General features: G+C 69.5%; 29 protein-coding genes and 2 pseudogenes (1 of these 31 running past the window's edge). 18 read left to right on the forward strand and 13 right to left on the reverse strand.

Going from position 1 to position 57,671, the window contains the following annotated elements; genetic code table 11:
- Nucleotides 1–284: 284 nt before the first annotated feature.
- Nucleotides 285–908, reverse strand: a complete 624-nt coding sequence (locus ABZ464_RS40645) for a DUF4232 domain-containing protein (RefSeq protein ID WP_359286653.1) — start codon at nt 906–908, stop codon at nt 285–287.
- 599 nt (nt 909–1,507) lie between these two features.
- On the opposite strand from ABZ464_RS40645, the gene ABZ464_RS40650 reads away from it, so the two are divergent.
- Both ABZ464_RS40650 and ABZ464_RS40655 read left to right on the forward strand, forming a co-directional pair.
- Nucleotides 1,508–2,467 (forward strand): helix-turn-helix domain-containing protein, encoded by a 960-nt coding sequence (locus ABZ464_RS40650; RefSeq protein ID WP_359286655.1) that lies wholly within the window; start codon nt 1,508–1,510, stop codon nt 2,465–2,467.
- A 510-nt stretch (nt 2,468–2,977) separates the two neighbouring features.
- Nucleotides 2,978–3,115: pseudogene (locus ABZ464_RS40655) on the forward strand (LuxR C-terminal-related transcriptional regulator); the annotation flags it as partial.
- 99 nt (nt 3,116–3,214) lie between these two features.
- Here ABZ464_RS40655 and ABZ464_RS40660 read toward each other — a convergent pair.
- From ABZ464_RS40660 to ABZ464_RS40685, 6 genes are all read right to left on the reverse strand, one after another.
- Nucleotides 3,215–3,952, reverse strand: a complete 738-nt coding sequence (locus tag ABZ464_RS40660; protein WP_359286658.1) for a YoaK family protein — start codon at nt 3,950–3,952, stop codon at nt 3,215–3,217.
- Nucleotides 3,933–4,457: a DoxX family protein gene (locus ABZ464_RS40665; protein WP_359286661.1), complete on the reverse strand. Its 525-nt coding sequence runs from the start codon at nt 4,455–4,457 to the stop codon at nt 3,933–3,935. The genes ABZ464_RS40660 and ABZ464_RS40665 overlap by 20 nt, the downstream gene beginning before the upstream one ends.
- A gap of 47 nt (nt 4,458–4,504) precedes the next feature.
- Entirely contained in the window at nt 4,505–5,167 is a 663-nt protein-coding gene (locus ABZ464_RS40670) for a hydrolase (protein WP_359286664.1), read from the reverse strand.
- A gap of 155 nt (nt 5,168–5,322) precedes the next feature.
- Nucleotides 5,323–7,200: an amidohydrolase gene (locus ABZ464_RS40675; RefSeq protein ID WP_359286793.1), complete on the reverse strand. Its 1,878-nt coding sequence runs from the start codon at nt 7,198–7,200 to the stop codon at nt 5,323–5,325.
- Nucleotides 7,201–7,524: 324 nt separating this feature from the next.
- Nucleotides 7,525–8,652 carry a low temperature requirement protein A gene (locus tag ABZ464_RS40680; RefSeq protein WP_359286667.1) on the reverse strand — a complete coding sequence of 376 codons (1,128 nt, stop codon included), beginning with the start codon at nt 8,650–8,652 and terminating at the stop codon, nt 7,525–7,527.
- A 50-nt stretch (nt 8,653–8,702) separates the two neighbouring features.
- The gene (locus ABZ464_RS40685; protein WP_359286669.1) at nt 8,703–10,070 is read right to left on the reverse strand and encodes an NAD(P)/FAD-dependent oxidoreductase; all 1,368 of its coding nucleotides are present in this window, start codon (nt 10,068–10,070) and stop codon (nt 8,703–8,705) included.
- A gap of 233 nt (nt 10,071–10,303) precedes the next feature.
- On the opposite strand from ABZ464_RS40685, the gene ABZ464_RS40690 reads away from it, so the two are divergent.
- The 5 genes from ABZ464_RS40690 (at nt 10,304) to ABZ464_RS40710 (ending at nt 18,518) form a co-directional block, all read left to right on the forward strand.
- Nucleotides 10,304–10,882, forward strand: coding sequence for a DNA starvation/stationary phase protection protein (locus ABZ464_RS40690; RefSeq protein ID WP_359286672.1), 579 nt, complete (start codon nt 10,304–10,306; stop codon nt 10,880–10,882).
- 1,806 nt (nt 10,883–12,688) lie between these two features.
- A complete protein-coding gene (locus tag ABZ464_RS40695) occupies nt 12,689–15,226 on the forward strand; it encodes a hypothetical protein (RefSeq protein WP_359286674.1) in 2,538 nt (845 codons plus the stop codon).
- A gap of 38 nt (nt 15,227–15,264) precedes the next feature.
- Nucleotides 15,265–16,563 (forward strand): hypothetical protein, encoded by a 1,299-nt coding sequence (locus tag ABZ464_RS40700; RefSeq protein ID WP_359286677.1) that lies wholly within the window; start codon nt 15,265–15,267, stop codon nt 16,561–16,563.
- A gap of 96 nt (nt 16,564–16,659) precedes the next feature.
- Nucleotides 16,660–17,256, forward strand: coding sequence for a hypothetical protein (locus tag ABZ464_RS40705; protein ID WP_359286680.1), 597 nt, complete (start codon nt 16,660–16,662; stop codon nt 17,254–17,256).
- A gap of 38 nt (nt 17,257–17,294) precedes the next feature.
- A complete protein-coding gene (locus ABZ464_RS40710; protein ID WP_359286683.1) occupies nt 17,295–18,518 on the forward strand; it encodes a hypothetical protein in 1,224 nt (407 codons plus the stop codon).
- A 21-nt stretch (nt 18,519–18,539) separates the two neighbouring features.
- Here ABZ464_RS40710 and ABZ464_RS40715 read toward each other — a convergent pair whose 3' ends face one another.
- Nucleotides 18,540–21,353, reverse strand: a complete 2,814-nt coding sequence (locus ABZ464_RS40715; RefSeq protein WP_359286686.1) for an AAA family ATPase — start codon at nt 21,351–21,353, stop codon at nt 18,540–18,542.
- A gap of 274 nt (nt 21,354–21,627) precedes the next feature.
- On the opposite strand from ABZ464_RS40715, the gene ABZ464_RS40720 reads away from it, so the two are divergent.
- The 6 genes and pseudogenes from ABZ464_RS40720 to ABZ464_RS40745 all read left to right on the forward strand — a co-directional run bounded on the left by ABZ464_RS40720 (nt 21,628) and on the right by ABZ464_RS40745 (nt 35,029).
- Nucleotides 21,628–26,052, forward strand: a complete 4,425-nt coding sequence (locus ABZ464_RS40720; RefSeq protein ID WP_359286689.1) for a CHAT domain-containing protein — start codon at nt 21,628–21,630, stop codon at nt 26,050–26,052.
- A gap of 19 nt (nt 26,053–26,071) precedes the next feature.
- On the forward strand, nt 26,072–26,461 hold the full coding sequence (locus ABZ464_RS40725; RefSeq protein ID WP_359286692.1) for a hypothetical protein: 390 nt from the start codon (nt 26,072–26,074) through the stop codon (nt 26,459–26,461).
- A 38-nt stretch (nt 26,462–26,499) separates the two neighbouring features.
- Nucleotides 26,500–27,504: a hypothetical protein gene (locus ABZ464_RS40730; protein ID WP_359286695.1), complete on the forward strand. Its 1,005-nt coding sequence runs from the start codon at nt 26,500–26,502 to the stop codon at nt 27,502–27,504.
- Nucleotides 27,505–28,761: 1,257 nt separating this feature from the next.
- A complete protein-coding gene (locus ABZ464_RS40735) occupies nt 28,762–29,133 on the forward strand; it encodes a CU044_2847 family protein (RefSeq protein WP_359286698.1) in 372 nt (123 codons plus the stop codon).
- 4 nt (nt 29,134–29,137) lie between these two features.
- Entirely contained in the window at nt 29,138–33,637 is a 4,500-nt protein-coding gene (locus ABZ464_RS40740) for an NB-ARC domain-containing protein (protein ID WP_359286702.1), read from the forward strand.
- A 127-nt stretch (nt 33,638–33,764) separates the two neighbouring features.
- A pseudogene (locus ABZ464_RS40745) lies at nt 33,765–35,029 on the forward strand (IS256 family transposase).
- 1,052 nt (nt 35,030–36,081) lie between these two features.
- On the opposite strand, the gene ABZ464_RS40750 reads toward ABZ464_RS40745, so the two are convergent.
- Entirely contained in the window at nt 36,082–36,243 is a 162-nt protein-coding gene (locus ABZ464_RS40750) for a hypothetical protein (protein WP_359286705.1), read from the reverse strand.
- A 453-nt stretch (nt 36,244–36,696) separates the two neighbouring features.
- Nucleotides 36,697–38,031, reverse strand: a complete 1,335-nt coding sequence (locus tag ABZ464_RS40755; protein ID WP_359286707.1) for a cytochrome P450 — start codon at nt 38,029–38,031, stop codon at nt 36,697–36,699.
- Between the two features lie 216 nt (nt 38,032–38,247).
- On the opposite strand from ABZ464_RS40755, the gene ABZ464_RS40760 reads away from it, so the two are divergent.
- The 3 genes from ABZ464_RS40760 to ABZ464_RS40770 all read left to right on the forward strand — a co-directional run bounded on the left by ABZ464_RS40760 (nt 38,248) and on the right by ABZ464_RS40770 (nt 41,526).
- A complete protein-coding gene (locus tag ABZ464_RS40760) occupies nt 38,248–38,961 on the forward strand; it encodes a hypothetical protein (RefSeq protein ID WP_359286709.1) in 714 nt (237 codons plus the stop codon).
- Between the two features lie 84 nt (nt 38,962–39,045).
- Nucleotides 39,046–39,963 carry a hypothetical protein gene (locus tag ABZ464_RS40765; protein WP_359286712.1) on the forward strand — a complete coding sequence of 306 codons (918 nt, stop codon included), beginning with the start codon at nt 39,046–39,048 and terminating at the stop codon, nt 39,961–39,963.
- A 114-nt stretch (nt 39,964–40,077) separates the two neighbouring features.
- Nucleotides 40,078–41,526: a hypothetical protein gene (locus ABZ464_RS40770; protein WP_359286715.1), complete on the forward strand. Its 1,449-nt coding sequence runs from the start codon at nt 40,078–40,080 to the stop codon at nt 41,524–41,526.
- Between the two features lie 54 nt (nt 41,527–41,580).
- Here the strand turns inward: ABZ464_RS40770 and ABZ464_RS40775 are convergent, their stop codons facing one another.
- A complete protein-coding gene (locus tag ABZ464_RS40775; protein ID WP_359286717.1) occupies nt 41,581–44,460 on the reverse strand; it encodes an AAA family ATPase in 2,880 nt (959 codons plus the stop codon).
- 1,061 nt (nt 44,461–45,521) lie between these two features.
- Between ABZ464_RS40775 and ABZ464_RS40780 the strand changes: the two genes are divergently transcribed.
- Nucleotides 45,522–45,665, forward strand: a complete 144-nt coding sequence (locus ABZ464_RS40780) for a hypothetical protein (RefSeq protein WP_359286718.1) — start codon at nt 45,522–45,524, stop codon at nt 45,663–45,665.
- Between the two features lie 519 nt (nt 45,666–46,184).
- On the opposite strand, the gene ABZ464_RS40785 is transcribed toward ABZ464_RS40780, so the two are convergent.
- Nucleotides 46,185–46,901 carry a hypothetical protein gene (locus tag ABZ464_RS40785; RefSeq protein ID WP_359286721.1) on the reverse strand — a complete coding sequence of 239 codons (717 nt, stop codon included), beginning with the start codon at nt 46,899–46,901 and terminating at the stop codon, nt 46,185–46,187.
- Nucleotides 46,902–46,982: 81 nt separating this feature from the next.
- Nucleotides 46,983–54,152 (reverse strand): ricin-type beta-trefoil lectin domain protein, encoded by a 7,170-nt coding sequence (locus ABZ464_RS40790; protein ID WP_359286723.1) that lies wholly within the window; start codon nt 54,150–54,152, stop codon nt 46,983–46,985.
- A gap of 475 nt (nt 54,153–54,627) precedes the next feature.
- On the opposite strand from ABZ464_RS40790, the gene ABZ464_RS40795 reads away from it, so the two are divergent.
- Nucleotides 54,628–57,671, forward strand: the 5' portion of a protein-coding gene (locus ABZ464_RS40795) for a DNRLRE domain-containing protein (RefSeq protein ID WP_359286725.1). 556 nt of this gene lie beyond the right edge of the window; the window shows 3,044 of its 3,600 coding nt (coding positions 1–3,044); it begins with the start codon at nt 54,628–54,630; the stop codon falls past the right edge of the window.

Genomic DNA, 57,671 nt, shown 5'->3' on the forward strand with positions numbered 1-57,671 from the left:
GCGACCCAGTACTCGGTGACCTTGACGTCCCTCGGCAGGGTCACCGTCTGCGGTGCGGGCGAGCTGCCGACGGTGACGTCCACCTGGAGCTTCGGGTAGGCGGTACGGATCTGTCCGGCGACGGAGTTGACGCGGGCGCGGGAGGCGGGGTCGACACCGAGGGCGGCCCGGGAGGCCGCGTCGGCGCCGGTGACCTGCGGGGACCGGTAGGTCTGAGGGCGCGGCCGAGCGGCTCACGCCGGCGGCCGGAGCGGATGCCGGTGCCGACGAGGGTGCTGCCGAAGTCAACCGCCGTCGCCCGGCCTGAGCGGGCCCACCTGCGGGACCGACGCCTTGCCCGTGTTGGAGACCTTTCCGCCGCCCCAGGCCGCCTTGATCGACGCCGTCTCGTCGGGCGGGGTGACGAGGACGGCCGCGGGGGTCACGGTGGTCGCGCCGGTGGCCGCCGGATTGGTGAACGTCAGCGCCGACCACGCACTGGCGCCGGGCTTCAGCGACACCGTCGGCTCCTCCTGGCCGGTGGCCCGCTCGGGGTCCGGCGTGACCGCCTCGCCGGCGCCGTCGACGAAGGCGATGCCGGGGAAGCCGTAGACCGTACAGGTGCGGGCGGAGTTGTTGGTCAGGACGACGGCGAAGTTCTCCTGACCGGCTCCCGGATCGTTCGGGCCGATGAAGGCACGCAGATCTGAAGTGTGGCAGCGGGTGGACGGCGCGGTCGTCGCGGGAGACGCGGAGGGCCGGGACGGGGGCGCCGGAACCGCCGAGGTACTCGCGTTCGGGGTGGTACCGGCGACCGGGCCGCTGCCGGTGACTCCGCCTCCCCTGTCGCCGCTCGTGCATGCGGTCAGTACGACGGCCAGGGCCCCGGCCGCTGCCAGGGCGGCTCGGTGGCGTCCAGGGTGTCTCATCGGGTTGGGCACGCCCCTCCTGACTCGGTTCCGCGTTGCGGTGCCGATCACGACGCCGCCGCCGTCAGGCTAAGCGGGAGCCCGGGAGAGGGTTTGACCGTCAGCGCACGGTCCAGAGCCTGCCAGTGCAGGGGCCGGTCACCGCCCGGCTGCCTTCGCCCCGACTGTCCCCACCCAGTACGACGCGGACGACCTGAGCCATCAGCAATCGCTCCCCGTGCCCGGGTGGCACATCACTCACTCCGATCACGTACTGCAGTGCGCGTCCCGATCCGTAATCAAGGGAGCCCTGAGGCGCACGGGCAGGTGGTTCTCGGGATGTTCGAGTGCCGGACCGTGGCCATGGAAGAGAAAACAGAAGAGAAAACGGAGGACCGCACAGTGCGTACGTCACCTGACGGATGGCACGGGCGGCCGGGGATCCGAGAGTGGGCGCAGGAGACGGTCGCATCCTTGCGGAGGGCTCGTGAGCCTCATTCCCAGCACACCTCGTCGTCCCCGGCTGCCCGACGACGTCCTGGGCGTACCTGCCGGGTCGGCGTACCTTCCTCTGCTCCGACGCTCTCAGAGGAGCGTCCGCACGAACGTGACGAGGAGTCATGATGTCCGTCGTTCGCTCCACGGTGCCGTTCTCCCCTTCCGAACGGGCGGATTACTGGCACAGCCTGGTCTCCAACACGTTCATACCGCTGGACGTGACCCTTCATGAGCGTGAACCTTCGGCGGGAACGATCAGCAGCGATCGGCTCGGCCCCTTGCAGATCTCCGTGGTCGAGGCCGGACCCCAGACGGTGTCGCGCCACAGACGCCTGATCGCGCTGGGCGGAGAGGACTACATGACCATCACCTTGCAGCAGCGGGGTACGGCGAGGCTCACCCAGGACGGACGCGAGGCTCTGGTCAAGCCCGGGGCCTTCACCTGCTGTGACACGGGACGGCCCTTCAAAAGAGAGCATCCGGACGACTTCCGCTTCACCTGGCTCGGTGTGCCGAAGAAGGAGCTGGGCATGTCGGACACCGATCTGCAGACGCTCACCGGGACTCTGTTCAGCGGCCATTGCGGTACGTCCGGACTCGTTGCCGGATATCTGGCCCGCCTGGCCGACCAGGCTGCCGGATTCGACCCGCACACAGGGCGGCAACTCGCGATGACGGCCGTGGATCTGCTGACCGTACTGTTGCGCGAACGCCAGGGTCGGCTGGACCCTCACGCCTCGGAAACGGCCCGGGGCATGCTGGCACGAATCAAGGCGTACATTCTTCGGCACCTCGCCGAACCCGATCTCTCACCCGCGAGGATCGCGGTCGCGCACCACATATCGGTCCGATATCTCCACAAACTCTTCAGCTCGGAAGGGCTTACGGTAGGCCGTTGGATCCAGCACGAGCGCCTGGAGAGGTGCCGACATGATCTGTCACGGTCTTCGAGGACGGCACCAGCCGTGTCGGCAGTGGCGCAGCGGTGGGGTTTTGTAAGCGCTTCCCACTTCAGCAGGATCTTTCGCACCGCCTACGGCATGTCACCCCGGGAATGGCAGGCGAGCACTCGACCCACGTGAGCACTGGCCTGCGCCGACGTCCGCGGCATCCGGCCGCCACGCACGCCGGACCGGCGAACGTGTCAAGGCCGGAAGTCACAGCAGGGGCTGCCCGGCTCTTCCGGGTGCCACGCGCCGCGCAGCGCGCTTGTTGCCGACCTGATGGCGGCCTGTGCCCTGCAGTCAGAACGGAGGCTGCTGAGCATGACGACGTCATGGATGGCGCCGCGCACGCGGACGGCCGTGACGGGAACGCCTGCGGTGACTCCGGCGCACAATTACCCGGCGTGACGGCTCCATGCCGATGCGGCCCCCGAAGCGTGCCGCAGAAGAGGCAAGCCGGGCGCGGCCGAGGGCGATCGGTGGCCACTGGCCCGGGCGCAGGCGAAACTCCACTACGCGCAGTGGCTGCGCAGACGGCGGCGCCCTTTGGAGGCCCGCGCCCTCCTGGCCACAGCGCTGGAGACGTTCACCCGGCTCGGTGCGTCCGGCCTGACTGAGGAGGCCCGCGCCGAGTTGCGGGCGAGCGGCGTGGCCATCGCCCCAACCCAGGCCGTCCCGCTGGGGGAACTGACCACCCAGCAGCGCCAGATCGTACGGCTGGCGGCACGAGGGCTGCGCAACCGGGAGACAGCGGAGAAGCTGATGCTCTCCCCGCGCACGGTCAACACCCACCACCGCGGGAGATTCAGGGTCACACGTTCGACGGCTTCCGTCTGGGCGCCGAGTTCCGGGTGGCGCCGGTGGAGCCCCGCGGGCTCGTCGGCTTCACGACTGTGGCCTGATCCAGGCCGCGCCGGATGCCGAGAGGCGATGGGTGGCCATGGAGGTCACCGCGAGCAATCCCAGCGCCAGGCCCAGAGTGAGAGCGAGTCCCGTGTGCAGCAGGAGCGCGGCACCGGCGAGGGCGCCGAGGAACATGGCCAGGACGGACAGGAGCCGCCGGCCGGGCCGGGGTGCCGCCCCGCCGGCCGGGACGGAGTCCGCGGCCAGGCCTGTCAGGGTGAGGGTCAGAACGGTCGTGGTCAGGTCGGGGACACCGAGGCGCCGTGCGACAGCGTTCTGCAGTCCCATGCCAAGACCAAGGAACACGATCAAGGTGTACTGAACGGTGGTGGTCATGTTGCCGTGCGTGGCCGCGGCCGTGATGACGGCCGCGGCCACGAGCAGCGTCTGAAGCGCCGTGGTGATGGTCAGCAGCCGCCCGCGGTGCGCCGCGAACCGGATGCCGAACCGGCCTCCCGCCAGCGCGCCGGCGAGGAAAGCGGCCATCGAGACCACGGAGGCGAGCGATGACAGCCCTTCGGCGCCGGCCAGGGCGAACCCGAGGAAGACCACGTTGCCGGTCATGTTGGCGACGAAGACGTGCCCGAGAGACAGATAGCTCACGGCGTCGACCAGGCCGGTCACCACGGTCAGCGTCAGCATGAGCGGGGGCAACGGGCCGTGCCTGTCCCCCTTGGGCGGAGCCAGCGTACGGGCCGCGTCAGTCAGCAGCTTGCGCATGCGGGATCCTCCTTCCGGAAGAGGACGGGCGGTGGAGCACCGCTCGCGTGAGCAGTCCGCTGACCGGGCCGATCACGATGGCGGCGAGGGAGATCCACCGCGGCCAGGGGGTGAGCCCGAGGAGGTGGTCGACCGACCAGCGGCCGGGGCCGGTCAGCGCCGGCACCGCGGAGACGACGACGAGGACCACCGGGTACTCGTAGCCGTCGTTCTGCACCCAGAGCCCGTTGGGCCACTTGACGGTGCTCGCGACCGTCATCACCCCCATGGCGGCCATCGCCGCGGCGGGCGTGAGCAGACCGGCCGCCAGGAACAGGCCGGCGCCGATCTGGCTGCCGCCGGCGGCAAGCGCGGTGAGCCGGCCGCCGCGGAAGCCGTCGTGCCGGAACTCCTCGGTTCCGCCCGCCAAGCCGTTGCCGCCCATTCGGAAACTGACCTTCTGCACTCCGTGCCCGGCGATGAGAAGGCCCGCCATGAGCCGGAGCACCAACAGTCCGGTGTCCATCGTGTTCCTGCCTGTTCCTGACGTTCCGCGTTGACCGTTCGAAGAGGTCAGCCGGCGGCGTGGGCGCCGATGACCGCCTGCGCGTAGACGATGCCGAGGCCGTAGGCGCCGGCGTGCTCCTTCACCAGTTCGGTGACGGGGACGTACGTCTCCTGGCGTGCCCAGTCACGCTGGAGCTCCAGCAGCACCTGCACCCAGGTCACCGGAACCGCGCCGCCCTGGATCATGCGCTGGACGGCGTGCTCGTGCGCCTGCGGGGTGACGCCGCCGGAGGCGTCCGTGACGACGTAGACCTCGTAGCCCTGGGCGAGGGCGGACAGGGTGGGGAGCACGACGCAGACCTCGGTCCACAGCCCGGCGATGACGAGCTTCTTGCGTCCCGTCGCCTTGACGGCCTCGACGAAGGCGACGTCCTCCCAGGCGTTCATCGTGGTGCGGTCGATGATCTTCTGGTCGGGGAAGACGTCTGCCAACTGCGGCATCAGCGGTCCCGAGAAGGACTCGGCCGCCACGGTGCTCAGCACGGCCGGCACGTCGAACAGCTTGGCGGCCTTCGCCAGGCCCACGGTGGAGTTGATGATCGCGGTGCGGTCACTGCTTCCGGTGCCGAAGAACATCTGCGGCTGGTGGTCAACGAACAGCACCGCGCAGTTGTCGGGGGTGAGCAGGTCGGGGCTGGGAGCCGCGGTGACCTGGGCGATGTCGACCATGAGAGAAAGCCCTTCATGAGTGTAGTGATCGCGGACGGGCGTCCGCTGCTGAGCGCGACCGTCCGTGGGACGGCGCAAGGTGGGTGGTGTCCCGGGGAGGGGCGGCTGGTGGCCGGGCCCCCTTCCAGCCCGCGGCCGGGGCCCCTTCCAGGAGGTCAGAGCGAGAAGCAGGGGTCGAAGACCGTGTTCTCGGTTCCCGCGGCCAGGCCGCGGCGGGTGCGCCACTGACGGTGCTGCTCCGACTCGGCGACGGCCTGGCCGAGCAACTCGGCCTGTCGGGCGCCCGACAGGCCGGTGACGGGCGCGGCCCGGTAGCCGCCGAAGTGGGCCACCGGACTCCATTCGGGACTGACCGGCGGCAGTTCTTCGTCGAGGCCCTCGTACTCGGCGGCGGCGTGCACGATCCGGCCGCCGACGACCGTCAGCAAGGACTCGATGTGCGCGATGTCCTGCTCGGGCACGGTGAAATAGTCCTCGGACAGGACCGCCAGGTCGCCGAGGAAGCCCGGGCGCAGGACCCCCTTGACGCCCTCCTCACCGGTCAGCGCGGCACCCGCCTCGGTGAACATCGACAGTGCCGTACGTCGGTCGACCCGGTTGTGCGGCGGACGGAGGACCAGGTCACCGACCGTGCGGCCGGTGATGAGCCAGTGCAGGGCGACCCAGGGGTTGTAGGTGGAGACCCGGGTGGCGTCGGTACCGGCCCCGACGGTCAGGCCGCGCTCCAGCATGGCCCGGATCGGAGGTGCATCCGCGGCGGCACCGGGGCCGTAGCGGCGCAGGAACGCCTCGCCCTGGAAGGACAACCGGTTCTGTACGGACATGGCGCCGCCGAGGGCGGCGATGCGGTCCAGGCTGTCCGCGGACACCGTTTCGGCGTGGTCGAACAGCCATCGTCTCCCGGCCGGGAAGAGCCCTTCCGCCGCAAGCTTCTCGAATACCGCGAGGTCGCGGCGGATGGTCTCGTCATAGGTGGCGTGCAGCCGGAATCCCCAGCCGTTCTCCATGAGGAGACGCACGGCCTTCTCGAATTCCGCCTCGTAGTCGGCGAGGTGCGGGCGCGGCTGGGCGAAGTTCTCGAAATCCGCGGCTGCCCAGGTGAGGTTCTCACCGGCGCCGTTGAGACGCAGCCATTCGTCGCCGTCCTCGGGACGGGCCGTTTCGATCCAGCGGGCGAGGTCGTCGAGTTCCTGGCCGGCCGTCTGCGGGAAGAGGTGGTAGGCGATACGCAGCGACAGCTGGCCTGCCTTGGCCAGTTCGACGACCGTGCTGTAGTTGTCGGGAAAGTTCTGGAACCCGCCGGCCGCGTCGATCGCCGAGGTGAGTCCGAACCTGTTCAGCTCCCGCAGGAAGTGACGGGTGGAGGTCTTCTTGTCCTCGCCCTGAAGGACCGGGGCCTTGGCCAGGGTCGAGTAGAGGATCAGGGCGCTGGGAGCGGCCAGCAACATGCCCGTGGGCTCACCGTCGCGGCCCCGCACGATCTGCCCGCCCTTGGGGTCAGGGGTGTCCCGGGTGTATCCGGCGGCCTTGAGGGCCGCCCGGTTGAGCACCGCCGACTGGTACAGGTGCAGGACGAATACGGGAGTGTCCGGTGCGGCGGCGTTCAGCTCGGCGACGGTCGGCAGCCGCCGTTCGGCGAACTGCTCGGCCGACCAGCCGCCCACCACCCGGACCCACTGCCCCTTGGGCGTACGGGCCGCCTGCTCGCGCAGCATCGCCAGGCCGTGGCGCAGGGTGGGCACGCCGTCCCAGCGCAGTTCCAGGACGTAGTTGAGCCCGCCCCGGATGACGTGCAGGTGGGAGTCGTTGAGGCCGGGGACCATCCGGCGGCCGAGGGCATCGACGACCTTCGTGGCCGGTCCGACATGGGCGGCCACGTCGTTGTCGTCACCGACGACCGTGATGCGCCCCGCGCGGATGGCAATGGCCTCGGCCTGTGGGCGGACCGGGTCTCCCGTGTGGATCTTCGCGTTGCGGACCACGAGGTCCGCCGCGTTGTCGGTGGCGCGGGCAACAAGCCCACCGACCGGCATCGTGGACACCTTTCGACAACCTCCTTCGGTGTGCACAGCGTCGATTTCGAAGCGGAGCCTTTCGGTCACCGAGCCCCCACACTCCACCGAACGGAATCCCGGGTGGGCTCTCCGTGCGATGCACGGGCCCGGTCCCCGGCGGACGGTGGCTGCTTCGCCGTCAGGCTATTTCGAGCTGAACGAGGCGCGTGTCCCTGCAGTGCACCGGAGGCTATCCGACAGTGCACAGCCTCACTTTCCGTGTGGTGAGGGTCGGCGCGGTTCCCTGATGGGGTTTCCGCCACCTGTGCGGCCTCATCTCCTGTGATCCCACCGCACGCCTCGTCACCGGCGCGGCACCGTCACCACGACGACGAGCATCGCCAGCGTCACTCCGGCAAACAGAGCGGGTGCCGGGGACCAGGCGGCCAGCAGGACAGCGACCGCGGCGACCGGAAACGGGATCCGCTCGGCCACGCTCCTTTGGTGTGGCCGCAGGTGCACCCCCCAGACCGCGATCAGAAAAACGGCCGCAGGGAGGGTGACAGCGGCGCCGGCAGCGCTCGGCGAGGTCTCGGTGTGACGCGTGAGGTGGTCGGCGTACGCCGCCAGACCGGCGCCCTCGGCGGTCGCCGCGGCGAAGATCAGATAGTGGCCGTATGCCCAGGGGAACCTTCTGCGGTGGGCCTGGTGGGTCGTGGCGAGCAGAGAGTGCGCGGGACTGGCGAAGTACAGCCACCACATGGCGTACGCCATGAGCAGGCCGCCGGCCGCCAACGCGTACAGCGAACCGGTGCCCTGATGTCGCTCGAAGGCGCTGCGGACGGCGACGGTGGCGGCCGCGACGCACTCGCCGAGCACGATGAGAGTGAACAGTTCGTACCGCTCGGCGATGTGGTGCGGATGCCAGGGCGTCATCCCGGCGGACTGCGCCCACACGGGGACCACCACCTCGGCGACGATCATCACCGCGATGCCCGGCAGGCGCAGCGAGCCCGGCAGGAAGAGCAAGCCGACCCAGCCGAGCTGGCATATCGTCACCCCGGCGGCGAAACGCAGTGTGGTCCTGCGTCGTGCCGGGTCGGACAGCGCGGCGCGCAGCCACAGCGAGGCCAACGCCGTGCGCAGCACGACGTATCCGAGCGTGATGACGCGCAGATCCCCGTCCTCGAACGCGCGGCGGACGCCGGCTGCGAGGACGAGAGAGCCGGTGATCTGGGCCAGCACCGTCAGACGGTAGGGAACGTCGTCCGGATCGTAGGCGGAGGCGAACCACGTGAAGTTCATCCACGCCCACCAGACGGTGAAAAAGAGCAGCGCGAAGCGCACGGCGCCTGTGGCGTAGTCCCCGTTGTTCAGCGCCCCGTGCAGGCTTGCGGACGCCTGTGCCACCGCGATGACGAAGCACAGGTCGAAGAAGAGTTCCAGCGAGGTGGCCGTCCGGTGCGGCTCGCCCGGGTCGCGGCCCTTCATGGTGTGCCGTCGGCGGACGGCCGGGAATGCGTTCGTACCCGCTGCGCGGCTCAGCGGAGGGCTCCCAGAGCCGTCTCGACGGCCCGATGGAAGGTGGGATAGGTGTAGATCATGTGCTGCAGCCGGTCGACGGGCACCTCGGCGTGGACGGCCACGTTCAGGCCGTAGAGCACCTCGCCTCCCGTCGGCCCCGCCGAGGTCGCACCGATCAGAACGCCCCGGTCGGCGTCCTCGACCAGCTTGATGAACCCGTCGTTGCCCGGCCCGTGGATCCAGCCGCGGGAGGAGGAAGCGAGGGTCACCACGCTGGTGCGGACCCGCAGCCCCCGCTCCCGTGCCTGACGTTCCGTCAATCCCACGGCCCCGATCTCCGGATCGGTGAAGGTGACGCGGGGCAGCGCCCGGTAGTCGGCATCGGGACCGGGCTGTCCGAGGATGTCCCGGACGGCGATCTGCGCCTGGTACATCGACACGTGGGTGAACGCGCCCCGGCCGGTGATGTCACCGACCGCCCACAGCCCCTCCCCGGCCCGCAACTGCCCGTCCGTGGGCACAACTCCCGCCGCCGGATCGAGCCCCACGGTGTCGACCGCCAGCGGGGTCAGGTCGGCGTGGCGTCCGCCGGCGACCAGCAGCCGTTCAGCTCTCAGCACCTGCTCATCGCCCCGGAGACGGACGGTGAACTCGGCGCCGTCGTGGCTGACCCGCCGCGCCCGGGCGCGCGTAAGGACGGTGACATCGTCCGCCCGCAGGGCCGCCGCCGCCAAGTCCCCTGCTTCCGGCTCCTCCTGCGACAGCAGCCGGTCCTGTCCCTCGATCACGGTGACCGCGCACCTGAAACGGGCGAAGACCTGGGCGAGTTCGACACCGACGGCGCCCCCGCCGAGAATGATCAACGACGTCGGCAGCTCCTTGGCCGCCATGGCGTCCCGGTTGGTCCAGCACGGCGTTGCCTCCAGACCCGGCACCGGGGGAATCCGGGGCCGCGTACCGGTGGCCAGGACGACACCGCGCCGGGCCTCGAACATACGGTTCCCGACCGCCACACGTCGCGGTCCCACGAGGCGGCCCGTCCCCCTGACGAGCCTCCCGCCCTTGGCCACGAGGCGGTCGGCGGCCACTTGGTCGTTCCAGTCGTCGGTGGCCTCGTCCCGGATACGTCCCGCGACCCTGGTCCAGTCCGGAGTCACGACCGCCTCACCGGCGAGTGCGGGGATCCGGTTTGCCTCGGCGAGCAGGTTCCCGGACCGGATCATCATCTTGCTGGGCACGCAGGCCCAGTACGGACACTCGCCACCGACGAGTTCCGCTTCGATCCCCACCACATCGAGACCGGCCTCGGCCAGGGTACCCGCGACGTACTCACCGCCCGGCCCCAGCCCGACGACCACCACGTCCGCCTGCTCGTTCACGCTCATCTCTCTCCTCGTTCGCCGGCTCCCCGGGGGGCGCCCTGCCGAGGCTAGGTCTGCGGGAACGACGGCTCGTGCCCGCAGGCGCACCGGAATGTGCCCGGGAGCGAACGCCGGGCACGGCCAAGGCCATGGTGCGCCGACGGGCACAACCGCATTCGCTGCCGGGCAAACCGTGCCCTGGCAAAGCACCTAGCGTCACTCGGGTACGTACAGCACGGCACCGTAGGAGGCGGACCATGACCACCAGTTCCCAGCCCGTGAGCGGCAGCCAGCCGTGGTTGCACCAGAAGGGCGAGGTGATCCAGGAGTTCGGGACCGTCAAACAATTCCCGGTCGGCCTGTCCTATGAGGCGCGGATGTACTCCTGCCAGCGCTTGAACAAGGTCCTGGCGGACACGCAGATCCTCTTCGGCCTCTACAAGAAGCACCACTGGCTGATGCGCGGTGCAACCTTCTACCAACTGCACCTGGTCCTGGACAAGCATGCGGGCGAACAGCTTGAGATCGTCGACACCATCGCCGAACGAGTCCAGTCCCTGGGCGGTGTCGCGGTGGGCGATCCCCGGCACGTCGCCGAGATCACGTCGATCCCGCGGCCTCCGGACGGCGTGGAGGAGGTGCCGGTGATGCTGTCACGGCTGCTGGAGGCTCACGAGACCATCCTCATCGAGGCCCACGAGGCCGCCTCACGAGCCGCCGAGCTGGGCGACGACGGCACCAACGACCTGCTGGTGTCCCAGGTGATCAGGACGGGCGAGCTGCAGGCGTGGTTCCTGGCCGAGCATCTGGTCGACACACCGCTGGTCCGCGCCTGAAGAACGGCGGCACCCGCCCGAGATCCCCGCCGTCCGCCTGCCGAGGACACGGGAGGCCGGCGATGACGTACGAGGGAGCCGCGCGGGCGGGTGACGGTAGGCACGATGCAGGGGAAGAGGGCTCCGTTAAGCCCGGCCGAGCTGCGCAAGGTGGACCTGGCCGTGGACGCGCTCAACTGCTGGCAGCAGCAGCGCGGGCCCGGCGCCCCGACCGCAGTCCCGTGAGGGCATGGAGCCGTTGGCGTCGCCCGGGGGCGCTCGCCGGGACGACGTCGAACGGCCAGGACCGGCTCGCCGACGTCGCCCGACCACAGCGGGACGTGCGAGGTGAACGGAATTGTCGCGGCAGCCGAACTGGTTCGCCACGACGTGGGCGTCTGCATCATGCCCAAGTCGAAGATCTTCGCCGACCTTGACGGAGCGGCAGTCAGCGTCCGGGGTGCTGTCACTCGGTGAGCGTTGGACGAGTTCCGAATCGCCCTCGGAGCGGGCCGAGTCGGCGGGCCGGCCCTTCGAAACGGACCTGTGTCCGATGACCCGCATCAACCTTGCCCCGGCCACGAGCCGCCACTTCCGAAGGCGACCGATCCGGTAACACCCGCGAATCACCCTAAAGAGAAGACCAAAATCCTCGTCGTGCTGTCCTGTGATGTTTTGGCTGGTCAGAGCATACGCAACGGGTTGACCCGTGCCACCCCGTGATGCACTGTGCAAAGGCGTCTGTCCTGCTCAGGTGCCCGACGCCGTAGCCGCGAAGGGAGCCCGCGCCAGTTGGAGCTCAGGCCAACACGGCCGACTGGGGCATCTCTCTTCGAGCCGTTCATCGAGGATCTCGGCAGCCCAGGCGCGCAACCGTCGGCGCATGTCCTCCACCTGGCCGCCGTCGACGCCTCGCACTCCCGGTCCGGCCAACAGTCGACCGCCCGCAGCGCCTGGGCGAAGTAACGCGGATCGAACCCGGCGTCGCGCTCCGACGCCAACTGCAGCAGCCGCCCACCCGAGTACCGCCCGGAGGCAAGCGCGGCCTCCACATCGAGGTAATCCCGCGGCGCGGCCCGTCCGAACAGCATGGTCACCTTGTTGGCCACCGCGTCGTCGGGCGAGTCGGCCGCGCCCGGGGCACCAACCGCGCGCGGCGGGAGCCACAGCCTCTGCCACAAGGCCGGGAGAAGCACCGGATTCAGGAATTGCCGCAGCTCCTCCACATGCATGGCCTCGCGGATGACCGTCTCATAGACATCCGCAGGTCAACGTCGTCCGACAGGTCGTAGACCCGCTTCGGCGTCCACTCCAGCACGGTCGGCAAACCGCCACCCCGCCTCCCGGACCGGCCGGCTCCTCCAGCCTCTCCGGAACCGTGTACGGCCGGATCTTCGCAAACCGCACCCGTGACCCCATGCGCACCGTATGTCACATATTGAGTGAATATACCCGGTTACAGATGTCGTCCGGCTCGACGACCGTACTGAGTGACCGTAGGGAGATCCCTGATGCCGGCGCCCGCCGCACTCAGCATGCTCGCTGTCAGGTGAGCACGGGCCCGAAGCGGCGATGCCACTGGCAACGGGGTGCTCCTGCCGAGGCCGGCGAATCCGGCCGGTGGCGCCTTGGGATGGGGGGATTGTGTCCGTACTTGATGAATCAGTGTGGCCCGGGGGATCACCTTTCTCCTCCGCGCCGACGACTGAGGCAGAGTGGCTGCCGCAGGCCGAGGCGTTTGAAGCGTCCACCGTTCCGGCTGCCCAGCTCGCATCGCCCTTCCTCGCCCCCGAGTCCCCGTACGAGGCGGCCGCCGCGCAGGAATGGATGGAGGTGCCGGCGTCCTCCCCGCTCGCCAGTCCATTTATGTCGCCGCTGCCCGGCGCCGGCTCGTCCGGGCCGCGCGATCCCCGAGCCGAGGCGGCGGCGGATCTGCTCTGTGAGCTCTACGAGGACGAGATGGAGCAGGCGCTCGCGGAGCTGCTGGAGCAGTCGGCGGCCGTCCACGCGGAGCACACCGCCACCACCGTCGGCGCCGGCGATCCACGCGCTGCCGATCAGGCCGTGCGCCAGTGGCTCACACCGCTCGCCGAGCATGCGGAGCAGATGCTCGATCAGCTCGCGGCCTCCGCCGGTGCCGCAGACACGGCCTCCCTCACCGAGGCCGAGACTGATCTGCTGTTCGAGAGCACGCCGCCGGTATCGCAGGGACTGGAGCCGGCCTTCGAGGGGTTCCTCGGAGCGTTGGGAAAGCTTGCCCGCAAAGCGGTCACCGGCGCCGTCTCGCTGGCGAAGAAGGGCATCGAGATCGCGGGGAAGATAACCCCGATCGGGATCATCCTGGGCGCCCTGAAAAAGCTTGTCCGTCCGCTGCTCGAACGTGTCCTCAAGTACGCCATGGGCCGCATCCCGGTCCCATTGCGGCCGATCGCAGCCACCCTCGCACGAAAGCTCATGGGCGAATCCTCCGCCGCCACCGAAGGATGGAGCGGGGAGACCGGTGGAACGGCTCTGCCCGTGGCCGCGGAGTCGGCCGAAGCGTACGGCCCTGCTCCTGCTGCCCGGATGACGCAGGACATGGGCGCTGCCACCGCCTCCCTCCTGCTGGCCCGGGACGAGAGCGAGCAGGCAGACCGGATCAGCGAAGCCGCCGCGCATCTGGCCACCCCGCCGACCGAGCAGGCACCGGAGAGCGTCGACACGGCCGTGCTGGACGCCGCCCGAGCCCGGTTCACCGCACGCCTGGCCGAGCTGCCGTCCGGCGGCGACCCGCGCCCGGCCACCGAGGAGTTCCTGCCCGCGTTGGTGGCGGTACTGCCCCTGGTGAAGACAGGCATCTCCATCATCGGCCGGGACAAGGTGGTCGGCTTTGTGGGCGGTCTGCTGGCCAAGCTGATCAGCGGACTGGTCGGGCCCGAGGCCGCTGCACAGCTCTCCCCCGCCATCGCGGACGCCGGCCTGCGGCTGCTCAGCCTCGAGACCCAGGGCGAGGATCCCCGTGAGACCGCGGCTGAGGCTCTTGCCGCCACCGTGGAGGACACCGTGCGCAGCGTCGGCCGACTGACCGTCGGCGAGCTGGAGGACCCCGTCCGGCTGGAAGCGGCCACCGTCCAGGCCTTCCATGAGGCGGTGGCCGCAGGCATCCCCGCCGCCCGCCTGCGCCCAGATCTCCCCGAGCTGGAGGCACCAGGTCGCCCCGAGGTGTGGATCCGCCTTCCCCGGGTGCACCCGCACCGCTTCCGCTACCGGAAGTACTCCCAGCCAGTGGAGGCCGTGGTGCATCTGCGGCAGGCCCAGCAGCTGCGCAACCGTCACGGGATCAGCCTTGCAACCCTCCTGCGGGACCGCCACCGGGTCCAGTCGTACCCGGTGCGCGTCCGTATCCACCTGTACGAGGCACTGCCGGGCACGTGGCTCCGACAGATCGCGCTGCTGGAGCGGCTGCGCACACAGGGATCTCTGCGCCTGGCCGCGCTGCTGCCGCTGACTCCCGAAGCCGCAGGCCTGCTCACCGGCCACCCGGGCCTGGGGCGGCCGGCGGCAAGAGCGGTCAAAGGGAGGCCGCTGCCCGCCGGCGCCCGTTTTTTCGGCGTCGAACTGGTCGGTGCAGGTTCTTCGCCCGCCGACGGGATCGCGGCTCCGGCCGTCCGCCCCCTCGACTCCTTCTCCCTGCGATCGCCTTCGGGCCCAGGCCTGCCCCGGGTCGGCTTGCCCGCCGCTCACGGACCGCTTCCGACGGTTCCTCCAGCGGCCCTCGGAGGGCGCCCTCCCGGACGGACCACGCAGGTGAACGTCCGGGTGGACCTGCGCGCGGGGAGCCAGACGTTTGCCCTGGGCCTCTATCTGAGCGAGTCACGGGCCCAGGAGGTCCTTCGAAGGTCGGGAAATCCGCCTGCTCCTGCCGCCTTCATCGGACAGCTCGCCGAAGCACTCGCGGAGGGTGCGGTGACCGCCGTGCTGCACAATCCCCGTGCACATGTGCGGATCCAGCGCGAGGCGGGCGTCCCAGCCGCCCAGCTGACACCGTTCGCCCAGCTGTCCCCGCCCGCCGCCGGGGAGGAGTTCGTCTCCGCACTCGCCCCGATGGTCAAGGAGGGGCTGCTGCGCGGCCTGCGGGCGGGAGTGGAGGGTGTGCTCGCCCAGTACTTCCGCGGCCGCAGCGAGGAGTTCACCCGTGCGCTGCAGGATCCTGCGGACGGGGTGACAGTACTGGTCACCCTCCCTGCCACCCCGCTCGCCGAGCTCGTCGCCAAGGTGCTGGACGGACGTCTGCCGACCCTGGCAGACGTGGCGTCCACTGCCACCGGATTCGCCTCCGTACCGACCGCCGGCGTCAAGGTCGTCGCCGGGTTCCGGCTCCCGTGACGCCCGCCCGGACCGTGGCCGCTACGAGCGGTGTGCCCATGGCCTGTCCCACTGCCATGGGGGCGGCGTACGCGAGCATCGAGGACGACCTGCGCACGCAGATCACCCGGCAGATCGCCCACTGGGACTCGATGGTCGAGGCCCTGGCGGAACCGGAGAACTTCGCCTCCGTCCCCGCCTGGCAGTCCCTGGAGCACCGGCTGGGCATCGCCCTCCGCATGGAACTCCAGCATGCGGTCGACCGCCTGCGCCCGCACGTCGCCCAGCTGACGCATGCGCTGGCTGCGGCCCGGACCGCCGATGAGCTGCACCGGGTCCGCCGGGGGACGCTTGCCCTCCGGCGCAGCATCCAGCAGTGCGAGACGATGATCGATTTCTACGGCGACGCGGTGAACAGCCGTACCGGCCCCCGGCTCGGAGCCCTGCTGCGGGCGTGCGACCTGCTCGCCGTCCACAGCATGTACGCCGTGCTGCCTGCGCTGGGCAGCCCGGTTCCACCGGTGCTGACGTACCTCGACAAGGGGATGGGTGCCTCCATTCTGCGGGCCGGTGTTCGGCTGTGGAGTCCCGGATCGATCAGCCCTGTCGCAGCGGTGAAGATCACCCGCCACAATCTGCTCCGACCCACCGCCCTGATTCATGAGACCGGTCATCAGGTCGCCTTCTCCCTCGGTTGGAACGCCCAGCTCGGCCGGGCCCTGCACGCCGCCGCCCGTCCGGCAGGGGAGCGGACGGCCGACCTGTGGGCCGAGTGGGCCCAGGAGGTGGCCGCGGACACCTACGCCTTTGCGCATACGGGCTACGCCGCTGTCGCCGGTCTTCACGACGTCATCGCAGGGGAGCCGGAAGGGGTGTACGCCACGCCCGTCGGTGATCCGCACCCAGCCGCCTATCTACGGGTCCTGCTGGGCACGGCGATGTGCCGTGAGTGGTACGGGGTGGGCCCTTGGGACGGGGCGGAGAGCGCCTGGCGGTCCTCCTATCCCGTGGCGCAGGCACCGCCCGCATGGCGATCGGTCCTGGACGCATCGGAGCGCGTCCTGTCGGCACTCGCCAGGGTCTGCCTCAGGCAGCCGGCCGATGCCTTTGGGGGACGGCCGCTCACCGCCCTGGTCGACCCGGCTCTCGTGGCCCCCGAGGCCCTGCGGGCCATGGCCGCGCAGGCCGGGCCCCATCTGTACTCCTCCGCCTACTGGGCGGACACCGCACCGATGCGCCTGCTGGCATGGAGCGGTCTGAGGCTCGCGACCGAGCCGCACCACACACGGGAACTCCGTGCGGAGTTCGCACGATGGATGGCCATGCTCGGGAACTCGACCGGCAGGGGAGGCTGGTAAGGGATGGCAGGGAAACGATCTCCGGGCGCGACACACAAGGCGCCCGGCCCCGGCAAACCTGAGGGCTGCCGAGGTCTCTCGGAGGCTGCGGCTCAGGTGTCAGAAGCCGTCGGTGAGGCGTCCGCCGGGTTGGACAGGCTCCGGGGCGGCCTCAACGAGTCAGCCGCGAGGCTCGCCGATGCCATCGAAGCCGCCGCCGCACCCGCGCTGACGACAGGTCAGGCAATGGCGCTGAAGGACTACATCGCTGTCAGAGCAGGCATCGGTGCGGGCCGTTCCGGCTCCCCTGCGAGCATGCCGCCGGTCCCGTCGGGGGGCCGCCTGCCCGACTCGCGCCGTCTTCTCGCATGGGCCCTGCGGGGGGACCGGCAGATCAGGCTGATCATCCGGAATCCGCGCCCGGGTGACGATTCGGCAGGGGCTGCTTGGCAGGCGGCTTATGTCCAGCACCACTCGCCCTCTCCGGTGAAGTCGGTCACCGTCGACGGGGAGCCGTATGAGTGGAGCGTCGTCGCCACTGTCGCAACCGCCCCCTACAACGTCGAGCTGTCCTGCCGACGAGTGTCCCGGGACCCAGGCAAAACGGTCGATCCGATGCCGTCCCCAGAGGCCGAGCACCTGATCGAGATCGTTGTGGAGGAGGGTGCGCCGATGGAGATGACCACCTTGAAGGCTGCCTTCGTCGTCCGCTGACCCTTGGAGACAGGCCTCTAGACCGGAGAGAAGCCACTGTGTTCCGCCAACTCGCAGCCCTGCACGCCGATGCGGACTCCGCGCTCCCCCATGGGGCCGCCGACCACGTCCTCGAGCTTCACCCCGCCGACCTCATCGACTATCTGGAACGCGCCTGGGAGGTTATGGCCCCGAACCAGGCCGGTTCCCCCCGCACCGGGTGGCGGCCGCGTCGGCCCGATCGGCACCGGCTCGACGATGAGCTGGCCGGACTGGGCATGGACCACCTGGTCTATGCCTACATGATGGAAAGCACGCTGATCCTGGAGATCTTCCGGCGCGTTCTCGGTGCCTTCCTGCACACCGACCGCTTCAACGCCCCGACACCGGCCACGGTCCGCTGGCTCGAAGCCACCGAGGCGTTGTTCTTCCGTACCCAGTCGCCGTACGCCCCGCACGACGCGACCGGATCCCTGCGACCCGACGCGGACGCGGTCCGACGCAACGCCTACCACCGACTCCTCGGGCTGGATCTCCGCCACGCCAGGGACGGCAGGCCCGGCGCCCACCCCTACGTGCGCTCGCCCTCGGCCAACCTCGGCTTTGTGCAGCACTTCCAGGAACTGCTGGGCAAGGTCTGGGACGGCATCGAGAACGCCCGCAACACCTCCGGGCCGAACGCCACCGACAACTTCGGAATCCAGGACCTCGTGAGCCAGATCTCGGATGCGCTGCGGGAACGCCGTGGCGCGGGTTCCGCTCTCGGGGTCACCCCTTTCCTGCTGCCCGCCGGCCCGGTCCTGGCGCGCGAGGAGTTCGGTGCGGTCACCCTGCTCTCCTGGTTCCATCTCACGATCAGTGCCGACACACCCGTCGTAAAGGACCTGCGGGCGACCGCCAGCACCACCTCGGAGCGGCTGAGGAAGATCGGGCTGAGCGTGGGTCTGCTCCCGCACCAGCACAGCCGCTCCTTCGTCGAGCTTGCCGATCTGCTGTCCTTCCTCCTCCGGGCCCTCGAGTCCGGGAACTTCCCGGGTCCCGGCAATGCGGGCGCGTTCTACCTTGCGGCGCCGACCGGCATCGGAACGGGCAGCGGAAATCCGCTGCGGGACGACATGGAGGCGATCATCCACCACTGGTCCATCGTCACGGGTACGGACATACGGGCGCGCAGTGTACGGATGACCCCGGCCGTGGGATCGGCGAGCGACCGGCGTTCGCCCTGGGGTTCCGCAGGGCAGGCCGGCTCGGGGCTCCGTCCTGCTGTGCAGCCGGTCCGATGACTCCCGCCTGCGCTCCAAGGCTCAGCGCACCACCCCCGCCCGCGCCAGTGTCCGTGCCAGGTCGGACCGCGACCGGATGCCCAGTTTGCGGTACACCCGGGTGAGATGAGCCTCCACCGTCTTGCGCGACATGAACAGGGCGCTCGCCGCCTCCACATTGCTCAGCCCCTCGGCGATGGCCCGTGCCACTTGCAGCTCCTGGGCCGTCAGCAGCTCGGTCAACGGCGCCACCGTGCCCTGCGGGACCGTGCGGTGCCCGGCCGCCGCGAGCTCGGCCTCGGCCCTCGCGGCCCAGGGGCGGGCACCCAGTGCGGTGAAGGCCGCGTGCGCGGCGAGCAGCGGGGTCCGTGCCGCCGCCGGGCGGCGGAGCCGTCGCAATACCTCGCCGTGCACCAACCGGGTCCGTGCCTGCTCGAAGACCATCTCCCGGCGGGTGTGGGCCCGGTCGGCCGCGGCCAGCCACTCCGCCGCCTCGTCGGGCCCGGTTGCCAGGAGCGCGCGGCAGCGTGCTGCGGCTGCCTCCGGCCAGGCCAGTCCGGTCGCCCCGGCGCGCTCCTCCAGCCAGGCGACCAGTTCGGCTGCCCGGTCGCGTCTCCCGCTGCGAACATGCACCTCTGTCAGGTCTGCGACAAACGTCAGCATATTGGGGTTGGCCATGCCGGAATCCTGGGCGAGTGCGAAGGCGCGCTCGAAATGGAGTACGCAGTCGTCCAGATCGCCCGCGGTGAACGCGGCCGATCCGAGCGCCCCCAGCGCGAAGACCTCCAGGCCGTGCGTGCCTGGTCCGCCGCCGTGCCCGCGGTATGCCGCGATGTGCTCCTCGCAGGCCGAGCGGTCGCCGCGCTGTCCGTCGAGGCGGGCCAGCAGGACCAGCGCATAGCCGCTCATGGCCGCCTGCCCGAGCTCCCGGGCCCAGCGCACGGCCTCGGCGCCGTCCGCGCGGGCGGCGGTCCAGTGCCGCCAGCTGTCGACCTCGCACCTGCCCGCGAGGGCGTAGGGGAGCATCCCGGGCGAGCCACCACGCCGTATCCGGTCCACGACCTCGCTCAGCAGGGATCTGGCGGCGGTGTCCTCATCCACCCATGACAGGCCTTCACCGATCTGCACCGTCACCTGCTGCAGCTCGGGCGTCGTGGCCATGGGAAGTGCCGCGCGCTCCCGCAACAGCAGCTCCCGGCCTTCCTGGACCTGGCCGGCCAATGCCTGTGCGGCCCCGAGCAGCACAGTTGCCAGCTGCTGCCGCCGCTGAACCGCACCGTGCCCGTCAGCGGGCGCGGCGTCGGCGAGCCCGGAAAACTCCCGGGCGAGTTCCAGCGCCAGGGGCACATGGCCGGACATCGCTGCGGGCAGCGTGGCCGCGCCATACAGGACACCGGCCCGGGCCGGGTCCGCGGGCCGTACCGCCTCGGCAGCCGACACCAGCAGGCGATGGGCCTGCGCGGGGTCCCCCAGCCAGGCGCAGGCCTGTCCGCGGAGCAGTTCGATGTCCGCTGTCAGACGGGGATCCCGGCTCCACCGCAGCGCCTGCACGCACCAGCGCACGGCGTCCCGGACGGCGCCGCTGTGGAAGCCGTCCGAGGCAGCGTGGAGCAGGCGTACGGCCCGGTCGTACGGCGCCGGTGACAGCTCGGCCGCCCGGTACCAGGTCTCGGCCGCTGTACCCAGGGCCCCGAGCCGCCGGGCCTGCTCGGCCTCGGCCGCCAGGGTTTCGGCCACCTCCTCGTCGGGTCCGGTCGCCGCAGCCGCGAGGTACCAGGCGCGCAGGTCCGCGGGCGATGACTCGGCCAGTACCCGGTACACCTGCAGCCTCTGGCCCAAGGGGCACCCACGCAGGACCAACGGCCGTAGCACCGGATGCCGCAGCCGGTAGCCGCCCTCCGGCTCCACAAGCACCAGGCCCGCTTCCTCGGCCGGCCCCAGAGCCGCCATCGGCAGGCCCACCGCGGCGAACGCCCGCTCCAGCACAGGAATGTCCCCGGAGCGGCTGGCCGCCACGTACACCAGCGCCTCCCGGGTCTCCCGAGGGAGGGCCTGCAGCGGCCGCTGCCAGGCACGCTCCACCAGTGGTCCCGGAGCCTCCCACACCGTCCCCCACGGATCCGACCCGCTTCCCCGGCTGTCCCGCAGCATCGCCGCATACTCCACAAGCACCAGAGGGCTTCCCTGGCTGAGTTCCACGATCCGTGCCGCTGCGGGCTCTGCCGGGTCCAGACCGAGACCGCGCAGCAGTTCCTCGCATGCATCACGGTCCAACCCGGACAGGGTCAGCTGCGGCACCCCCTCCCAGGCGGTCCCGCCACCCGGGCCGGACCGCGCTGCCATGACCAGGACGACCCGCTCGGACTCCAGACGGCGCGCCACGAACTGCAGCACCTGCCGGGACGACGGATCGGCCCAGTGCAGATCGTCCACGAGTACGACCAGCGGATCCTCCTCCCCGGCAGCGGCCAGCACCCCTAGCGCGCCCGCGCACACCGCGTACAGGTCCGGGCCTGTGGCGTCGGAGAGGGCGAAGCAGGCCTCCAGCGCCCGTCGCTGGGATGCCGGCAGTTCCGCGAAGTGCTTACGCAGCGGCAGCAGGACCTCGGCGAGCACCGCATAGGGCAGGACCGCCTCCGATTCCACACCTCGGGCCCGCAGCACCTGCGCACGGCCGCGCTGCGCGGCGTACTCCAGCAGCATGCTCTTGCCGATCCCGGGATCGCCGCACAGCAGCAGCGCGGCGCCGCGGTCGGGAAGCGCCGCCAGCAGGCCGTCCAGCACCTCGAACTCCCGCCGCCGACCGACCGGACGCGCCCGGGTGGCGGCGTTCTCCCCGCTCCGGCCCCGGTGCACCCTCCTGTGCCGCGCTGATGGCGCACTGCCCGCTCCTCGGCTCTGCACCGCAGCCCCCTCCATGCCGCCCCCTACCACCGTGGCCGGGGCGCCGGCACCCCCTCATGATGTGCGATCCGTGGTCTTCGGCACAGGGCAAGACCGGTTTTTCCCTACGAAGTTGACGATTCGTCACAGTTCTACAGCCAAGGGAGTTCCCCGATGCGGACAGAATCCCTGCGGTGGTGTCCTGGTGCGCTCCACTCCGCCGTCGATCCCGTCGATGAGGACCCCGATGACCCTCGATCAGGCATTGGTGCGCACTCGGGCACGCATCCTGAGCTTCCAGCACAGTGACGACTCCGGAGCCCTGTTCACACCGGAGGCGGAACAGGACAGGCAGTTGCTGTGGGCAGAACTGCACACCCCTGACGCACTGGGTCCCGACGTCCTCCGCCTCGCTTTGGCTTTGGGCTGGTACCACTGGTGCCGCTACCTGGTCCTGCCCTCCGGCCAGGACCAGGAGGACCTGGATCGGGCCGCGGCCCTGCTGCGTCCGCTGCGCACCGACGCCCCCGACCGGCTTCCCATCGGATTGCTCATATATCTGGACACGGTGAGATACGAACAGGTCCGCAGCCTCCTCGACCTTGCCATGGCCACCGGTGCACAGGGCGACCTGGAGGCCGCAGTGCGGGACCTGCGGGCGCTGCTGGCCGACCTCGGCCAGGGCCATCCCATGCGCCTGAATCTGGCGGAGGTCCTCAGCCATGCCCTTGACCGCTTGCACCCCGATACCACCGATCCCGCGATTCTCGACGAGATCGCCGCTCTGGACGGTGAGATCCTCAGGACCACGCCTGCGGACCATGTTTTGCGCCCGCAGCGCCTGTTCAACCTGAGCATGAGCCTGCGCCGCCAATACGAGCACTGCCAGGACGGCCCGCACTCCCTTCCCGAGACGCTCACTGTCGCCATCGTCCTGGCGGAAGAGACCATCGCAAGCCTGCCCGCCCCCGGTGTCCCCGCCGCCGAGGCTTTCTTCCACCTCCATATGCTGCACCGGCTCCGCTACCTGGCATCCGGAGGGACAGCGGACCTCGATGCCGCGATCACCCTGGCCGAGCGCGCGGCGGCCGCCGCTGCCCCGGACGACCCGGAGACGGCGACGTACCGATTCGGCCTGGCTGCGATGCTGCTGAGCCGCTGGAACCTCCAGCGCCGGCCTGCCGACCTGTGCCAAGCCCTGCCTTCCGCGCGAGCCGCGGTGACGGCCACCCCGCACGACCACGCCAAGGCGGAACCCCGTGTCAAGCTGCTCTGCGGAATCCTCCGGGAGAGATACCTCCTTGCCGGGGACGAGGCCGCTTTCCACGAGGCCGTGGAGATCCTGCGGGACTGGGCCGATCGGACGCCGCCAGGCTCCTCGCGCCGCTTGGAGTGGCTGACCGAACGCTCCGACCTGCTGACCGCCAAAGCCGCCACCACGACCCACCCCGAGTCCGCCGACCTCGCGGAGCTCGTCCGCATCGCCCGTCAGGTGCTCGTCGAGGCGGGGGACGGCCACCCCGGCCACCCCACCCATCTCGCCATGCTGGCCGCAGCCCTGCACAACCTCGGGCAGCATGGCGGCAACGGGGCCGATCAAGACAGCCTGGTGTCAGCCGTGGCCATGGCCCGCCGCGCTGTGGCTGCCACCACTGGCGGCGCCGGCCATGAGCCGATGTCCGCGCAGTTGTCCATGGCCTGCGCTCAACTGCTCAGCGTCGCCCAGCGGAGCGACGGCGACCCGGATCTTCTGGATCCCTGGGTCGAGGCGGCGGCCGGTGCCGTGGCAGCCACTCCGGAGGGAGATCCGGAACGCCCGGCGCGCCTCCATGAACTCACTTCGGCCCTCCATGCCCGTTATGAATCCACCCGAGCCACTGACGACCTCGACCGCGCTGTGGAGGCAGGTCTGGAGTCCGCCCTGACCACCCCTTCGAAAGGCTTCATCAAGGCCAGGCGGTTGATGATCGCCGCCGATCAGTACGGCACCCGGTACAACCTGGCCCATGACCGAATCGATCTCGACCAGCGCATAACGCTGCTCCGGACCGCCGCAGCGGCGGTTTCCGGCCATCACGAATCGGTGCCCGGACTGCACTCCGATCGAGCCCTGTCAGCGGACTGGCTCGCCCGGGCGCTGCTGCTCAGATACCAGGACTTCCACCTTCCCGAGGATCTCGACGAAGGGATCGAGATCCTCGAGAGCGCAGTGGCAGCCCTGCCTCCGGCAGCCCTGCGGGATCTGCGTCTGCTGATCAGCCTCGCATGGGCTCATCTGCAGCGCCACGAGCTGACCGGCCGGGTGACCGACCTCGACGCCGGGGTGCGCGCCGCCCAGGACGCGGTCGCCCTGACTGCAGGGCCCGATCAGGCCGGGCCCCTCACCGAGCTGTCCAACATGCTCCTTCGGCTGGGCTCCCGCCTGGGCTCCACACCGCTGATCGACCATGGACTGGAGGCAGCCCGAATCGCGGTGGATGCCGTATCCACCGACGACCCCGAATATGCCCGGTACCTCGGCAATCTGGCCAACCTGCTGCGTGCGCGGGCCACACGCCCAGGAGCGGGCTCCGAACTGGACGAGTCGGTGGCGGTCAGCCGACGCGCCCTGGCCGCCACGCCGTCCGGACACCCGCATCAGGTGCGGCGCCTCGTCAATCTCGCCGGCCACCTGCGGGAGCGGTTCCGGCTCACTGGTCGTCAGGAGGACGCAGCCGAAGCACTGGAGCTGCTGCGCGCGGCGGCCGAGCTGCTGCCTGGACCGAGCCGCGAGCGAGGCCTCGTGCTCGCCGCGCTCGGCATTCTGCTGGCCACTGAAGGGATCTCGAACGCGGGCGTGCCGGACAGCGAGGCAGAGGCTGTGCTGCGCGACGCGCTGGATCTGCTGCCCGCGCAGCACCCGGCCCATACCGAGTCCCGGATCTCCCTCGGGGTGCTGCAGTGCAACCGAGCCACCGGGGAACCGCAGCGCCCGCAGTTCGACCGAGGTATGCAGTGCCTGGCCGCGGTCGCTCGGGATGCCGCCGCACACCCGGACGCCCGCCTGCGTGCGGCGATGCTGCATGGCCACTTCGCCACGACCGTCGGCCACTGGAGGGGGGCGGCGGACAGTTACGTCCAGGCCGTCTCGCTGCTGCCACTCACAGTGCCGAGAGCGCTGGAACGCCTCGATCAGGAACACGAACTCGCCGGACGTGGAGCCGGACTGGCCGGAACCGCCGCCGCCCTTCTGATCAACACGGGGGATTGGCAGGGCGCTCTCGAGGTCCTGGAACAGGGCCGTGGTGTGCTGCTGGGCCAGGCACTGGAACTGCGGAGCGACATCGGCGACCTGCATGCGCAGCGACCGGATCTCGCCGCCAGGTTCGAACATCTGCGTCACGCCCTGGAGGACGCCGGGACATCGGATGAGCAACCAGCCCCCGCCCCAGCGCGACAGCAGATGTCTGCAGTGGCCGCTGCCGTGGACTCCCAGGACCACGCCAGGCAGCTGTCCGACCGCTGGGACGGGCTCCTCGGTGAGATCCGCGCCCTCCCCGGATTTGAACGCTTTCTGCTTCCGGCACGCTTCGCCGCGCTGTCCCAGGTGTCGGCGCACGGGGCCGTGATTGTGCTCAACACAAGCGACCTCCGGTCGGATGCACTGCTGCTGTCCGAGGGAGCGGCCATCGGCGTGCGGCTGCCCGGGCTGGAACTCCGCGAGCTCGAGGCGCGTACAGCGGCCTTCCGGGAGGCACTTGCCATCCTGGACAGGCCGGCACTCCCGTTCCGGGCGCGGCGCGACGCCGAGCGTTCGCTGTCCGCTGTTCTGGGCTGGTTGTGGGACACCGTGGTCGAGCCTGTCCTGGACCCATGGTCGGAAGTCTTCGAGCGAGCGCCGGGCGACCCCCTGCCCCGTGTGTGGTGGTGCCCAGTGGGTCCGCTGGCGCAGCTCCCCCTCCACGCAGCCGGACATCACCAGGAGACGGGGTCGACACGGCCGAGGACCGCCCTCGACCGCGCGGTCTCCTCCTACACTCCCACGCTGCGCTCCCTGCTGCACCTGAGGTCGCGTGACCGCAGTGTCCGACCTCCCGCCGGCCCGCTCATGGTGGCAATGCCGCAGACACCAGGGGCCGCACCGTTGCCTGTCATTCCCCACGAGATCGCCTCACTGCGCAAGCACCTGCCCGACACCACTGTCCTCACCGGAGAAGAGGCAACCCGCGCGCGGGTACTGGCGCAGCTGCCCGCCCACTCCTGGGTGCACTTCGCCTGCCACGGCGAGAGCGACCCCGAACACCCCTCAGCCGGGCAGCTTCTCGTCCACGACCACCAGCAACACCCACTCACCGTCCAGGACCTCACACGCCTTCGGCTCGACGAGGGCGAACTCGCCTTCCTCTCCGCCTGCCGCACGGCCGAGCCGAGCGGTGTACTGCCGGACGAGTCGATCCACATCACCTCAGCCCTGCAGCTGGCCGGCTATCGCCATGTCATCGGCTCTCTGTGGAGCCTCACGGACGGCGTCGCGGCACGCGTGACCGATCAGGTGTACGCGGACCTCACCGCCGGCGGTACCCCCGATGCCCGGCATGCCGCACGCGCCCTGCACACCACGGTGCGCCGCCTGCGCGATGAAAGTCCTTGGACACCCTCGCGCTGGGCCGGCTACATCCATGCCGGGATCTGACAACCGAACGGAGGACAACGTGCCGGACGACGACCTGCTCGAAGCCGCCCGCGCGATCAGGCCCTACCTGGAGGAGCTGGTGGGAGAGGACGCGGCCGCCTATGACGGCGCGTTGGGGCGGCTGCTCGCCGACGCCCATGAGGGACTGGACGTCGACGCCCCGCTCAGCGCCCTGCTCAGCAGCAACGAGGACATCAGCGTCTGGATCGGCATGGTCCGCCACGACCCGCTGCGGCGTCCGCCGGAGCACCAGCCGATCCGCGGCTACGGCGACCTCCCCGGCCCCGGGGAGCCGGTGTCGGCCGAGCGGTATGTGTGCCCGGGCGGCGACTTCGTCTGGTACCGGCCGACGGCAGGTGTCCCGGTGCCCGCCTGCCCGGACCACGGCGCTGTGCTGAAACCGAACTGAGGGGGGCCACGGCGGTGTTGGGGAAGTTCTGGGAGGCGGTGGCCGGCAGCATTGCGGACCGGTGGGCGGCGCAGTCTGCCTCCGCGTTGGTCTTCTGGCTGGGCGGGCTGCTCATCTGGACGATCGGGCACGGCGGCCTGAACGGGATGCAGAACGCGGCCGCCGCCATCTCCCAGCAGCCGACGGCGGCCCAGGTCGCCGCCGTGGTCGCGGCTCTGGCGCTGGTGGGCTTGTCCGGGCTCGTTGTCCGGCTGGTCACGCTTCCCGTGCTGCGACTGTTGGAAGGGTACTGGCCGAAGCCGTTGGCCGGGGTCCGCCGCAGACTCGTCGCCCGCGTAGCGCGAAGAGCAGTCCGGGAAGACCTCGAATGGCAGGCACTGGCGGGCAGGGTTCTACCGTCCGACGCCATTCCCGATGTGCGGGACGCCGACCGGTTCACCGTACTCGACCGGCGCCTGCGCAGAAGGCCTTCGCTGCCCCACCGGTTGATGCCCACCCGGCTCGGCAACACCCTCCGTGCGGCCGAGAGCCGCCCCCTGGACAAGTATGGCCTCGACGGCGTCGTGGTATGGCCACGCCTGTGGCTGGTGCTGCCCGAGGCCGTGCGCACCGAGCTGTCCGCAGGCCGCAAAGCCCTGGACGACTCCGCCTCGTGCCTGGTGTGGGCACTGATCTTGCCTGCCTTCGGAGCCTGGTCCCTGTGGGCGATCCCGATCGGCCTCTCCGCCGCCGTCGCGATACACCAACTCTGGCTGCCGAGACGGGCCGAACGATTCGCCGACGCATTGGAGACCGCCTTCGACCTCCACCGCACGGAGCTCTACCGTGCGCTGCGATGGCCACTGCCCAGGCACCCGCGCGACGAGCACCACCAAGGGCGGTTGCTCACCCGGTATCTATGGCGCGGCAGTGGCTCCGACACTCCGCTCTTCGTGGGGGAGGACTCCGAAGCGTCCCGTCCCCGTGCTCCTGGCCCACCGGAGCCCGCCGCCGCGCCGGCGAGCAGCGAACCGCCCTCAGCGGCTCGGCGGGACAGCACATGACCCCTTGCGTCAACTGCGGAGCGGTGTGAGCAGATACCCGGCTCACCATGCCCAGGGGATCCGGCCCGGGCAGCAGCTGCTCGCGGACGTGGGCCTCAAGATCGGCCAGCACATCGTTGATCCGCTGGAAGTCGGCTGCCAGATCCTCGGGCTCCCAGGACAGTAGCCGACAGGTGTGGATCCCCGTGGAGCGGACCGCACTCTGAGCAATAGTGCGCGGCTGCCCAGGCCACCGCGCGCTGGAGACGTTGATCAAGATCGTGGAACGATCTCGGGATGACGCGCGGCGATCTCACAGACGGTCAATGGGCGCTGCTACGGCCGCTGTTGCCACCGCAGACCGCGAGGATGGGCCACCACATGGCCAGAGGACGCAGTGGCACGGCCGAACCCGCCTCCCTGTTTTGTCCGAAGCTGCATGCGGCAGCAGCCAGCAGACCCCGCTGCCGCAGCGGGGCTGCAGGCCACTCTTTTCGTAAAGCTTCTGGCCGGTTCTGTCGGCGACGCTGCACGTCTGTCCACCGCTTGTCCACCGGAGACCCGTAGCACGAGCCTGGCACAGCTCTCCCGACTATAAAAAGACGAGGCCAGAGGCTTAAGGCCGCAGATCTCGTCACCGAAACCGCACCTCTGACCCACGCATTACGATGCACAGCCCCCAGGCGCCCGTGTTTTCAGAGCCGCCTTCGGGATTCGAACCCGAGACCTACGCATTACGAGTCGGCACATGATCTTGTCGGACCGCCTCAACCTTGCTCACATTGCGTGATACTCGCAACTCATGCACCCTCTGCTTGCTCGACCCTTCTCGGTCTTTCTCGGTCTTTCTCGATCGTTCTTAATCCTCATGTTCCCACCACGTTCCCATCGGACCCTGGGAACGACGGCCGGACACCGGACCGGGACAGGGCAGCATCCCGATGAGCGGCCAGATCCGCCGACGGGTCGAGGGGTTTCGAAGCGGGGAGCTACACACCCGCATTGGGATGAGAAAGGCATCCCGCTCCCTGCGCCCAGGGCGGAGCCGATGACCGTTCTCGCAGGTCAGCCGCGTGGAAACAGCCTAGCCCAATCGAACTACGGAACCGCGACGATTCTCTCGGCCTCCCTGAGCGTCGGGCGCCCGCAGATCCAGTATTCGATCAAGTGTCTTCGCAGATGCCACGCCTGTCCACGCCAATTACACTGATTTTGTACTCCAACCATTTGATTCCGCACACTGGCTGGCTGCTGTGCGATCGGCGGGGAGGCGAGGAGATGGGCAGTCGTCTGGCTCCGATGCGCATCGGGGATGTCGAGGTCCTGGTCGAGACGACGGCTGTGGCAGGCTCCGAGGAGACGGGGGCCGGCTTCGACAAGGCACGAGAGAAGGTCGTTGACGCCTACGAGAGAGCGCAGTCGACGATCGTGGAGGTGGCGTCGACCACCGTCGACATGCTGGGTCGACTCGCCACGCGGAGCGCGCGTCCCGACCAGCTCGAAGTGGAGTTCGCGCTGAAGTTCGCGGCCAACGGCAATGTCATCGTGGCGGGAGCCTCGGCTGACGCCACCCTCTGTGTCCGGCTCGCCTACATATCGGATTCACATACCACCCCGCCCACAGAGGATCCGTCTCTGCTTGGTGGGTGATCTCGTGACCACCGCACACGGGCAGGTGCCCGGCTTTCTCGGCCGGGTGCTCACTCGTGACGGCGGGCCCGAGGGGACGTGTTTCCAGGTCGCGCCAGCAGTGTTCGTGACCGCCTCGCACGTGCTGAGGAGCCTGGGCGCCGACGAGGTCGGCGCGTCCGTGTCACTCGATCACCTCGCCCTCGGCGGGGGTCCGCCCGCCCAGAGCACGGTGGTGCGGCTCGATCCGGCGCTCGATCTCGCGGTGCTGCGCGCGGACCACTCGTTCGAGGAGTCCGTGCCTGGCATGGCCGCCACAGACAGCGTGCTGATGACGGAGCAGGTCGCCGTCACGGGCGCGTCCCACGTGGAGGACCCAGCCCACGAGTACCGCTACCTCGACACAACTGGATCCTGGGCCGGCGGCACGCTACGCAACGGCGTAGCGATAGGCCGTCTCGAGGCGAAAGCGGTGGTCCCGGGGATGAGCGGAGCTCCGGTCCGGCGCCTGACGGACAACGTCGTCGTCGGCGTCGTGTCGGCTCGCTACAACAGCGACACCGGCTGGATGCGGGACTCCGTCTGGGTGGCTCGGACGGAGCACCTGGCACCTCTGTTGAAGGGCATCGCTGACATCACTGTGGCAGCTCGCGCGCCAGCTCGGGTCAGCGGCTACGTACCGAGACTTCCGCGCAATTTCGTACCGCGGAGCGAGGATGTGGCGACTCTCGTCGACACGCTGCTGTCGATGAGCGGCGAGCCGGTGGTTGTGCATGGCATGCCCGGCATCGGCAAGACTGTTCTCGCCGCCGCCGTGGCGCGCGACCAGCGGGTGCGCGAATCCTTCCCCGACGGTGTCCTGTGGGTGACGCTCGGGCGTGAGCGCGACATCACACACAGCCAGGCAGACCTCGCAGGGGAGCTCGGCGACGGTGACCGCGCGTTCGCCGAGCCGGAGCAGGGAACGGCAAGGCTGAGGACGCTACTGGCGGCCAGGAGCTGTCTGCTGGTGGTCGATGACGTCTGGTCCCAGGAGGATCTCGGTGCGTTCGACGTGCTCGGCCCGCACGGTCGGATGATGGTCACCACACGTGATGCCAGAGCCGGTGTGTCACTCGACGCGGTCAAATACCCGGTAAGCGCCTTGCCCGAGGATCTCGCCTTGGACTTGCTGATGAAATGGGCCGGTCAGGACGCAGACCAGGAGCGTGCCAGAGAGATCGTCCGCGCCTGCGGACGGCTGCCGCTGGCCCTGTCCATGATCGGGGCGATGGTGCGTGGCCGACACGACGGGTGGAACAACGCACTCAACAAGCTCCGTGCGGCTGACCTGGCCAGCATCCACCAGTACTTTCCGGGCTACCGGCACGAAAGCCTCTTGAAGGCACTTCAGGTAAGTGTGGACGCACTCCCCAACGCTGGAGTCGTCTCTCGCTACCTCGATTTCGCGCTATTCACCGAGGACGTCGCTGTCCCCGAGGCGGTGCTGGTGACGCTGTGGACGGCGGACGGTCTCCGGCCGGACCTGGCGCAGGACGACATCAATCTGCTCGTGGAGCGGTCGCTCGTCCAGCGCGACGACGCAGACCGTCGGCTGTCCTTGCACGACCTTCTCTTCGACTACGTGCGCGCCGTACGGTCTGAGACCGGTGACGCGCAAGCCCGTCATCGACGCTTGGTCGCCGCCTACCGCGCCAAGTGCCCGCAGGACTGGCCGAGCGGACCGGACGATGGCTACTTCTTCGAACACCTCTCCCGCCATCTCGTCGAGGCGGGGCAGGCCGACGAACTGCACCGGCTGATCAGCCTCACCGCCGCCGACGGCCACAATGCCTGGTACGAGACCAAGCGCGACCGCGGTGACGTCGCGGGCTTCCTCTCCGACGTCACCACGGCATGGCAGCTGGCCGAGTCGGCCTGCGACTCCGACGACACCGGCCGAACGGCGGAGAGCATCGCGCTGCAGATCAGATACGCGCTGATCACGGCGTCCCTGAACAGTCTCGCCCGCAACAATCCGCCCGAGCTGCTCGCCGCCGCCCTCGCACAGGACGTACGCGGCGCCCGGGAGGTACTGACCTACGCAGCCCGCGTACCCGATCCGGCGCAGCGGTGCGCCGCGCTTGCCGCGCTCGCACCTCACCTACCGGATGAGCTCATACACGAGGCGCTGGCGGCCGCGGAGGCGACGGCGGAGTCAGATGCGGAAGAGGACGTCCGCGCCACCGCGATCGGGCGGCTGGCCGCCCGGCTGACTGAGTTTGGTCATGCTGAGGAAGGCCGGGCAGCCGTAGAGCGCCTCAAGAATCCGGCGCTCCGCGCGACGGCCCTGGCGATCACGGCTGCCCACAGGCCCGAAGCGACCACAGAGGCCATCCAATCTGCCGCACAACTCAAGGCCGGCCGGTCACGGGCGCAGGCGCAGGCTCGGGTCGCGAAGGTTCTCGCCGACTGCGGACTGTCGGATCGGGCGGTCGACGCGGCGAAGCAAATCGGCGGCACCGAGGCGCGCTGGAGCGCACTTGGGAGAATCGCGCCACACCTGCCGCAGTCGCTGCGGGAGGCCGCCATGACGCACGCGTTCGAAACCGGCAGACCGGCCAAACGAATCCGAGCCTTGCTCCCGTTCCTCCCCTGGATGACCGACTCCCAATTGCGACAGGTACTCGACGGTGTCACAGGGCTGGGCAACGGGGCCGAAATAGGTGCGGCGTACGCGGTAATCGCCGGATATCTGTCCGAGCCGCTGACGAACAAGACACTCGAGCGGGCCCTGAAGATGGTGCTCAAGGCGAAAGCGTCGCCGCGTCGTGGAGAGGCCATGGCGACGGTGGCGGCGCACCTGCCCGCGCCACTCGCTCGGACGGCCCTCGTACGCGTCAAGCGCCAGAGGGCATACCAGGCTGAGGCCCTCGCGGCGCTTGGTGCCCGTCTCGCCGAACTCGGCCACCAGGACGAAGCCCTCGATCTCGCGCGGTCGACGGCCGACGGCGACACCCGAGCCCAGATCCTGGGAGCCATCGCGCCACATCTGTCGGCAGCGGAGGTCACCCAGGCGCTCACCCTTACGGGTGTCATCGGGGACGCGGCCGCGCAAAGCCATGCGGTAAGCCGACTGATCCCGCATTTGGCCACAACAGATCGTGTCGAAGTCGCTGACGAGGTGGCTCAGGATGCCACTGCAACGGACCGGGTCTCGATGATGCTGGAGATCGCTCGCTCGCTCCCCGCCACTGACAGAAGTCGGCTCCTCGACGATGCCTTGCAAACGGCGAAGAGGATTCAGGACGCTGAGGAGCGTGCGTCCGCGCTTGCGCGGTTCGCACCTGATCGCCCGGCTGAAGTGCTTGCCGCGATTGCCAAGGACAGGGGCCATTCCATGCGGCCGTGGTACACGACACTGCTGGGGGCCCTGGCTGATGCCGGCTGGACCGACGAGGCCGTGGCCGTCGTACGCACGATACGACCGCTTGATCGCGGGTGGGACTCCTTCGAGCCATGGCAGTCGGTGTACGACGATGCGGCGTACGACGTCCCCGAATGGCTCCTGGACTCCCGCCGGACACGCCTGGAATTTGCTCACGCAGAAAGGGAGATGGAGAAGCAGAGTGTCACTCTGCTCAAGGCAGCCCTGCTCGGCCACCTGCTGGCCTACCTCTCGGACGACGTACGCGCCGACGTGGCAAGAGAAGCGCTCGCGTGTCTCGACACCGATTGGAGCGGCTCCTTCTGGTCCAGCGACAGTGGCGACCTTGAGGACATGGCGTTCGCCGCCATTGCGCGCAACCTGCCTCCGGATCTGACGGATCAGGCGGCAGGCTTGCTCACCACGAGGTCGGAGCTTCGTGGCATTCCGTTCCCGGAAACCGCCATCACACTCGCACTACGAGAGCATGGCGCCACGCGGCATCCCGACGTGGACCACGCCCTGGTCGCGTTGCTCGTCATGCGCCACGGCGACGCAGACGGGCAAATGGCCGACGACTTGGTTGCCGCGTCATGGTCGTACCCCGTCAAGGACCCGACGGTGGTGCTGCAGCGCACTGCAGAGAACCTGACGGTGGCGCTGCCCCGCATCGTGCGGGGTCTGCCGTTGTACGCGATCGAGCGCCTCCTCGCGCGTACGGCCGAGGCACGTACGGCAACCGAGTCCGTGGCGGGCGAGTGGGTGTGGCCAACAACAGGGTCGGCGGCAGAGCAGGCGGTGCTCTCCGCCTTGGCCATCCGGCTCGCCGAACTGGGTGAGACTGCCCGGGCGGTGAAACTCGCGTGTGCCTTGTGGGAACCGAAGTATCGTCGTCAGGCAGTGGAGGAGCTCGCGGCCCTGTTGCCCAGGGACGCACTGTTCAGCGTCTGGACTGGCCGGCCCGGCACCTGGCTGATCCGCGAGTTGTCAAAGCAAGCCCGGGACGATCTACTCAGCGACCTGGCCGGGCTTACCTCAGTCATCGTGGCGCTGGGCGGCGAGGGCGTCGCAACCGCCGAGCTGGCCGCGATCCGCGAGGTCAGCCACTGGTGGCCGTAAGCGGAGCAATGCTCAGTACCTGTGGATCGGTCTTGGGTTGGTGCGCGAAGGGCATACCTTCCCGAGGGATCGATCGACTGGTATCGAGTAGGCCGACGTTGCACCGTCGGTCGGGAAGGGCACGCCCGTGCTCAGCGTAGTCAACGAAGATGGCACCACGCCGAACGGCTCCCTGATCGACGAGATCGTCCGCGAGGGCGCCCGGCGGATGCCCGCCGCCGCGCTGGAGGCCGAAGTCAACACCTATATAGCCGAGTTGGCCGATCAACGGGACGGATCCGGGCGCCGCCTGGTGGTCCGCAATGGCCACCACCAGCCGAGGTCGGTCACCACCGCCGCGGGAGCGGTCGAGGTCAAGGCCCCGCGGGTCAACGACAAACGCATCGACGAGCAGACGGGCGAGCGCAAGCGGTTCTCCTCGGCGATCCTGCCGCCCTGGTGCCGGAAGTCGCCGAAGATCAGCGAGGTGCTGCCCCTGCTCTGTCTTCACGGCCTGTCCTCGGGTGACTTCGTGCCCGCGCTGGAGCGGTTCCTCAGCTCGAACGCCGGGCTGTCGCTGGCCACCGTGACACGGCTGACCGCGCAGTGGCAGGCCGACCACCAGGCGTTCGGCGAACGGGATCTGTCGGCAGCGGACTACGTCTACGTATGGGCCGACGGCATCCACCTGCGCATCCGTCTGGCCGAGGCGAAGTCGTACGTGTTGGTGCTGATGGGCGTGCGCGCGGACGGCACCAAGGAACTGATCGCGATGGCCGACGGCTACCGCGAGTCCGCCGAGTCGTGGGCGAACCTTCTGCGGGACGCCGCCCGGCGCGGGATGCGCGCCCCCGTCCTGGCGGTCGGCGACGGAGCCCTGGGCTTCTGGAAGGCCCTGGCAGAGGTCTTCCCCGAAACCCGTCTTCAGCGGTGCTGGGTTCACAAAACCGCGAATGTCCTGGACGCCTGCCGAAGTCGGCGCAGCCCGCCGCCAAGCGCGCGATCCAGGAGATCTGCAACGCCGAGGACAAGGACCACGCGGTCAAGGCCGTCGCCACGTTCGCCAAGCGGTACGGGGCGAAGTACCCCAAGGTCGTGAAGCGGATCACGGACGACGAAGCAGAGCTGCTGGCGTTCTTCGGCTTCCCCGCCGAGCACTGGATCCACCTGCGGACCACGAACCCCATCGAGTCGGCCTTCGCCACGGTCCGCTTGCGCACGAAGGTCACCAAGGGCGCCGGCAGCGCGGCCGCCGCATTGGCGATGGTCTTCAAGCTCGTCGAGTCCGCCCAGGCCCGCTGGCGAGCAGTGAACGCACCCCACCTCGTCGCCCTTGTCCGCGCCGGAGCCCGCTTCGAACGCGGCCACCTCGTCGAGCGCCCCGGCGAAGGCCCCGTCCCCGCAGCCGCTTGATCCTCTCGCTGGAGCGAACCCATGAGCGACATCGCCGGGAATGGCGTCGACTTCACCGCATCCATCAACAGCCAGGAATGGCACGTTGCGTGGTATCCCCCTCCTGACCCACCGTCGGGTACACCACACGGCGCGGAGGCGGTGTGCGTCGCCGGCAATCGGATTGTCGTGGTCAGCGAAGACGGACAGCGGTGGGGCCTGCCGGCCGGTCGCCCCGAGCGACAGGAGCAGTGGGTCGACACGATGCACCGCGAGGTCCGTCCAGGCGCGCGGCGGCCGTGGCGAGTGCCTTGGACCGCTGCCGTACAGCCGTCTGCGCCGTCTGGCGCTGTTCCTCCTGCGCCTTGAGGTCCTGCGCCTGGACGACGCCGTCATTGGTGCGGGCGGTGACTTCCTCCGCCTCGACGTCACGTGCCAGCGCGTAGACGTCCTTGGCCTTCTTGACGGCCGCGGTGGCCGCGTCCGCCGCCTCCTTGGCGGCCAGCGCGTGCGCGGTGGCTTCCTTCGCGGCGGTGGCCGCGTCACCCGCGTGATCCGCGGTCGTGTCAGCCGCCTTCGGGGCTTTGTCGGCGTGCGTGGCCGCGGAGTTCGCCGCGTCGCGGGACTTCTGCCACCCCGTGGTCGGCCCCGCTCGAAATCTTCCTCAGGGTAGCCTGCGGCGGCAACCGAGACGGTCGGGCTCTTCAGGCGGGTCCGGGTTTCGCGCGTCGCGGTCCATCGACAAAGGGCATGTCACCGACCAGATCCCACCCATCAGCAGCCTGCGTCGCCGCTCGGCACGCCTCCGTTTCCGGAGGGAATGCAAGACTTTGCGCCACCAGGGGCGAGAATGTGTCGCCGCGCTTCGAACCGTGTTCAGAGGCCGCCGTCAGAGGGTCAGCGTTCGACCGTCGGCGAGAACGGCACCGCGCAGCTGGCGGAGGTGGGGTTGCGGGCGGTGCGGGACGTGCTGGCCGAGCACGGAAAACGCGGAGTCAACCGATCGGCTCGTAGGGCCACTCCGCTGAATGCAGGGCGGCCGCCCTGCCTGGCGGCAGGGCATGCGCGCTGGGTCAGTCGCCGCCCCCGAGGCCGCCGCCGTGCGTGTCCACGTCCGCCAGGCCGCCGATGTCGTCGTCGACGTCTTCCGGTCCCTGGCGGTTGCGGGGCGAGCGCGAGGGATCGCGGCGGTCCGCACCGGACTTCTCCTCACTCCGATCGGGCGCATCGAACACGGCCCGCGAGACCCTGAAACCGGTCTCAAAGCTCTCGTCGGCCAGCGCCTGCGAGACGGCGACGCGACAACGGCGGGTGAACCGGGGCCAGGGACGGGACCTCTCCGGCGGCCACAGTCCCGCGAGAGAGGCCAGGACGGCCCACACCGCCAACCACACGGTCGCCCACCACTCCGGGTTCTGGTCGGGCAGGCCCGGCCTCCTCGGACGGCGTCCAACCGGTAGTCGGGCTGGCGCACTTGCCAGTCGTTCCCCGCGTGAAACACGGCCAACTTCTTTACCATGGCGGCTTGTTGCGTGGCGGCGCCTGCGGGCCGGGCGTGTGGCGTGCTGCCACTGGGTGTCCCCGGCAGATTCGGGTTCGGGGGTGCCGGTCGTCCCGGCCCGGCTCGCAGCGTGCGTTCGTTGATCGCCGGCCCCGCACCGCGACGAGGGCGGGGCGCCGGGCCGTGGTCAGGCGCCCGCGACGTGGCCGGGCCCGGGGCGGGCGGGGCACGCGCCGGCATGTGTCGCGGAGTCGACGCCGTACGGGGAACTGGTGGTCGGCACGGCCTGGTTGCCGCTGTCGTGATCGTCCGACGGCGGGGTGAAGGCGACGTCCAGGCGGGTGAGCCCGCGGAAGTTGAGGCTGCGCTGCCACTGCGGCGGCGTGGTGTCGTCGAGCCGCAGGCCGGGGAGCCGGGTCAGGAGTGCCTCGAGGACGATCGCGCCCTCCAGGCGGGCCAGGGCCGCGCCGAGGCAGAAGTGCGGACCGTGCCCGAATGCCATGTGCCGTCCGCCGGTCCGTTCGAAGTCCAGCACATGGGGATCGGGAAACACGGCCGGATCCCGGTTCGCGGCGCCGCCCACCAGGAGCACGGTCTGGCCTTCGGCGATGCTGCGGCCCGACAGGTCCAGGTCGTGTCGGGCCCGGCGCAGCATCAGCTGTACCGGGGCGTCGTAGCGCAGGAGTTCCTCGACCGCTGCGGGCATCAGATCAGGCCGTCGGCGCAGTCGGTCGGCCGCGTCCGGGTGGCGGAGCAGGGCGAGGGTGGCGTTGCCGATGAAGTGGGTGGTGGTCTCGTGGCCGGCGATGAGGAGGAGGGCGCAGTTGGCGAGGAGTTCGTCGAGGTCCTGGTCGGTGTTCTCGGCCTGTGTGCTCACCAGGGCACGCAGCGTGTGGGGGGCCGGCGGGGTGTCGGGGCGGGTGAGGAGTTCGCGGAAGTAGGCGAGCATGTCCGTCATGCTCTGCGAGGCCTCGCGGTTGCGGTCGGCGTCCAGCCGGGAGTTGCCGATGGCCTCGGCGACCGGCTCGGACCAGGAGGCCAGGGCGGGGCGGTCCTGGTCCGGTACGTCGAGGAGGTCGCAGATGATGGTGAGAGGCAAGGGGCGGGCGAGGTCCGCGACGATGTCCATCCGCCCGGTCGGCGCCGCCTGGGTGATGATCCTGTCGACGGCTTCGACGATCCGGCCGCGCAATGTCCGGACTGCCCGAGGGGTGAAGGCCTTGCTGATCAGGGCCCGTAGCCGCGGGTGGTCGGGGGCGTCGTTGTAGAGCATCTGCCTGCTCAGAACCTGGGCCAGCGGCCGCAGTTCCTCCGGGACGTCCTCGATGTCGGCATAGCGCACCGAGGACAGTCCCGGGGCATCCACCGCTTTGCTGACCACTGCGTGCCCGGTCGCGACCCACGCGCGCAGGGTGCGGTCCCAGAACAGGTCGTCGGCGCTCCGCAGCTCTTCGTAGAAGTCGTAGAGACGCTCTTGGACTTGAGGCCGAAAGGCCCGCAACAGCGAGGTGGGGGTGCTCATCGGCCCAGGCTAGACGGTCTGCGGATCCGGGCCGGGGCCGAGGAGTCCCCTGCTCACGAGTTAGGTAGGCGATTGCGTACTTTCACCGAAGTCCTCGGACCGAGGGTGCGGAAGCGTTGCCACCGGGCCCTGGATGCCTCCGGGGTGATCGAGTGGAGAGAGCGCGGGTGAACGGTGCGAGTACGGTGCGCTGCGGCGGCTGTGTGGGTGCTTTCGATGGCGGTGCTGAGCGCGTGCGGCGGTGGGACCGGGGGCTCTGGCGACACGACGGGGGAAGCGCCCTCCCGGGCGGCCGCGTCGACTTCCGCGTCGGCGCAGAGCGAGAAGCCCCAGGCGTCGGCTGAGCCCCGGACATCGGCCAAGGCTCTGAGCGACGCCCAGTTGCAGTCCGCTGTCCTGGTCGACGCGGATCTGAGTGAGTTTCAGATGTCTGAGGAGATGGCGGGTATGCCGGCTCCCCAAGGCACTGCGAAGCGGATATCCCCGGCCAAGTGCCAGCCGCTGCTGAACATCGCCGTGGGCAAGCTCGAACCGCAGGCGAAGGCGTTCCGGTACAGCGTTGCCGTGGGGTCGTCGGCATCCGGACAATCCGCCGACCAGATCGGGGTGGAGATCAAACTCTTCGCCCTTGACCAGGACGGCGCCGAACACGTGCTCGCGCAGCTGAGAACAGCGGCGAAGAGTTGCGCGGGGTACGAGAACGGCGGGTACCACGGTGTCGCGGCGGCCGTCGCACCGGACGCGGGCGACGAGGCGGTGGCGTACAAGACGTCCGCGACGGGCTCGATCCCGATCTGGACCACGGTCGTACGCAGCGGCGCCACCGTAGTGGCCTTCGGCCACTACACAGCCGAGCTGCCTGATGAGGTGCTGTCCGCTCAGATCTCCAAGGTCGAGCAGGTCGAGCAGGTCGAGCAGGTCGCAGGCTGAGTGTCTTTCGAAGATCATGTGTGGTTTGGGGGGTCTATGAGGCGCCGTCGTGAGCAGTCATGCCTTCTGACAGTTGCGCTCCTGTTGAAGTGGTACGTGATCGGATACCTCCTCCTGGTTCCCGTCGTCGTTCCCGGGTTCATGGCCGCGCAGTCGCCTCCGCAGCACGTCGGCGGGGCTGCGCTTCCGATCCTGGCGGGGATCTCCCTGCTGACCGCGGTCGTTGTGACCTGGGTGGCCGGCCGCGGCCAATCATCCTTCCGATGGTGGCTGCTGCTTGCCCGTACTGCCGTGCTCCTCGGTCTGTGCGCGGCAGCGGTGGCGGTCACCCGGTCCCAGGTGGAGCCGGGGGCGCTGCGCGCCACGATGGAGGAACCGGCGGACCCCTACGCGAAGTGGATGGTCACCTCGATGCTGGAGATCCCGGCGGCGGGGCTCACGGCCATGGTGTTCTTCCTCCTCGTACGGTGGTGGGGCCGGAGGTACTTGGCGCTGCCACCCCGGGTCCGGCAGTACGCGGACAGGCCCGGCAGGCCGAGCCGGCCGACCGTGCCGGAGCCGGGCGAGATATGGCTGGCCATGGTCCCCTACCGCGAAGGCACCGGGGAGGAGTCCCAGCACTACTGCGTCGTGGTGAGCTGCCACGCGCGCCATACCGGCGTCCTGCAGATCACCAGCCAGAACAAGGACGCGCGACGCGACCACATCCGGATACCCAACGACGGGTGGGACGAGGTCTCCGGCAAGGAGCACTGGATGGAACTCGACGTCCCTCTCCGAGAGGTGCCGTACGAGAAGTTCCTGACGGTCAGTCCCCAGGGCCAGTGCCCCGTGACGACATGGGAGCAGATCCGGGCAGCGCACGCGACGGAGTTCGCGGACCAGCCGGATCAGCCGGATCAGCCCGACCAGCCGGACCAGCCGGAACCGGCCACGGTTCGGGAGCCGTTGACAGGATGGAGAAGACTGACGCGGCACGTGCGCTCCAGCTCAACACCTTGAGGTGGACGGGCCAGTGCAGGTGGATCAGTGAAACCACGCAACCGGATACCCAACCCTCGTCCCCAGCGTCATCACCGGCCCTGATCGTCGTAGGCGTCGGCTACGGTCCGAGCCATGACGGGAACAGACGACGACCTCTTTCACGCGGTCAGCCCTGCGCACGGCGCTCGGCCTCTGGAGCAGGTTGCGAGGATCCGCGCCCTGCTGGCCGAGGGCGCCGAGGTGTCAGCGCCTGACGAGCAGGGTGCCACCCCTTTGCACCGGGCGGTCCAGGCCCCTTACCAGGACAGGGACCCGCTGCCGTCGCTGGAGGTGGTGCGTGCTCTGCTGGAGTCGGGTGCGGATGTGCACGCCCGCGACCGGGTCGGGGTCACGCCCGCCGCCCGGGCCGTCCTGCTCAACGACACCGCGCCGCAAGCCGCCGTCGACCGGTCGGTGGCGGTACTGGAGCTCCTGGTCGAGCACGGCGCCCGCCTCGACGGACCCTGCGGGGACGTCATGGGTGGTTCGTTCGCGCACCACAGCACCACCGCCACCCCGGTCTACGCCTTCCTCCTCGATCACGGTGCGCCGACGACGGACACCGACAGCCTCGGCAACACACCCCTGCACGCCACCGTGAGCTCGGCCCGGCCCCAGCTGGTGGGACTCCTGCTCCAGCGCGGCGCCGACACTTCTGCCGTCAACCAACTCGGACAGACACCGCTGGGTATCGCACTGAACCTGGACCAGCGCAACGACCATCAACGACGCGCCCGGTCGCAGATCGTGCCCCTGCTGGAAGCGGCAGGGGCACCCGCACACGTCCGCTACCCCCACACCGAGGGCGGACCCCTGCCCATCGACATGCACGCGGTACGCCGGGCCGCAGCGGAACTGCGCGCCCAAGGCGAGGACGACCCCAGGCTGCGACGGCACCTGGACGAGACGTACGACAGCTACCAGCACTTCATCGACGCACTGAAACGCGACTGCGGCCCCGACGGTTTCGTGTGGCTACTGAAGCTCTGCCGGAGAGCTCTCGGCAACACGGGCACAGCCCGGACCCTGGTGGGCGAGCAGGAAGTCCGCGCTCCCTTCTTCCACCACGGCGACCTCGCCGTCAGGGGAAACCTTCAGGTGATGCGCTCCTTCGTGGTCACCGGCTCCCTGACCGTCGAGGGCTGCCTGGCGGACTCGCGCCCCGCCTCGGGCATCGTCATCGGCGGAGACGTGACGGCCCAGGCGGTGTACACCGATGGCGACATGCACGTCAGCGGCGACATCGAGGCGGACATCGTCTACGGCTACTACAACGACCACACCCTTGAGGCACGCACCATCCGGGGACGTCTGGTCATCGCGGACGACCACGATGTACAGGCCGACGTGGAAGCGGAGCACCACTTCGACATCGACGACTATCAGCAGGGGTACGGCGAAGGCGTCCAGGAGTACCTGCACGCCCTCCTGGTGGACGAGGTGTTCACCAAGGACGACGGGGACGACGAAGCCCAGCTGGACCCGGGCACGCTCTTCTCCCGGCTGTGGGAAGGAAAGCCCGTCTTCCGGCCCACTGACTGACCGGCCGGCAAGAGGGTGCCTCCGGACATCCGACGTGCGCGCTCACCGGCCACATCAGGTGGGCCCGGTAGCCCCGGTAGCCCCGGCCGTCGGGTCGTTCAGCTCGAGCCTGGTCTGGAGGACGGCGAGGGCGGCCCGCGAAGTGACGCCGGTCTTGCGGTAGATACGGCTGAGATGGGATTCGACCGTGCGGGGACTGAGGAAGAGACGGGCGGCGATGGCCGGGGTGGTGAGGCCGGCGGCGACCAGGGCGGCGATCTCGCGTTCGCGGGCGGAGAGGCCCGGGTTCGGGACTGGAGGCTGGGTCGGCGGCACGGGGTGCACGAGGGAGTGGATCGCGTCGGCCAGGCCTGTCAGTTGATGCGCGCCGCCGGTCACGGCGAGCTGTCGGGCGCGTGTCCACATGGCGCGGCCGCGGTCCGGATCGCCGGCGGCGGCCAGGGGTGCGCCGAACAGCAGGCTGAACGCTTCCCACAGCACCGCTCCCCCGCGGGCCGTCCTGTCCACAGCCTCCTCGAACAGTTCAGCGGCCGCTGCCATGTCGCCGCCGGCGGACAGACAGTGGGCGGTGCTGCGCAGCGCCGAGGCCTGCTGCGACGGCAGGTCCAGCTGCTCCGCCTCCTTTCGGGCCCGCTCCGCCCAGGTCGCGGCGGCATCCGTGTCGCCGGTCAGGATGGCGGAGTTGACTAGGATCTCCAGGATGAGCGGGCGCATGGACGGGTGAAGTCCGTTCAGGTCGTCGCCTCCGCCACGAAAGACCGCGGCCCGGGCGCGCTGCGGATCACCGGCGTGCATCGCCGCCTGGGCAAGCACGCACCAGGCGATGGACGCCCACCAGTTGGTACGCGTACCCGCTGCGGCGACGGCTTCCTCGGCCACCACCAGTGCGGCCTGGTCACCGGGCGGGAGGGCGAACAGCTGGGCATACGCCTTGTTGGTCAGAACGAAGGCCAGCAGTTCGTCGCTGCCGATGCCGCGGGCGATCGTCTCGGCCTCGTCCGCGAGTTCCACGGCCGAGTCCAGTCGCAGGGTCTGGTGATGGACATATGACTTGCACAGCAACAGGTGCGGCAGGACGTAGAGCCGGCCGCCGCGCCGGGCGATGGCCAAACCGCGGTCGGCGTGCCGTTCGGCATCGGTGTACCGCTCAAGGAACGCCTCGGCCCAGCCGAGCCGGGCCAACGGCTCGCACAGACCCGCGAGGTCGTGATCGGTAAGGGCGTCGACCAGCGCGGCGGCCCGGTCGGTGGCCTCCCGTGCGGCAGCCATGTTGCCTTCGTACGTCTCCCCAAGTGCCGCGATCGACAGGGCGCCCGCCTGGGCGACCTCATCGCCCAGCGACCGGGCCAGGTCGAGGGTGCGGGCCACGTCGGCTCGCATCTGCGGGTAGGAGGTGGCGTGCGGCGCGGACGAGCCCAGTTCCAGGCCGAGTTCCACCGCGTCGGCGTCGGACGGGCCCGGTGTCCGGGAGAGTTCGCGACGCAGCAGAGCAACTGCCTCGGCGTACCGCCCGATGTGACGCTCCATCACCGCGCACAGTGTCACGGCAGAGGCCCGCACGCTTCGCTCCGCCCCAGCCTCGTCGGGCGGTGACATGGCGATCACCTCGTGCAGCAGATCCCGGCTCTCCCGCAGTCCTCCGCACACGCCCAGGGCGCGGGCCCGTCGCAGCATCAGATCGCGGCGCAGCGTGGCGTGTTGCGGCTGGTCGGGCAGGTGGGTGAGGGCGACGCCCAGCCAATGGGCGCTGCTCGCGGGTGCGGTGGAGGCGGAGCGCTCGGCCGCTTCGAACAGTACGGCGACGGCCTGCGGGTCCCATCCGGTCAGCGATTGCTCGACGTGGTGGGCGCGTTCGGTGGCGGGGGCTCCGGCGGCGGCCAGCGCGGCCGCGGCGAGGCGGTGCATCCGCGTGCGCTCCAGGGGCTGGGTGCTCTCGTGTACGACAGCCCGCAGCACCGGATGGCGCAGCGCCCACCGTCCGCCCGGCCCGGGACGTAGGAGATCACGCTCGACCAGCGCTCCCAGGTCTTCGTCGACCTCGGCCTCGTCCCGGCCGCTCACCACAGCCAGCAAAGAAGCACTGCCACGGTCACCCAGGACGGCCACCGCCTCGGCGGTACGGCGCTGCGCCGCGGTCAGCGGGGTCAGTTCGTCCAGCATGACGGAGCCGAGCCCGGCTGAGAGCAGTAGGGCGTCCTGCCCGGCGTTCCGTCCTGCTTGTCCGGCCTGGAGGAGGGCGAGGAAGTACAGCGGATTGCCGTCGCTGGCGGCGTACAGCTCGGCGGCCCGGCCAGGCTGCATGCCGGGGGCCAGCCCGGGGGCCAGTACCTCGACGCACGCCCGTTCGGCGAGGGGTCCGAGGGTCAGCCGCAGCACCGTACCCATGTCGATGCCCCGGGTGAGCGCGGCGTCCAGGAAGGCCGTCGTCTGACGGTTGCGACGGGTCACGACGATCACGACGGGGGCGTTCGGGGGATGGCGGACGAGGTGGTCGAGGAGTTCCAGGGACGCCGGGTCCGCCCAGTGCAGATCGTCCAACGCCACGACGAGCCCGGAGCCGGGGCTGCTGCGGGCGATCCGTACGAGCAACTTCGCGATGGAGCGCTGCAGCCCGAACCGGTCGCCGCGCCCGTCCGTGGCACCCCGATCCGTCAACTCCATGTCGTGGTCGGCGAGTGCGTCACTGAACGGCTGGTAAGGGATGTGCTGTTCGTACTCGGTGGCCCGGCCGCGCAGTACCGTCATCCCCCGGGCCTGTGCCCGTCGGCAGAACTCGGCCATCAACCGGCTCTTGCCGATGCCTGCGGTCCCGGCGAGGTCCACGACGGAGCGGCCGCCGTCCCCCTCGAGCGTTCGATCGAGCACCGCGTCCAGAAGTTCCAGCTCCGTCGCCCGGCCCACCAGCGGAGTCACATCACCACCTGACCTCCCCATGGCCAGGCGGCCGTCGGGGACATTTCTATGACGATCTTACGTAAGTCATGCCCGGCAGAGCCGAACCGACCGGACACCACCGGTCATCCGATACCGCCGACCCGACGACCGCTGTCCTGACGCACAGCCCTGCCGCCTTCACACTCAGCCACTGAGCCGCAGTTCCAGATCGGTTCACGGCTGCGGCCCTACCAGTTTCCGGCTGCGTCCTCATCGACAACCCGAACCTGAATGAGGCTGTTGAGCGCCAACTGTTGCAGGCGCAGGAGTCGCTCTACGAGCGGGTTGTCGATCGCGCCCCATGTGGAGCGCGTTGATCGTGGGATTGTCCGGATGGCACAACCCTGCCGCCCCAAGCACGCCTGTGACCTCACGGCAGATCGGGACCCATTTACACAATCGCTGCACGCATGGCCACCACACCGAACGCCACAGACCCGAGCTGACCGGCAGCACCGAACATAAAACCAGGTCACAGCCCTGTGAACCGAAACGCCCACCGCCACTCGATCCCAGACCTACGCATGGCGATGCGTAGACCACAGGTGCCCGATTAGCCCGGATTCCAAGGTCACTCGAAACAAGAAACCCCAGGTCAAAGGCCCGACCTGGGGTTCACCACAGAGCCGCCTTCGGGATTCGAACCCGAGACCTACGCATTACGAGACCGTGAGCGTTCGTGTTGCCTGGTACCCCACCGTGCTGTGAGGTGACGTTCTGCCTGATCAGAGAATATGCGGCTGATTAGTCTGTGCTACCTCGTATTACGTCGTCCAAAGGCGTCCGGCCACCGGCTGGCCACCGACAGGGACACCGCTGACGACAAGAAGCAAGACTACCCAGGTTGTGGGCCTCCCACAGTGTCTCCTGCGCGTCAGCCTCAACTGCAGTCGAGACACCCGTGACGCAACGACGCGACCGCGGGAACCCGGCCTGTCGGTGCAGGACCCGCGCACGAAGGAACGCGACCCTGCCTCGGCTGCAGGTGATTGCCCTGACTGACTACGCCACCGACCTCGACGAAATGATCCCGAGCAGCCACACGAACGTCAGCAAGGAAGGTGCGCGACAGGCGTGAACGACGCGAGCACCGCCCGTCCTCCTCCGTCTCCCGCGTCTACTGGGCGACGACCCACTTCATGACCCGACGCCTCGCCGGCGCGAACGCCGCCACCAGGCGCGAAGCGCAGGCGGTGGCGACGTGAACATCCAGCCCCTGCTCGACGCCCTGGCCCTCCAGGCAGACGCCGCCGGGGCCCTGGCCGGCGACCTCCGCGCACAGATCGACGGCCTGCAGACCCGGTTACGGGAGGCCGAGACACACCTGGAGCACCTCGCGATCACCCGCAAGACCGTCACCGGCCTCGCCGACCGGCTCCCAGCCGTCGTGCCCGACTCTGCCCGAGCATCCGGACCACCCCCGCATCCCCGCCGCCTTCAACCACGCGACCGGGCCGCTGCGGGCCAACGACGTCTGCGAAGCCCTCGGCCACGAACTGCAGCCGAAGAACGTCGAAGGCACGCGCGCCAAGCTGAAACGCCTGGTCAAAATCGGGATCCTCACCGAGGCCGACACCGGCAACTTCGCCAGGAAGCAACAGCCGACGCAACCTCCATCAGCGACCTTGCTCCAACCTCAGCCGGAAACGGACATCACCCTACGAACCGCCCACTCACAAACCGGCCATGCCGACCCACGCCATACCGCCGATACCTTTGCTCTGTCACGAGTGGTAGAGCACCCGCACAACCATCGTGTCGGCAGGCAGACCGTCCAGGCAGGCGTTGAACATTCGCTCGTACTCGGGGCCGCCGCCCTCCACCCACCGCCCGTCGAGGGTGAGCAGCGCGGGGGTGGGCAATACGGCGGCCACATGGCGGGCCACGTACGTCTCCAAGTCCACGTCGAAGTGAAGGACGGGGTCGGAGGTGAACCGCTCCTCCAGAGCGGGGTCAGCCTCGATCGCCTGGATGAGGGGCTGTTCCCGGAAGGCCGTCACGGCCGCCTCCCTCGCACGTTCGGGCTCCAGGGCCCTGGCCCGCTCGGCGAAGTGATGGAAGGGAAACGCCGGCGGGTAGCAGTCTGAGAATGCCTGGTACGCCATCCAGGTGTCGCCCGCGCGGCGGGCCTCGGCGGCGCGGGGCGTGTCGAGTTCGAGGATGCCGCGCGGGCCGCCGTGGCATCGGGAAGGGGGCAGGTCCTCGGGGGGGTCGGTCCAATCGTCGTGCCGCACGAGTCGGGGGTCGTCCTCGTGGCCGGGCAGCACGTCGAAGAGACAGCCCGCTCCGGAGATGAACCAGTAGCTCCACTCCCCCACCCAGTCCGGATGGGGACGGTCCTCACGGTCGTACCAGAAGGGCGCCATGGCCTGGCCGATCGCCTGCTTCAGCCTGTCGGGGCCGACGGGCGGCAGACAGACGGTGATGCGCTGTTTGCCCATGGTGTTCCCTCCTGTGGTGCAAGTCCGCGCTCGGTGCGGGTGGTGCGATGCGCGGCGGCCCACCTTGGCAGGCCGCGCCGGTCAGGCGGTCGGCGGGGGGCCGCACGAGACGACGACGTCGTCGCAGCCGCGTTCCAAGGTCTTCCAGCCCTCCCAGATGAACGTCAGGTCGCCGAGAATGCCGGCGCCGTTCATCAGTTTGCCGCCGAGACCGCCGCCGCGTTTACCACCGCTGCTCTCGCCACCACCTCCACTGGTCCTGCCGGTGCCCGAGATGCTCCCGCCTCGCAGACCGCCCGACATGTGGGTGTCGAACATTGTGGAGCCGGGCTTCCCGTCACCTGCGAAAATTACTCGGACATTGGCGTTGCCGACGAACTTGTCCGCGACGGCCTTGGCCTGTTCCATGCTGTTGGCGACGAAGACGACCCTCTGGCTCTGTGTCTTGCCCTCTGGGTCGAGCTTGTTGTTGATGGTCTTCTCGATGTCACCGACGGTCTTGGAGTCGTGGCCCCGCGTCGACTCGTTGGCGTCCCAGGTCTCCACGTCGACGATCTTGCCGTTCTTCCAGGTGACCTTGATGAAGTCGGCCGTCGTGCCGGCCACCCGGTGGTTGCCGTTCGCGTCGTGGACCAGGCCCTTCTTGGGGACCACTCCCGCGTCGTCCTGCCAGAGGTACTCACTGCCGTTGCCCGTCTTCGGGTCGTACAGGTTGAGCGACGAGCGCAGGTCGTCGTTCATGAATTGAATGGCGACGCGTTCCGACTGGATCTTTCCGGGCGAGCCGACGGTGTGCGGAACGCCTCGCTCGTCGTAGATGACACGGTAGGTCTTGTTGTTCTTGGTGACCTTCACGTCGGTCAGCGCCTTGGTCGGCTTCACGTCGTCGTTCTTGGCTCTGACGATGCGGCCGCCTTCGCAGACGGCGGTGCCTTCCCAGCACTCGATGGGCTGGAGCCCGTCGGGGTCGCTCTTGGTGATCGGGTTGTTGTTGGCGTAGGCGTAGCCGTTGATCTGGAGCGGGTCCGCGAAGTCGACCACGGGGTCGGCGGAGAGGAAGCGGCCGGTCGACTGGTCGTACTCGCGGGCCCCGATGTGGGTGAGCCCGGAGTAGGTGTCGTCGATGCCGGTGCCGAGGTAGCTGCGGGCGTTGGGCCAGTCCTCGGGCCGGGTCCCGCGCGTCTCGCCGTACGGCTTGAAGGCGCGGCGGATGACTGCCTGGCCGGTGCTCTGCTCCACGGAGGTGGTGGCCGTACCGACGGTGTCGTTGAGCAGGACGCTCAGGACGTGGTCGGAACCACCGTTCTTGCTGACACGGACGACGGAGGGGGCGCCGGGGTGCTGGTAGATCCTGCTCGCCTTGAGCAGATTGCCCTTGGGGTCCGTGGTGACCTCGGTCTCGCCCAGGAACAGGGTGGTTCCGGCCGCGGACTTCTGCAGGATGCGGTTGCCGCCCGCGTCGTAGACGTACGTGGTGCGGTCGGCGAGGGCCCACTGCTGTGCGGCGCCGGTGGCGCAGGTGACCACCTGGAGGTCGGTGCCGTCGGTGTCGGTTCCGCCGGGTACCGCCAGGCACTTGCCGGTCGCGGCGTGCACGAACGCCTTGTCGGTGGTGCGCAGGGTGAACTTCTGCGTGGTGCTGCCGTTGCACGCGGCGAGCTGGACGAGGGCACCGTTGACGGTGGCGCACTTGCCGCGGATGCGCAGGGTGTCGCCGGTGGTCTGCCACGCTTGCGCGGGCGTGCTGTTGCAGCCGTGGAGCTGGAGCGGGGTGCCGTCGGTGAGGGTGTTGCTCTGGAGGTCGATGCACTTGCCGTTCAGGCCGGTGATCGGCCCGGATCCGTCGCCGGCGCCGGTAACGGAAGCGAGCTTGTTCTCGGCGTTCCAGTCCAGGATCTGGTCGCCGCCGGTGAGGTGGCGCTCGGTGGTGTTGCCGGTGGCGTCGTTGACGTAACCGGGGTCGGTGCCAGTGGGCCGGTCGACCTTGTTGAGCAGGTGGGGCTGGGTGAGGGTGGGGGCGCTCGTACCGTTGCCCGTCACCGTCTTGCCGTAGCTGTAGGTGGTACGGGCGTCCAGGGCCGAGTTCGCCGGGTCGTGCTCGGTGAGGGACGCCCGGTTGCCGACGGCGTCGAAGGTGAAGGACTGGTAGTAGGAACCGGCGGCGGTGGCGACCGACCCGGAGGCGGGGGCCGCGGCGTCGAGGGACGCCTGCATCTCGGCGTCGGGCGCGGCGGCGTCGGTGACGGCGTCGGGTGCCTCGGCGACGGGTCCGGCGCTGCTCTGGCCGTCACTGCGATAGCCCCAGGCGGTGCCGGAGGCGGACTTGCAGCCGGTGGCGGCGGTCACGGCGAGGCCGGATGTCCAGGCGTGGACCAGCTCACCGAGGTAGTCGTAGGTGAAGCACTGGTTGTCCCAGGTGGACGTGGCGCCGTCAGCCTGCTTGCGGGCCGCGGATGTGAGGTTGCCCGCGCGGTCCCAGGAGTAGTAGGAGTCGGAGATCCTGTGCGAGGACGCGGTTTCACGGTCCCAGACGGTCCGTTGGAGTCGGCCGGTCTCCTGATCGATGAAGTTGGTGGTCCACACCCGGTAGGGCTGGGGCCCGCTGACGGTCCGCAGCGGCTCGCCGTACGCGGAGTAGGTGACGTCCGAGGTGTACCAGCTCAGGCCGGAGGTGGACTCGGCCAGACCGTCATCGTTATAGCGGGTGATGACCTTCTCGGCGGCGAGACCGCCGATCGCGGGCACGCTGACGGAGAGCTGCTTGCCGCTTTCGGTGTACGCGTAGCGGTAGGTGTAGGTGCCGGCGAGCTTGGGCCCCGCCTGGGACGGGACGACGATCTCACGGGTGGTCGGGCGGTACTTGTCGTCGTAGGCGGTGACCCGGTCGGTCCAGTCGGCGCCGCCCTCGTGCCGGGTGGAGCTCGCCGCCTTGCCGAGCGCGCCCGGCAGGTCGTATGTGAAGGACTTGACCGGGTCAGCGGTCGTGGAGCCCTGACGGACGTTCAGGACACGCCCGATCGCGTCGTACTCGGTGTACGTGGTGCGCTGGAGCGAGTCGGTGGCGCTGGCCTGCCGGCCGAGCGCGTCGTAGGTGAAGGAGGCGCTGCCGATGTCGGGGTCGGTGGCCGAGGCCAGCAGACCCCGGGCGTTGTAGCCGTACGTCCAGAGGTTGCCCGCGTGATCCTCGATGCGGGTGCGGTTGCCCCGCGCGTCGAAGGAGTAGCGGGTGGTGCGCCAGTCGTCCTGGGCGGGGTTGGTGGAGTGGTCGACGCGGGTGATCCGGCCGCGCGCGTCGGAGTAGGCGCGCACGGCGGGGGCGGCCCCGCCGGCCGGGCGGGAGATGGTCCAGTTGTCGCCGTACTCGACGGTGTCGTACCAGACGGGGCTGCCACTCTGCACGGTGGTCTTGCGCACCGGGCGGCCGAGGCCGTCGTAGGTGTTGCGCACCAGATTGGGCACCAGGGTGTCGCTGACCCGCTTGAACTGACCGGTCTCCGGCTCGCCCTTGGCGAGATAGGAGCCGGTCTGCTCAGAGACGAGTCCGTGGTCGTCGTAGCGCGTGTCCTGGACGATCCGGCCGGGGCCGTGGGCCTCGTCCTGCGTCTGCACGGGGCGCATCAGGCCGTCGTACACGGTCACCTGGCGGCCGTAGCCGCCGTTGTCCTTGAGGGAGCGGACGGTGACGGCAGTGGGCCGGGTGAGGGTCGGGCTCGCGGTCGCCATCTGGTAGTCGATGAGGACGTCGGGCGTCGCGGCGTCGGCCGACCAGCCTTTCACCAGGCGGCCGAAGGCGTCGTACTCCATGCGCGAGACGTGCCCGTTGGCGTCGGTCACCGACAGGGCCAGGCCGCGGCCGGGGTCGAGGGTGGTGGTGGACGTGTGCCCCATCTGGTTGATCTTCTTGACCGCTGTGACCGGGCCCCCGGCGTCGCCAGGGGTGTACTGGGTCTCCGCGACGCCCTTGAGCGGGTCGGTGATTTTCCGCACGCGGCCGAGCGGGTCGAACGTGCTGGTCATGACGGTCGAGTAGGCGGAGCCGTCGTCGTTGAGTGTCGCCGTGGTCGTGGCCAGGCCTTTGGTGGGCGCCGCGCCCCAGGCCCCGCCGTCGTAGCTGGTACGGACGGCGCTCATCACCTGGGTGGCCGGGTCGGCGGTGGTGTGGTCGGCGCAGGAGGTGGAGGTCGTGCGGATCTCCTTGGGCAGGCCGACGAGGTTGGCCGCCTCGTTGACGACGTAGAGCGTCTTGACGCAGCTCTGGTCGCTGAGGGTCTCCCCGCCGCTGCCATTGGGTTTGACCACAGCCGACTCGACCTGCTGCGGCAGTCCGTAGACGTCGTCGACGACGGTGGTGGTACGCACACCCTGCCAGCTGCTGCCGAGAGTCTGCAGGGTGTCGCTGCGTTCGAAGCCGCTGCGGTAGGCCGTCAGCGCAGTGAGATCGCCGTCGCGCTGCCGGGAGGCGGTCTGCTTGGCCCAGGGCCGGTTCAGGACCCGGGTGGCGATCTTGCCGCCGGTCCCGGTGTACGTGATCGTCTCGGCGGTCATGCCCGCGTAGGGGGCGATGTCGTCGGCGGCCAGGGTGACGGTGCCCGTGGAGTCCTTGACCGGGCCGCCGGCACCGCGGAAGTAGCGGGTGACCGAGTACGACTGGGTCTGCGGGCGGCCCGGGGCCGGCGAGATCTTGTTGCCCTTCGAGGTGGCCACCTGCTGGTAGCCGCGCCACTCGCTGTACGTACGCAGGGCGGGCTTGTTGAACTCGTCGTCGCTCTTGCCCCAGGCGGCGCCCGAGTAGTCGTAGCGCGTCGACATCCGGGCGGAGACGCCGGTGATCCGGTCGGTCTCGGTCACGGTGTGGACGACGTATTTGTTGAACCAGGCCAGCGCGGGCTTTTCGACCTCGGCGTCGGGCGACCAGCGGACGGGGAAGCAGGTGCCGTGGTTGTCCTCGGGGGCCACGCCGGGCTGCACACGGCAGCCGCCCTTGTACGTGACCTCGATGTCCGCGCCGTGTTCGGTGGCGACGGCGCCGATGCGCGGCCGGGTGAAACCGGGTCGCGGGTCGGAGGAGCTGCGGGGCACCAGGTTGGGCAGCTGCTGGTCCTTCAGGTACGTGCTGAGGGGGTGCGCGGAGCCGGTGCCGACGACGTACGGCTGGAAGCTGACGCCGGACTTGGTGAGCAGGGTGCCGCTGGTGTCGCCGGGGCGGAAGCCGTAGCGCTGGATGGAGTTGAGCCACAGGCCGGGCGAGGTGTCGTACCAGTCGCGCGGGAAGGACTGGTCGAGCAGATAGGTGTCGACCTTGGACAGGCCCGCGACGCCGGGACGCTGGGCGTAGGTGGTGATGCCGCCGAGCCTCAGCCGGTTCCAGAAGGAAGGGAAGGCAGGGCACAGCTTGGAGTCGCTCTTGCAGTTCAGGTTGCCGGGGCTGTCCCACCAGGGGCGGTAGGAGGCGGGGTTCTTGGTGTCGTCGAACTTCGCCGAGTCGCAGACCGTGGTGTCCTGGAGGCAGCGCTGCCAGAGCAGGAAGTCGATCTTCGCGGCCGGGGTGGCGCCGAGGGCGTCCTCGCGCAGTCCGTACTCGATGGAATCGGGCAGACCCCCGCGGACGTACTTCTCGGGCGTCTTGAACTTCTTGTTGACAGCGTAGTAGTTCGTCGACTGCAGCCAGTTGACGACCATGACGTTGCCGTTGACGTCGGTGACCTTGTCCAGTCCCCAGTGCCATGCCTGCTGCTTGGTGGTGTCGCCCTGGCAGCGGGAGTCGGCGAAGGAGGTCGCGTGGCAGGGCTCACCGGGATGGTTGCCGAAGACGGGGACGGTGAAGACGGACTGCGTGTCCGCGTGACCGCCGCCGATCTTGTTGAGACCGTACGTGTAGACGGTGCCGTCCCGCATGGTGACGACCCAGTACTCGCCGTTGTTGTCGCCGTTTGCGGCGCCGGTCTTCAACTCGACGCGGGTGCCGTCGTCGTGCTGTGGGCGGTAGCGGTCGGTCTCTCCGATGCGGACCAGTTCGGTCGTGGCGCCGCCGAGCGACATCACGGCGTTGTAGGAGACCCAGCACAGGTCGGAGGTCTTGGCCTTCTTCGCAGCGTTGTTGGCGGCCCCGGCCGCAGTGGCTTCACGGTCGTCCTTGCACGTGCGGTAACGGCGCTCGATGTAACCCGGGTTGTAGTCCCAGCCCTCGCCGATCCACGATGCCTGTGGCGAGGAGGTGGACGTCTTCGCGTCCACGCTCTGCGAGTTGTAGTCGAAGGAGATGTCCGGTGCGGGACCGGCGGGCGTGGGCGGAACGTCGATGGGATACGACCAGGTGAACGCGCCGGACGAGCCGCCCGCCGACCACTTGCCGTTGGACTCCAGCGGAGTCGCCTTGAAGGAGCCGCTCTCGCCCGCGCCGGAGTCGACCGCGCCGATCACGGCGCTGTCACCGCCGGCCGCCGCCTGCCTCGCTCCGCTGCGATAGGCCGCCTGGACGGCGCCGGTGCCGGCTGCCGGGGACGCGGTCGACGAGGCGGGTGTCACCGTGCTGTCGGCGGCGGTGTCGACAGTGGCGGTCAGGGTCTTGGCGTTGGTGTCGTTGACCGTCTCCAGCTCCTCGTAGGCCCGGCACTCCTCGACGTCGGGGGTCGTGCGGTAGCACTCGGGGAACTGCACGAAGGTGAGCCGGGAAGCCCAGTCGGCACCGTAGAGGTTCTGGTACGCCTTGTAGTCGAGCTGCACCGAGACGGGCACGGAGCCGGTGGCGGGGGCGGTGACCGTGACGAGCGCGCCGTCGATGCCGTCGGCCTCGGGGGCGGTGCGCGGGGAGACACCGACCTGCCAGGTTCCGGTGGGCAGGGCGGCGCCGGGGGCCTGGCCGAGCTTCACGGGCAGGGTGCCGACCGGTTCGAGAACGGCGGTACCGGTGGTGGCCCGCAGGCTGGCCTGCCGGGTGCCCGCGGCACCGAAGGTGACCGTGTCGGTGCCGCCCGTGGGCGGGGTGGCGGTCCCTGCCGGGGCCTGCTCCAGGTCGGCGGGCGGGGCGGCCTCGATGCTGTCGAGCCCGGCGTTGTGCGTGTTGCCGGCCACCCGCTGCTCAGTCGGGATCTCCTCCAACGACACGTCCTCACGGGCGACTTCGGCCGCCTCGGGGTTCGGCGGCTGGGCGACGGCCGTCAACGGGGTCAGTCCCACCAGCAGGACCGCGCCGACGACGGGCGCCAACGCTGAGCGCAGGGGGCCACGGCGCGCGGACAGGAAAGCAGGCACGAACAAAATCCCCCCGGGCGACAGAAGGCCGCACCCGGGCAGTGCGCAGGTGCGGCCAGCGAACGGGCTGATTCTGTGGGGCACTTGTGAAGAAAAACCAGACACCCTGTTGTCATGTGATGGTCATCACGGACATAAATCGGCCTAACCTAAAGCCAGTCGCGGCAAAGAGTCACCGATGCCGCCGATCAGGCTCATGGGTATCTGCGTCAGGTTTGGGGTGTGTCACCCTCTTGCGGATCAGTCACCCCAAATTCGCTCCAGCCATGTCCCGTTATGCGCCGAATGGGTGCCCGTGCGCCCCTGCGGGGACGCCACAGGCCGATGTGCTGGCCGCGAACGGCGCGGGACTCCGTACGTCGCCCAGCGCTCGTCGGCGCCACAACGCCGGGTGACGGCCCCCGGGAGCTGAGCCATTATCTGTCGGCTGTCGCCGCATCTGCCACAGCCGTTGCACAGGGGGAAGGGAATTCTCATGCCGAGCCGATGGCGCCGATGGCGCCGCTCGCCCGCGCGCCGACCGGTCGCGGCCGTCGCCGCCGCCGTCATCGCAGCGTCCGGCCTCACGGTCGTCGCTCTGAGCGCTGGCGAAGAAGACCTGCCACGGCGCCCTGCCGACGCCCGCCAGGCGGCGCCTCTGACGGAGACCACCGCCGCCGCCCGCGCCAAGAAGACCGGCAAGGCCGTCGAGGCGACCGCTCTGCGCACGGCGTACGCGACGACCTGGGCGCGCCCGGACGGACTGCTCCAGCGCCGGATCCACGCGAGCCCGATCCGGGCCAAGGTGAACGGGGCCTGGCAGGCCATCGGCACGGATCTGCGCAGGGTGAACGACGGTTGGGCGCCCAAGGCGACCAACGTGGGCATGATCTTCTCGGGCGGCGCGGGCAAGCCATCGAGCCCAAAGGGCGCCCAGGGCGCTTCGTACGTCCACGGGGCCACAAGCTCAGCCGCCAGTGCGGGTGAGCCCGCCGACCAGCACGCCAACCGCTCCACTCCCCACCAGGTCCCCCTGCTCGGCAGCGCCAAGAACGCTTCCATCACGAGTGCCGCCGCTACGGCCGCCGCGAACCCGCTGGTAACGCTCTCCGTGGACGGTCATGACATCATGCTGACCTGGCCGGACGCCGTGCCGACCCCCGTCATTGACGGGCCGCGCGCACTGTACTCGGAGATCCTGCCCGGCGCCGACCTGGTCCTGACGGCGGCCGACGACGGGTTCGCACAACTCCTGGTCGTCAAGAACCGTCAGGCCGCAACCGATCCGCGCGTGGCACGTCTGGCATACGGCCTCAGCTCCCCCGACCTGAACTTCGCGCTCGACCCGGTCACCGGCATCGTCTCGGCCACCGACACGAACGGTGCCGACATAGCGGAGGCGCCGACCCCGCTCATGTGGGACAGCGCCGGCACTCCGGCCCTCACCGACGGCCAAGCGGGCAGCAGCGCCTCACCGACCGTCCCCGAAGTCATCCCTTCCGAGCCGACCGTCACTGACAGGCCGGAGGACGATCCGTCCGAGTCGCCCGAGCCGACCGACGAGATGGCCGACACCGATCAGGAGGACCTCACCCCCGAGACGCTGCCCGCGGCGACCGACGAGGCAGCCGATCCGTCGGTCGTCGCCGAGATGGAGGGCACCTCACCGCCCGTACCGCCGGAGCCAAGCCCGCTGCCCTCCCGGACCGGCGCCGCCGCCACGCTCTCGCTGTCCGGTGTCAACGGCCCGCAGCCCGACTCCCACGGCTCTCTCGTAGACGTCGACCTGGACGCTGGGCTCTGGGTGTTCAGCCCGGACCAGGCGTTCCTCGCCGACCCGGAGACCGTGTACCCCGTCTTCGTCGACCCCTCGGTCAAGAAGCACACCAACGACTGGACGACCGCCTACAGCCGCCACCCCACCGCTACCTTCTACAACGGCAAGAACTTCAACCGGGGCGGGACCGATGAGGCACGCGTCGGCTTCGAGTCGGACACCTGGGGCACCTCACGGTCCTTCTTCAGCATCGACTGGGACCCGGACCTCAAGGGCTCCACGGTGTACAGCGCCAAGCTGCGCGCCCTGGAAACGTACTCCTGGTCGTGCAGCGCCCGCGCCATGACCGTCCATCTCACCGGGCCGATCAGTTCGAAGACGAACTGGAAGAACGCCCCGGCGATGAACAGCGGCAACAAGATCGGCGGCGGCAGCTTCGCGCACGGCTGGAAGTCGAATTCGTGTCCGGACGAATACGTCGCCTTCGACGTCAAGGCGAGCGCGGTGAAGGCCGTCGCGGGCGGCTGGAAGACGATGACGATCGGGATGCGCGCCTCCGACGAGAACTCCCAGTACTCGTGGAAGAAGTTCCAGGCCAACGGCGGCAACGACCCGTACGTCGACTTGTCGTACAACCGGCCGCCCGCTCCCCCGAGCAGCCTCGACCTCGACCCGGACCTGAGCTGTGACACCACATCGCCGTACATCAACGTCGGGGCATCCTCGCTGACCTTCTGGGCCAACAGCTCCGACAAGGACGGCAACCTCGCCTCCGTGAACTTCGAGATGTGGCCGACGAACGGCAGCACGGCCAACCTGCTCGGCAGCAAGGGCAAGGTGTCGGTCGGCAGCCAGAACAGTTCCGCGCGTGTGCACACCGATCCGTTCTCGACGGGCAGCACCGGTCTGAAGTTGGTCAACGGCACGACGTACTCGTGGCGTGCCAAGGCTGTCGACAAGTACGGTGCCACCTCTGCCTACTCGCACAGCAAGATCCCGTGCCGCTTCGTGTACGACACCTCGAAGCCGTCGCCGCCGCTCGCGTCCTCGACGCAGTTCCCGGACGCCGACGCCGCCGACAACGGTTTCGGGAACGACCCCGAGGACTCGAAGTGGAGCACGGTCGCTTTCGGAACGGCAGGCACCTTCGTCTTCCGAGCCCGGCAGACGGACGTGGTCCGCTACGAGTACGGTTTCAACCAGGCGTCGTACCCCTTCTCGGCCAACCGCGCCAACGGTGCGGCGACCACCACGACGACCTCCGTGTCGAACGTGAAGCCGCCGCTCGCCGGACCGAACGTGCTGTACGTGCGTGCGGTGGACGGCGCCGGGAACGTGTCTCAGCCGCTCAAGTACTTCTTCTACGTGACCCCAAGAGACAAGGCCGACGCGCCGGGCGACTTCACCGGTGACCGGCGGCCCGACCTGATGGTGGTCGACGCCAACGGCAATCTGCGCCTCTACCCGTCCGAGTCCACGACGGACCTGACCAAGGGCACCGGGGACCTCGACTACTCCATGTCGGGCGCCTATCGAGGCAACCCCGCCAAGGACCCCAACGGCAACGACGGCCTTCCCTCCTACGCCGCCGCACCCTCCGGGTACTGGAAGAACACCCTGATCACCCACCTCGGCGACTTCTACGGCGGTGACGGGCTCCAGGATCTCGTGGCCGTCCGTGAGAACACGCTGTGGGTCTATCCGGGCGACGGCTACGGCGCCGTCAACATCGACAAGCGCCAGCGGATGCTGCTGCCGTCGAA

Source organism: Streptomyces sp. NPDC005820, assembly GCF_040630255.1.
Taxonomy (GTDB): Bacteria; Actinomycetota; Actinomycetes; order Streptomycetales; family Streptomycetaceae; genus Streptomyces.

What these genes read in the sequence shown, in the direction of transcription:
- ABZ464_RS40645 (WP_359286653.1), bottom strand. Translation starts at nt 908, where the DNA reads ATGAGACACCCTGGACGCCACCGAGCCGCCCTGGCAGCGGCCGGGGCC.
- ABZ464_RS40650 (WP_359286655.1), top strand. Translation starts at nt 1,508, where the DNA reads ATGATGTCCGTCGTTCGCTCCACGGTGCCGTTCTCCCCTTCCGAACGG.
- ABZ464_RS40660 (WP_359286658.1), bottom strand. Translation starts at nt 3,952, where the DNA reads ATGCGCAAGCTGCTGACTGACGCGGCCCGTACGCTGGCTCCGCCCAAG.
- ABZ464_RS40665 (WP_359286661.1), bottom strand. Translation starts at nt 4,457, where the DNA reads ATGGACACCGGACTGTTGGTGCTCCGGCTCATGGCGGGCCTTCTCATC.
- ABZ464_RS40670 (WP_359286664.1), bottom strand. Translation starts at nt 5,167, where the DNA reads ATGGTCGACATCGCCCAGGTCACCGCGGCTCCCAGCCCCGACCTGCTC.
- ABZ464_RS40675 (WP_359286793.1), bottom strand. Translation starts at nt 7,200, where the DNA reads ATGCCGGTCGGTGGGCTTGTTGCCCGCGCCACCGACAACGCGGCGGAC.
- ABZ464_RS40680 (WP_359286667.1), bottom strand. Translation starts at nt 8,652, where the DNA reads ATGAAGGGCCGCGACCCGGGCGAGCCGCACCGGACGGCCACCTCGCTG.
- ABZ464_RS40685 (WP_359286669.1), bottom strand. Translation starts at nt 10,070, where the DNA reads ATGAGCGTGAACGAGCAGGCGGACGTGGTGGTCGTCGGGCTGGGGCCG.
- ABZ464_RS40690 (WP_359286672.1), top strand. Translation starts at nt 10,304, where the DNA reads ATGACCACCAGTTCCCAGCCCGTGAGCGGCAGCCAGCCGTGGTTGCAC.
- ABZ464_RS40695 (WP_359286674.1), top strand. Translation starts at nt 12,689, where the DNA reads ATGGAGGTGCCGGCGTCCTCCCCGCTCGCCAGTCCATTTATGTCGCCG.
- ABZ464_RS40700 (WP_359286677.1), top strand. Translation starts at nt 15,265, where the DNA reads ATGGCCTGTCCCACTGCCATGGGGGCGGCGTACGCGAGCATCGAGGAC.
- ABZ464_RS40720 (WP_359286689.1), top strand. Translation starts at nt 21,628, where the DNA reads ATGACCCTCGATCAGGCATTGGTGCGCACTCGGGCACGCATCCTGAGC.
- ABZ464_RS40735 (WP_359286698.1), top strand. Translation starts at nt 28,762, where the DNA reads ATGGGCAGTCGTCTGGCTCCGATGCGCATCGGGGATGTCGAGGTCCTG.
- ABZ464_RS40755 (WP_359286707.1), bottom strand. Translation starts at nt 38,031, where the DNA reads ATGAGCACCCCCACCTCGCTGTTGCGGGCCTTTCGGCCTCAAGTCCAA.
- ABZ464_RS40760 (WP_359286709.1), top strand. Translation starts at nt 38,248, where the DNA reads ATGGCGGTGCTGAGCGCGTGCGGCGGTGGGACCGGGGGCTCTGGCGAC.
- ABZ464_RS40770 (WP_359286715.1), top strand. Translation starts at nt 40,078, where the DNA reads ATGACGGGAACAGACGACGACCTCTTTCACGCGGTCAGCCCTGCGCAC.
- ABZ464_RS40775 (WP_359286717.1), bottom strand. Translation starts at nt 44,460, where the DNA reads ATGGGGAGGTCAGGTGGTGATGTGACTCCGCTGGTGGGCCGGGCGACG.
- ABZ464_RS40785 (WP_359286721.1), bottom strand. Translation starts at nt 46,901, where the DNA reads ATGGGCAAACAGCGCATCACCGTCTGTCTGCCGCCCGTCGGCCCCGAC.